General features: G+C 34.9%; 40 protein-coding genes and 1 pseudogene (1 of these 41 only partly in view). 20 read left to right on the top strand and 21 right to left on the bottom strand.

Annotated elements, in window-relative coordinates; all coding sequences use genetic code 11:
- Positions 1–260 precede the first annotated feature (260 nt).
- The 7 genes from B0A67_RS06615 (at position 261) to bglX (ending at position 13,297) form a co-directional block, all read left to right on the top strand.
- Positions 261–3,392 (top strand): SusC/RagA family TonB-linked outer membrane protein, encoded by a 3,132-nt coding sequence (locus B0A67_RS06615; RefSeq protein WP_072954550.1) that lies wholly within the window; start codon positions 261–263, stop codon positions 3,390–3,392.
- 17 nt (positions 3,393–3,409) lie between these two features.
- On the top strand, positions 3,410–4,930 hold the full coding sequence (locus B0A67_RS06610) for a RagB/SusD family nutrient uptake outer membrane protein (protein ID WP_072954547.1): 1,521 nt from the start codon (positions 3,410–3,412) through the stop codon (positions 4,928–4,930).
- A gap of 199 nt (positions 4,931–5,129) precedes the next feature.
- Positions 5,130–6,590 (top strand): glycoside hydrolase family 30 protein, encoded by a 1,461-nt coding sequence (locus B0A67_RS06605; RefSeq protein ID WP_072954545.1) that lies wholly within the window; start codon positions 5,130–5,132, stop codon positions 6,588–6,590.
- A gap of 67 nt (positions 6,591–6,657) precedes the next feature.
- Positions 6,658–8,121, top strand: coding sequence for a glycoside hydrolase family 30 protein (locus tag B0A67_RS06600; protein ID WP_072954542.1), 1,464 nt, complete (start codon positions 6,658–6,660; stop codon positions 8,119–8,121).
- A gap of 75 nt (positions 8,122–8,196) precedes the next feature.
- A complete protein-coding gene (locus B0A67_RS06595; RefSeq protein WP_072954539.1) occupies positions 8,197–9,954 on the top strand; it encodes a cellulase family glycosylhydrolase in 1,758 nt (585 codons plus the stop codon).
- A gap of 271 nt (positions 9,955–10,225) precedes the next feature.
- Positions 10,226–11,065: an endonuclease/exonuclease/phosphatase family protein gene (locus B0A67_RS06590; protein WP_072954535.1), complete on the top strand. Its 840-nt coding sequence runs from the start codon at positions 10,226–10,228 to the stop codon at positions 11,063–11,065.
- Positions 11,066–11,071: 6 nt separating this feature from the next.
- A complete protein-coding gene (bglX, locus tag B0A67_RS06585) occupies positions 11,072–13,297 on the top strand; it encodes a beta-glucosidase BglX (RefSeq protein WP_072954532.1) in 2,226 nt (741 codons plus the stop codon).
- Positions 13,298–13,516: 219 nt separating this feature from the next.
- Here bglX and B0A67_RS06580 read toward each other — a convergent pair whose 3' ends face one another.
- Together B0A67_RS06580 and B0A67_RS06575 are read right to left on the bottom strand one after the other, a co-directional pair.
- Positions 13,517–15,538 (bottom strand): DUF3857 domain-containing protein, encoded by a 2,022-nt coding sequence (locus B0A67_RS06580; RefSeq protein ID WP_072954528.1) that lies wholly within the window; start codon positions 15,536–15,538, stop codon positions 13,517–13,519.
- 235 nt (positions 15,539–15,773) lie between these two features.
- Complete coding sequence (locus B0A67_RS06575; protein WP_072954524.1) at positions 15,774–16,031, bottom strand: hypothetical protein; 258 nt, start codon at positions 16,029–16,031, stop codon at positions 15,774–15,776.
- Positions 16,032–16,377: 346 nt separating this feature from the next.
- Here B0A67_RS06575 and B0A67_RS06570 point away from each other — a divergent pair, with 346 nt between their 5' ends.
- Entirely contained in the window at positions 16,378–17,133 is a 756-nt protein-coding gene (locus B0A67_RS06570) for an NUDIX hydrolase (RefSeq protein ID WP_084074452.1), read from the top strand.
- Positions 17,134–17,204: 71 nt separating this feature from the next.
- A complete protein-coding gene (locus B0A67_RS06565; RefSeq protein ID WP_072954521.1) occupies positions 17,205–17,726 on the top strand; it encodes a GrpB family protein in 522 nt (173 codons plus the stop codon).
- Positions 17,727–17,789: 63 nt separating this feature from the next.
- On the opposite strand, the gene B0A67_RS06560 is transcribed toward B0A67_RS06565, so the two are convergent.
- The 12 genes from B0A67_RS06560 to ahcY form a co-directional block, all read right to left on the bottom strand.
- Entirely contained in the window at positions 17,790–18,410 is a 621-nt protein-coding gene (locus tag B0A67_RS06560; protein ID WP_072954519.1) for an alpha-ketoglutarate-dependent dioxygenase AlkB family protein, read from the bottom strand.
- Positions 18,397–18,642, bottom strand: a complete 246-nt coding sequence (locus B0A67_RS06555; protein WP_072954515.1) for an Ada metal-binding domain-containing protein — start codon at positions 18,640–18,642, stop codon at positions 18,397–18,399. Before B0A67_RS06555 ends, B0A67_RS06560 begins: the two co-directional genes overlap by 14 nt.
- 63 nt (positions 18,643–18,705) lie before the next feature.
- Positions 18,706–19,419, bottom strand: coding sequence for a 2OG-Fe(II) oxygenase (locus B0A67_RS06550; protein WP_072954513.1), 714 nt, complete (start codon positions 19,417–19,419; stop codon positions 18,706–18,708).
- A 147-nt stretch (positions 19,420–19,566) separates the two neighbouring features.
- The gene (locus B0A67_RS06545) at positions 19,567–20,412 is read right to left on the bottom strand and encodes a methylated-DNA--[protein]-cysteine S-methyltransferase (protein ID WP_072955530.1); all 846 of its coding nucleotides are present in this window, start codon (positions 20,410–20,412) and stop codon (positions 19,567–19,569) included.
- 336 nt (positions 20,413–20,748) lie between these two features.
- Complete coding sequence (locus B0A67_RS06540) at positions 20,749–21,213, bottom strand: GNAT family N-acetyltransferase (RefSeq protein WP_072954510.1); 465 nt, start codon at positions 21,211–21,213, stop codon at positions 20,749–20,751.
- Between the two features lie 91 nt (positions 21,214–21,304).
- Positions 21,305–21,637: a DMT family transporter gene (locus tag B0A67_RS06535; RefSeq protein WP_072954506.1), complete on the bottom strand. Its 333-nt coding sequence runs from the start codon at positions 21,635–21,637 to the stop codon at positions 21,305–21,307.
- Between the two features lie 68 nt (positions 21,638–21,705).
- Complete coding sequence (locus tag B0A67_RS06530; protein ID WP_072954503.1) at positions 21,706–22,545, bottom strand: hypothetical protein; 840 nt, start codon at positions 22,543–22,545, stop codon at positions 21,706–21,708.
- A 62-nt stretch (positions 22,546–22,607) separates the two neighbouring features.
- Positions 22,608–23,243, bottom strand: a complete 636-nt coding sequence (locus B0A67_RS06525) for a hypothetical protein (protein ID WP_072954500.1) — start codon at positions 23,241–23,243, stop codon at positions 22,608–22,610.
- A 6-nt stretch (positions 23,244–23,249) separates the two neighbouring features.
- Positions 23,250–23,534 (bottom strand): hypothetical protein, encoded by a 285-nt coding sequence (locus B0A67_RS06520; protein WP_072954498.1) that lies wholly within the window; start codon positions 23,532–23,534, stop codon positions 23,250–23,252.
- A gap of 39 nt (positions 23,535–23,573) precedes the next feature.
- Positions 23,574–24,128, bottom strand: coding sequence for a hypothetical protein (locus tag B0A67_RS06515; protein WP_089069515.1), 555 nt, complete (start codon positions 24,126–24,128; stop codon positions 23,574–23,576).
- 197 nt (positions 24,129–24,325) lie between these two features.
- Positions 24,326–26,644 carry a patatin-like phospholipase family protein gene (locus B0A67_RS06510; RefSeq protein WP_072954491.1) on the bottom strand — a complete coding sequence of 773 codons (2,319 nt, stop codon included), beginning with the start codon at positions 26,642–26,644 and terminating at the stop codon, positions 24,326–24,328.
- Positions 26,645–26,868: 224 nt separating this feature from the next.
- Positions 26,869–28,185 (bottom strand): adenosylhomocysteinase, encoded by a 1,317-nt coding sequence (gene ahcY / locus B0A67_RS06505; RefSeq protein ID WP_072954488.1) that lies wholly within the window; start codon positions 28,183–28,185, stop codon positions 26,869–26,871.
- Positions 28,186–28,507: 322 nt separating this feature from the next.
- Between ahcY and B0A67_RS06500 the strand changes: the two genes are divergently transcribed.
- The gene (locus tag B0A67_RS06500) at positions 28,508–29,158 is read left to right on the top strand and encodes a 4'-phosphopantetheinyl transferase family protein (protein ID WP_072954484.1); all 651 of its coding nucleotides are present in this window, start codon (positions 28,508–28,510) and stop codon (positions 29,156–29,158) included.
- A gap of 225 nt (positions 29,159–29,383) precedes the next feature.
- Here the strand turns inward: B0A67_RS06500 and B0A67_RS06495 are convergent, their stop codons facing one another.
- The 3 genes from B0A67_RS06495 to B0A67_RS06485 all read right to left on the bottom strand — a co-directional run bounded on the left by B0A67_RS06495 (position 29,384) and on the right by B0A67_RS06485 (position 30,764).
- On the bottom strand, positions 29,384–29,803 hold the full coding sequence (locus B0A67_RS06495; protein ID WP_072954482.1) for a group III truncated hemoglobin: 420 nt from the start codon (positions 29,801–29,803) through the stop codon (positions 29,384–29,386).
- Positions 29,800–30,087 (bottom strand): hypothetical protein, encoded by a 288-nt coding sequence (locus tag B0A67_RS06490; protein WP_072954479.1) that lies wholly within the window; start codon positions 30,085–30,087, stop codon positions 29,800–29,802. Before B0A67_RS06490 ends, B0A67_RS06495 begins: the two co-directional genes overlap by 4 nt.
- Positions 30,088–30,167: 80 nt before the next feature.
- The gene (locus B0A67_RS06485; protein WP_072954476.1) at positions 30,168–30,764 is read right to left on the bottom strand and encodes a Crp/Fnr family transcriptional regulator; all 597 of its coding nucleotides are present in this window, start codon (positions 30,762–30,764) and stop codon (positions 30,168–30,170) included.
- 113 nt (positions 30,765–30,877) lie between these two features.
- Between B0A67_RS06485 and pnuC the strand changes: the two genes are divergently transcribed.
- The 4 genes from pnuC to B0A67_RS06465 all read left to right on the top strand — a co-directional run bounded on the left by pnuC (position 30,878) and on the right by B0A67_RS06465 (position 36,456).
- Positions 30,878–31,501, top strand: a complete 624-nt coding sequence (pnuC, locus tag B0A67_RS06480) for a nicotinamide riboside transporter PnuC (RefSeq protein WP_072954472.1) — start codon at positions 30,878–30,880, stop codon at positions 31,499–31,501.
- Positions 31,462–33,576, top strand: a complete 2,115-nt coding sequence (locus tag B0A67_RS06475) for a DUF4301 family protein (RefSeq protein ID WP_072954469.1) — start codon at positions 31,462–31,464, stop codon at positions 33,574–33,576. The genes pnuC and B0A67_RS06475 overlap by 40 nt, the downstream gene beginning before the upstream one ends.
- A complete protein-coding gene (gene arfB, locus B0A67_RS06470; protein ID WP_072954466.1) occupies positions 33,576–33,980 on the top strand; it encodes an alternative ribosome rescue aminoacyl-tRNA hydrolase ArfB in 405 nt (134 codons plus the stop codon). The genes B0A67_RS06475 and arfB overlap by 1 nt, the downstream gene beginning before the upstream one ends.
- Before the next feature lie 286 nt (positions 33,981–34,266).
- Complete coding sequence (locus B0A67_RS06465; RefSeq protein ID WP_072954463.1) at positions 34,267–36,456, top strand: TonB-dependent receptor; 2,190 nt, start codon at positions 34,267–34,269, stop codon at positions 36,454–36,456.
- Between the two features lie 54 nt (positions 36,457–36,510).
- On the opposite strand, the gene B0A67_RS06460 is transcribed toward B0A67_RS06465, so the two are convergent.
- Complete coding sequence (locus tag B0A67_RS06460) at positions 36,511–36,924, bottom strand: Rieske (2Fe-2S) protein (protein WP_072954460.1); 414 nt, start codon at positions 36,922–36,924, stop codon at positions 36,511–36,513.
- Positions 36,925–37,079: 155 nt separating this feature from the next.
- On the opposite strand from B0A67_RS06460, the gene greA reads away from it, so the two are divergent.
- On the top strand, positions 37,080–37,556 hold the full coding sequence (gene greA / locus B0A67_RS06455) for a transcription elongation factor GreA (RefSeq protein WP_056245179.1): 477 nt from the start codon (positions 37,080–37,082) through the stop codon (positions 37,554–37,556).
- Positions 37,557–37,619: 63 nt separating this feature from the next.
- On the top strand, positions 37,620–38,009 hold the full coding sequence (locus B0A67_RS06450) for an HIT family protein (protein ID WP_072954458.1): 390 nt from the start codon (positions 37,620–37,622) through the stop codon (positions 38,007–38,009).
- A 142-nt stretch (positions 38,010–38,151) separates the two neighbouring features.
- On the opposite strand, the pseudogene B0A67_RS06445 reads toward B0A67_RS06450, so the two are convergent.
- A pseudogene (locus B0A67_RS06445) lies at positions 38,152–39,302 on the bottom strand (sensor histidine kinase).
- Positions 39,303–39,462: 160 nt separating this feature from the next.
- On the opposite strand from B0A67_RS06445, the gene B0A67_RS06440 reads away from it, so the two are divergent.
- From B0A67_RS06440 to B0A67_RS06425, 4 genes are all read left to right on the top strand, one after another.
- Positions 39,463–40,353, top strand: coding sequence for a flavin reductase family protein (locus B0A67_RS06440; protein WP_072954455.1), 891 nt, complete (start codon positions 39,463–39,465; stop codon positions 40,351–40,353).
- A 15-nt stretch (positions 40,354–40,368) separates the two neighbouring features.
- Positions 40,369–40,740, top strand: coding sequence for a DUF3127 domain-containing protein (locus B0A67_RS06435; protein WP_072954453.1), 372 nt, complete (start codon positions 40,369–40,371; stop codon positions 40,738–40,740).
- A gap of 140 nt (positions 40,741–40,880) precedes the next feature.
- A complete protein-coding gene (gene aat, locus B0A67_RS06430; RefSeq protein WP_072954450.1) occupies positions 40,881–41,522 on the top strand; it encodes a leucyl/phenylalanyl-tRNA--protein transferase in 642 nt (213 codons plus the stop codon).
- On the top strand, positions 41,522–42,316 hold the full coding sequence (locus B0A67_RS06425) for an MOSC domain-containing protein (protein WP_072954447.1): 795 nt from the start codon (positions 41,522–41,524) through the stop codon (positions 42,314–42,316). The genes aat and B0A67_RS06425 overlap by 1 nt, the downstream gene beginning before the upstream one ends.
- Here the strand turns inward: B0A67_RS06425 and B0A67_RS06420 are convergent.
- Together B0A67_RS06420 and thiH are read right to left on the bottom strand one after the other, a co-directional pair.
- Complete coding sequence (locus B0A67_RS06420; protein WP_072954443.1) at positions 42,313–43,023, bottom strand: HesA/MoeB/ThiF family protein; 711 nt, start codon at positions 43,021–43,023, stop codon at positions 42,313–42,315. The two genes, B0A67_RS06425 and B0A67_RS06420, sit on opposite strands and share 4 nt — an antisense overlap.
- Before the next feature lie 49 nt (positions 43,024–43,072).
- Positions 43,073–43,835, bottom strand: the 3' portion of a protein-coding gene (thiH, locus tag B0A67_RS06415) for a 2-iminoacetate synthase ThiH (RefSeq protein ID WP_072954440.1). Its footprint extends 350 nt past the window's final position; the window shows 763 of its 1,113 coding nt (coding positions 351–1,113); the start codon falls outside the window, past its right edge; it ends in the stop codon at positions 43,073–43,075.

Here is a 43,835-nt window from a genome sequence, read left to right as displayed (position 1 = left end):
CCATTATTTTGAATAAATGATCAATTTGACTTTATTTCATAAATGTAGTGTTTATTTTTTTACTTAACATTTTTATAACAATATATTATTTTTTATAAAAGTCTTATAATCAATCGTATTAATAATAATTTGATGTGTTTTTGTAGTGTATTAAATTATGCTTTGATGTGTTTTTGTAATGAATTTTTATTGTTGATAGTAAAAATTTAACTTTATTATTGCATCAAATTACTAATTAATTAACCAAAATTTTTAGAAAAATGAAATTAACAAAATTACTTATTTTTTGTATTTCGTCTCTACTGTTTTCAGTTATCGTAATGGCTCAAGATGTTACGGTAACGGGGACAATTAATGATGAAAGTGGAATGCCCGTCCCTGGGGCAACAATTTTAATTAAAGGCACAAGTAAGGCAACAGCTTCAGACTTTGATGGTAAATTTCAAATCGCTGTTCCTTCAAACGGAACTTTAAGTATCAGTTTTGTTGGATACGTTACTGTTCAGGAAGCTGTAAACGGAAGAACAAAACTAGATATCAAATTGAGACCAGAATCTCAAAGTTTAAATGAGGTTGTAGTAGTAGGATATGGTACTCAAAAAAGAAGTGTAGTAACAGGTGCTATTTCCAGCGTTAAAGCAAAGGATTTAGAAAACCTTCCTATAACAAGAGTTGAGCAAGCTTTACAAGGTAGAGTTTCGGGTGTATCTATTGCTTCAAATGCAGGACAACCGGGATCTGCTTCTACAATACGTGTTCGTGGTTTTACAACTCTGAATAATAATGATCCTTTATGGGTTGTTGATGGTGTAGTAGTAGACAATGGAGGTATAGGGTATCTGAACCAATCTGATATCGAGTCTATTGAGGTATTAAAAGATGGTGCTTCTGGTGCTATTTACGGTTCTCGTGCTGCTGCCGGGGTAATTCTGGTAACTACCAAAAAAGGAAAAGCCGGAAAAATCAATGTAAATTATAATGGTTTTGCAGGAACTTCGGCTCCGGCTAAAAAATTAGATTTGCTTAATGGCTCTCAGTATGCAATGATTATGAACGAATCTGCTGTAAACGCCGGACAAGCCCCAAAATACACACCTGCTCAGGTTGCAGGATTTGGACAAGGAACAGATTGGCAAGATGTTATTTTTGATAAACATGCTCAACGTACTTCTCAGGAATTAAGCCTTAGTGGTGGTAATGATGTGTCTACTTTTTATATGTCTTTTGGTTTAATCGACCAAGAAGGTATTGTGACACCACAAATATCCAATTACAACAGAAAAAATATCCGATTAAACTCTACTCATAAAATTGGAAATTATATCAAAGTTGGACAAACTTTAGGATATTCTCACGAAAAAACTATTGGTATTGGTAATACAAATAATGAATTTGGAGGACCATTGGCTTCAGCCATCAACTTAGATCCGTTGACTCCGGTTATTGAAACTAATCCTGCTGTATACAATACATTTCCTGCTAATGCTCTTAAAGATGCAAATGGGAACTATTATGGTATTTCTACTAATGTTATTCAGGAAAATACAAATCCTCTTGCTTATGCACAAACAAGATTAGGCAATAATGATTTCGCTGATAATTTTGTTGGAAACATCTATGTTGAAGCAGAAGTTTTAAAAGGTTTAAAATTTAAATCAGTAGCTGGTGGAAAATTAGCATTTTACGGATCTGATAACTTTACTCCGGTTTCTTACCTGAATAATGCGACTGTAAAAAACACCAATGAGCTTTTTAGATCATACAAAAGATCTTTTAGCTGGAACTGGGAGAACACATTAAATTATGACAAAAAAATAGGAGAACACCATTTCAATGTTTTATTAGGAGTGGGTACTTATGTAGATAATATTACTTCTGGTAACGACATTACGTACAGAGGAATTCCTGCTACAAATCATAAAGATGCTTCTTTTAATGTTGATATTCCAATCAAAGACAAAATTGCAAATGCTTATAATGGGCAAGCTGTAGAACACAGAGTACAATCATTGTTCTCAAGATTAAACTATGACTACAAAGAAAAATACATTGTGTCAGGTATTATTCGTCGTGACGGTTCTACCAGATTTGGACCAACGCACAAATACGGAACTTTCCCTTCTGCTTCGTTAGGTTGGGTACCATCAAAAGAAGAGTTCTGGAAAGATAACAATGTGATCAATACATTAAAAATTAGAGGAGGTTACGGTGTAACAGGTAATGACTCATCACCGGATTTCTTATACTTGTCTACTATCGGAATCCAAAGAAACTACACTATTGGTGCTGATGGATTGCCAATTCCTGGACAAAGTCCAAATGCGATTCCAAATCCTGACTTAAAATGGGAAGAAACAAAACAAGCTAATATTGGTTTTGAAACGACTTTGTTTCATGACTTTAATTTAAGTGTGGATTTTTTCAACAAAAAAACATCTGGTATTATTATGAAAGTGCCAATTCCCGGATTTGTTGGAGTTACAGGAGATACTTATGCCAACTTAGCTGATATGCAAAACAAAGGTTTTGATATTGAATTGGGCTACCGTAAAAAAATAGGAGCATTGAACCTTTCTGTAAATGGTAACTTCTCTTATATCCAAAACGAAGTTACTTACATCGACAAAGGAGTTGATTTTGTAGTAGGTACTGAAAAAGTGCAGTCTACCACTTATGAAATCAACAGAACTCAGGTAGGTCACGCTTACAACTCGTTCTACGGGTTTAAAACAGCTGGTATTTTTCAGAATCAGGCAGAAATTGATGCTTACAAAAGTTCTACAGGTGCGATAATTCAGCCTAATGCTAAACCAGGAGATTTCCGTTGGGAAGACCTTAATGGCGATGGTAAAATCACGGCAGATGACAGAACTTTCTTAGGAAGCTCATTGCCTAAATTTACTTACGGTTTAACATTGAACTTAGATTACCGCGGATTTGACTTATTAGTTTTTGGTCAGGGAGCAGGCGGAAATAAAATTTATCAGGGATTAAGAAGATTAGATGTTTTGAATGCTAATTACCAAACAGAAGTTTTAGGGCGCTGGACAGGAGAAGGAACTTCAAATACCTATCCTAGAGTTACTAATGCTGATACTAATAATAACTTTAATAATCCATCAACTTTCCACTTACAAAATGGTGATTTCTTCAGATTTAAAACGATTCAGTTTGGATATTCTTTTCCAAAAGAATGGATAGAAAGCATTTCATTACAAAAAGTGAGACTTTATGTAACAGGTGAAAACTTGTTTACAATTACAAAATATACTGGTTTTGATCCTGAAATTGGAGGAGCGACTACTGCAGGTGTAAACAATGTGCAAGGTGTAGATAGAGGTTTCTATCCTCAGGCTAAGACATACATGTTGGGAGTTAATTTACAATTTTAATTTAAAAATAAAATATTATGAAACTTATAAGTTTTAAACATTCATTAATAGCATTAGGGGCAATATTGTCACTTGCGTCGTGTGATAACGATGAAAAGCTGGAGGTAAAAGGAGATGGAGTTGTCTTGGAAAAGGATTTTTATAAAACTGAAAAAGACGCTTATTCCGGATTAATAGCGGCTTATGATAAATTAGGGAAATATGCCGGAGCTATGGAAAACGCCCCATTGTTATTATTAAATTCTGCATCTGATGATTTTTATGCAGGAGGAGGAAACAATGCAGATCAGCCAGGACTTCAGGTTATGAACAACTATACAGTAAGCCCTACGAATATTCCGCCGGCAGTATGGTCCAACTATTTTCAGGGAGTTGCAAGATGTAATATCATGGTTGTAAAATTGCCTGAAATTGATATGGATGCTGCTAAAAAAGCGCGTTTCCTGGCAGAGGTTAAAGCATTAAGAGCTTATTACTATTTTGATTTAGTGAGAATGTTTGGAAACGTACCGTTAAAATTAACTCCATATACAAGAGAGGAAATTGCAATAACAGTACAAGCGACTCCGGCAATGGTGTATGCACAAATCGAAAAAGATTTGACTGAAGCAATTGCAGATTTGCCAATTACTTTAGCTCCTGACGAGTTAGGCCGTTTTACAAAAGGTGCTGCAACGGCACTTTTAGGAAAGGCTTATTTATATGATAACAAAAAACCGGAAGCTGCTGCAGAATTTGCTAAGGTAAATGGTACACCGGGATCAACGAGTAGTTTTGGATACAAATTGTTGGATAAGTTTGCTGATTTATGGAATCATAAAAATAAATTCAATACAGAATCAATCTTCGAAATTAGTTATTCTAGCGAAGGAAATACTAAATGGGACAATTTTGAAAGAGGTGATGACGAAGGAAACCTTGTAAGCCAGTTAAGCGGAATGCGTAACTTCAAAAGAACACCGGCAGGTATAGCGGCAGGTATTCCTGATTATATCAACGGATGGGGATTTATGGTGATCACAGCTGATTTGGGTAATACTTTAAAAGGAGATCCGCGTTTTGCATCTACAATTTTTGATGCAGCTGCGCAACAAGCAGCTGGTAACATGACCTATGATCCAAGTTACCAGGAAACAGGATATCATTTTATAAAATATTCACCGGTTAATAGTGATATAGGAACTTCTGAAGGAGCATTGAACTTTGGAGTGAATACTTACATCATTCGTTTAGCAGATACCTATCTAATGGAAGCTGAAGCTCTGGGAGGAACAGGAGCAAGAGCTCAGGCACTTTTAGATGCTGTTAGAAATAGAGTTGGTTTGCCATCTGTACCAGTTTCTATTCCGGCTATTCTGGCTGAAAGAAGATTAGAACTTGCAGGAGAAGGACACCGTTGGTACGACTTAGTAAGAACTGGTGAAGCAGCGTCTAAACTTGCATTTAAAGGATTTACGGCGAACAAAAATGAACTTTGGCCAATACCATACAGTGAATTCAATAACACTAAAATGGTTCAGAATAAAGGTTATAATTAATCTGTACAATAAAATTCAGCATTTGTATTCAAAAAAGACTGAGGCGAAAATCTCTGTCTTTCTAAAAAACAGAAATGCAAAAATAAGTTTAAGTTAAGTTAAGTTTGGTTGCCAGATAGCCCATGTTCACTTAGGATAATGGGCTATTTTTTAAATCAATTATTTGCAAAAAAAAGTTTTAATTATTAAAACAGATACAATGAAAAAAAACGGCCTTATTATTACTTGTTTGTGTTTTTCTCTAGCTGTTTTTGCACAGCAGAAAAATCAGAAACCACAACAAGTATTTACAACAACGAATAAAAAAATCACGGTGTACACCACTGCTGATCATACAAAATTAAGGTTAACCCCTACAGATAATTTATCCTTTGCAGCATCAAAACAACCGGTAGAAACTGAGATTTCAGTTTTTGTTGAGCCATCAAAAAGATTCCAGACCTTTATGGGAATTGGAGGAGCTGTTACTGATGCAAGTGCCGAAATTTTTGCTAAACTATCAAAAGAAAAACAAACAGAATTTTTAAATGCTTATTACGACACTCAAAAAGGAATTGGCTACACATTATTAAGAACTACAATTCAAAGTTCAGATTTTAGTAGTGCGAGTTATTCTTATATTGAAGAAGGCGATAAGGATTTAAAAACTTTCTCGATTGAACATGATAGGCAATATCGCATTCCGCTTATAAAGCAAGCCATCAAAACAGCCGGAGGAAAATTAGTTACTTATGCAACGCCATGGTCACCAAATGCTTTTATGAAAAGCAATAAAAATGTACTCAAAGGAGGAACGCTGCTTCCTGAGTTTTATCAGGCTTGGGCAAATATGTATGTCAAATTTATTAAAGCTTACGAAAAAGAAGGAATTCCAATGTGGGGAACTTCAGTACAAAATGAGCCAATGGCAACACAAACCTGGGAATCTTGTTTGTATACTGCAGAAGAAGAAAGAGATTTTCTTAAAAACTACTTAGGGCCAACGCTTAAAAAAGAAGGTTTAGAAAGAATAAAAATTATTGCCTGGGATCACAATCGTGATTTAATGGTACAAAGGGCAAATGTTATTTTCTCAGATCCTGAAGCTGCAAAATATGTTTGGGGAATAGGATTTCATTGGTACGAAACCTGGACAGGTGCACAACCATTGTTCGAAAATGTGGCAAGAGTTCACGAAGCATATCCGGATAAAAAACTAATGTTTACAGAAGGCTGTGTAGAGAAATTTGATGCCGCCAGATATCAGTTTTGGCCAAATGCCGAAAGATACGGAACTTCAATGATCAATGATTTTAATAACGGAACTGTTGGATGGACAGACTGGAACATTCTTTTAGACCAATATGGAGGTCCAAATCACGTTGGTAATTTCTGTTTTGCCCCAATACATGCAGACACAACAACCGGAGAATTAATATATACTCCGTCTTATTATTATATCGGACATTTTTCAAAATTCATTCGGCCAAATGCTGTTCGTGTAAGCACAGCAGTAAGCAGAAGCTATTTGCAAAGTACTTCATTCTTAAATACTGACGGAACAATGTCAACTGTTGTCATGAATCATACAGACAACGAGATTACTTATAATTTAATAGTAGCTACTCAAAAAACAGTAGTAAAAATACCGGCACACGCAATACAGACTTTAGTTTATTAATATTTTGTTTAGTAGTTAGGGGCTATTTATTTAGCCCTTATTTTTTTTAATAGTATCTAAAAATATAATGAAATCAACCTATAAAATTTTAGTAATTCCAATTTTAATTCTGCTGTTAAGTGGTTATTCATCAAAAGCTGTAGCTCAATCCGGCGGTGCTAAAGCCAAATCGAATGCAAAAATTAATGTTTACACTACTGCTGAAAATACGCCTTTAAGATTGTCATTATCAAATGACCTGATCTCAACTACACAACAAACAAAATCAACGGTTTCTATTATTGTAGATCCGGCAAAAACACACCAGACTTTTCTGGGAATAGGCGGCGCAATTACAGACGCAAGTGCTGAAGTCTTTGCCAAACTATCGCCAAAAAACCAACAGGAATTTCTCACCGCTTATTACGACAAAAATAAAGGGATTGGCTACTCTTTAGCCAGAACCAACATTCATAGTTGCGATTTCAGCAGCGAAAGTTATACTTATGTCCAGGAAGGAGACAAAGAACTGAAAACTTTCAATATTGATCATGATAGAAAATATAGAATCCCATTAATCAAAAAAGCAATAGAAACTGCCGGCGGGAAATTAACTTTATTTGTTAGTCCATGGAGTCCCCCAGCTTTTATGAAAGACAATAATGATATTTTGCACGGCGGCGTTTTATTGCCTGAATTTGCACAGTCATGGGCAAATTATTATGCGAAATTTATAAAAGCATATGAAAAAGAAGGAATTCCGGTTTGGGGTTTAACCATTCAGAATGAGCCAATGGCGACTCAACGATGGGAATCCTGTATTTATACCCCTGAAGCTGAAAGAGATTTTCTAAAAAACTTTCTTGGGCCAACCTTAGAAAAAGAAAATTTAGGTTCTAAAAAAATAATTATCTGGGACCACAATCGCGGAGATATGCTTGTAAAAAGAGCTAATCTTGTTTTCTCAGATCCCGAAGTATCAAAATATGCCTGGGGAATTGGATTTCACTGGTACGAAACCTGGAACGGCGGTACACCAAAATTCGAATCTGTAGCAGAAGTTCATAAAGCCTTTCCCGACAAAAATCTAATTTTTACCGAAGGCTGTATCGAAAAATTCGATGCTGCCAAGTTTCAGTTTTGGGGAAATGCAGAACGCTATGGACTTAACATGATCAGTGATTTTAACAACGGAACCGTTGCCTGGACAGATTGGAACATTCTTTTAGATCAAAACGGAGGTCCAAATCATGTGGGTAATTTTTGTTTTGCCCCAATTCATGGCGATACGGCAAAAGACGAGTTGATCTACACGCCAATGTATTATTATATAGGACATTTATCAAAATTTATCAGACCAAATGCAAAACGTATCGAGGCAACTCTGAGCGATAAAAGCCTGCTAAGTACCTCGTTTAGAAATACAAACGGAAAAATTGTTACGGTTGTAATGAATTCATCTGATAAAGAGATAGTGTACAGCATTACAAAAGGCGCTCTAAAAACGACTATCAGAATACCGGCGCATGCTATGCAGACTTTAGAATATTAGAGTTTTGATTATGGAATAGCAGATCAGAAAAAAGGATTTTCTCTTGAAATACAAATTTAAGTTTAAAAAATTAGGATGAAAAAATTAATTATCACATTACAATTATTGCTTTCAATTACTGCCTTTGGTCAGGGATTTTTGCACAGGGACGGACAAAAAATTGTAGATGGCAACGGACAAAATATAATACTAAGAGGACTCGGAATTGGCGGCTGGATGGTGCAGGAAGGATATATGATGCAGACACAGCCTTTTGCAAGTCCACAATATGTGATCAAACAGAAGATCGAAGAAGTTATTGGAGAACAGGGAACAAAGGAATTCTATGCCGCTTATAAAGCAAACGGACTCACAAAACGTGATGTCGATTCGCTTGCTGTGTGGGGTTTCAATTCTATCCGTTTGCCAATGCATTATAACTTGTATACGCCATCTGTTCAGGAAGAAAAGAATGGCGAAATTACCTGGATCGAAGAAGGTTTTACGATGACAGATAACCTATTGAAATGGTGTGCTGAGAATAAAATCTACCTGATTTTAGATTTGCATGCTGCTCCGGGCGGACAAGGAAATGATGCTGCAATTTCTGACTATGATACCACAAAACCATCGCTTTGGGAAAGTGAAGCCAACCAGAAAAAAATGATTGCCTTATGGAAAAAACTGGCTTCACGCTATAGAGATAATCCATGGATGGGAGCCTACGATATCATCAATGAACCGAACTGGAATTTTACAGGAACCAATAAAAATGGTTGTGATGAAAATTCAAACGGACCTTTGAGAGAATTAATGGTTCAGGTAACCAAAGCGATTCGTGAAGTAGATACCAACCATTTGATTTTTATCGAAGGAAACTGTTGGGGAAATAATTACAACGGAATCTTTCCTTTATGGGATGAAAATATGGCATTGAGTTTTCATAAATACTGGAATTACAATACCAAAGAATCGATTCAGAAAATGCTGGATTACAGAGAACAATACAACGTACCGATCTGGTTGGGAGAAAGTGGTGAAAACTCAAATGTCTGGTTCAAAGATGCCTTGACATTAGTAGAAAGCAATAATATTGGATGGGCATTCTGGCCAATGAAAAAGATAGAAAATATTGCCGGTGTAACGTCAGTGACTAAAATTCCGGAATATGATGTTTTATTAAAATATTGGAAAGATGGCGGACAAAAACCATCTGCTGATTTTGCGAAAAAAACATTGATGAAAATGGCGGATAATTATAAAATGGAAAACATAACCGTAAAACCGGATGTAATTGATGCCATGTTCAGACAAGTACAAACTAACGATACCAAACCGTATAAAAGACATTTGATTCCGGGAAAAATTGCCGCAACTCAATATGATTTAGGAACAAATGGTTATGCTTATCTCGATAACGATTTTATCAATTACAGAGTAGAAACAGGAAAATTTGAGGAGTGGAACAAAGGAAATACCATGAGAAATGATGGTGTTGATATTTTGCCGTGCAAAGATGCCGGATCAAATGGTTACCAGGTTTCGTTTATCGAAGATGGAGAATGGCTGCAGTTTACAACCCAGGTTGCCAAACAAAATGCATACAAAGTAGCCATTCGTTACTCAAGTGAAAATTCAGAAGGAAAACTTTATCTGGAAACTGAAAACGGAAAAAAATCAGAGACGATTATACTTCCTGTAACCGGAGGAAATGAAAAATGGAAAAGCGTTGTTTTATCTGGCGTTGAATTGAATGCAGGAACAAACAAAATCAAAGTAGTATTTGAAAAAGGAGGTTTTAATCTTAATTATTTAGAGTTTTCAGAGGTTAAAAAAACAAAATCAAAAAAATAAAGAGTTTCTAAAAAAACTAACACGTAAACACAAAAATTATAAATTAATCAGGAACACGAATTTTACGGATTTTAACAAATTTTAATCACACAAAGTAATTAGTGCCAATTGGTGAAATTCGTATTTATATTGTACTTGTGACGACACGGTAATACTAAAAGCAAATTTTTATGATATATCTAATATTAATTTTGGGAGAATATATAATTAACATTCTTTTTTTTCATTAAGGCTAGTGAAATGGTAGCTTTACCGGATTAAAATTTTAAACATGAAAAAGAGAAATTCATTTTTTTTAGTCGTGATGCTGCTTTTTGTCAATGCAGCATTTTATGGTCAGAATTTAAAAATTATGTCCTACAACATTCGTTTGGACGTTGCCTCAGATGGAGAAAATGCCTGGCCAAACAGAAAAGATTATTTTGCATCGCAAATTCAATTTTACAGTCCGGATATTTTTGGAGTTCAGGAAGCCACTCCCAATCAGGTTACGGACATCGCTTTGGCTCTGCCCAATTATAATAAATTTGGGATAGGCAGAGAGGAAGAAGGAAAAGGAGAAGCTTGTACTATTTATTATAAAAAAGACCGTTTTCAGGTAGAACAATCCAACACGTTTTGGTTGTCAGAAACGCCCAATGTCGTTTCGAGAGGCTGGGATGCAGCCTGCAATAGAATTTGTACTTATGGATTGTTTAAAGATTTGAAAACAAAAAAAACATTTTGGGTTTTTAATCTTCACCTGGATCACATGGGAGAAGTAGCAAGAGTAAAAGGAGTAGAAGTAGTTCTTTCGAAAATTGCCGCAATAAACACTAAAAAATATCCTGTTTTTTTAATGGGAGATTTTAATTCAGAACCGGATACAAAACAAATTGTAGCCATCAAAAAAGTAATGGATGATAGCAGGGACGTTTCCAAAGAAAAACCTTTTGGTCCATCAGGAACGTTCAATGATTTTAAACATAACGAACCTGTAACCTTATTATTAGATTATATATTTATTTCTAAAAATAGCGGGCTTACAGTACAAAAACATGCAGTTTTAAGTGATTCTAAAGATTTAAGATATCCATCAGATCACTTACCAGTTTATATCGAAATTAATTAAATACGAATGAAGAAATTAACCACATTTACCTTGTTGATGGTATCCTTTTTTGCCGTCGCCCAAGAAGAAACAATAGACCAGAAAGTAAATGCTCTATTGAAGAAAATGACCATTGAAGAAAAAATTGGTCAGCTCAATCAGTATACAGGAGATAATTCTGCAACGGGGCCCATTACCATTAATCCAAACAAGCAAGCCGAAATAAAAGCGGGAATTGTAGGTTCGATGTTAAATGTTGTTGGAACAAAATACACCAGACAATATCAGGAACTGGCGATGCAATCCCGTCTTAAAATCCCATTACTGTTTGGCCAGGACGTTATTCACGGTTACAAAACCACCTTTCCAATTCCGTTAGCCGAGGCTGCAAGTTGGGATTTAACAGCAATTGAACTGGCGGCCAGAGTAGCTGCTACAGAAGCTGCCGCAAGCGGTATTCACTGGACATTTGCACCAATGGTAGATATTGGCCGTGACCCGCGTTGGGGAAGAGTGATGGAAGGTGCCGGAGAAGATACGTATCTGGGATCTAAAATTGCTTATGCCAGAGTAAAAGGTTTTCAGGGAAATAAACTTGGAGATTTAAACTCAGTTATGGCCTGCGTAAAACACTTTGCAGCTTATGGTGCGGCCGTTGGAGGAAGAGATTATAACTCTGTAGACATGAGCGAAAGAATGTTGTGGGAAACCTACTTACCGCCATTCAAAGCAGCATTAGATGCCGGAGCAGCAACTTTTATGAATTCATTTAATGACCTAAACGGAATTCCGGCAACAGGAAATGCACATTTGCAACGTGATATTTTAAAAGGAAAATGGAACTTTCAGGGATTTGTAGTTTCAGATTGGGGTTCGATAGGCGAAATGGTAGCACACGGTTACTCAAAAGATCTTAAAGCCGCTGCACTTTCTGCCATTACCGCAGGAAGTGATATGGACATGGAAAGTAATGCCTACAGATATCATTTAGCTGAATTGGTTAAAGAAGGAAAAGTTCCGGTGGATTTGATTGATGATGCCGTGAAACGTATTTTACGCAAGAAATTCGAATTGGGTTTATTTGATGATCCTTACCGATATTCAGATCAGAAGAGAGCTGATAAAGCGTTGAACAATCCTGAAAACAGAAAAGCAGCTCTTGATGTAGCACAAAAAAGTATTGTTTTATTAAAGAATGAAAATGAAACTTTGCCGCTTTCTAAGAACTTGAAAACAATTGCTTTTATCGGGCCAATGGTAAAAGAATACAAAGCCAATATGGGATTTTGGTCTGTAGAATTACCGGATGTTGATTATAATAAATGGGTCGTTTCGCAATGGGACGGTTTACAAAATAAAGTAGGTAAAAACACTAAGTTACTTTACGCAAAAGGTTGTGAAGTGGATGGAGACAACAAAGATGGTTTTGCAGAAGCAGTTGCGACAGCCAAACAAGCTGACGTTGTTATTTTGAGTATTGGTGAAAGCCGCGATATGAGCGGTGAGGCAAAAAGCCGAAGCAACCTTCATTTGCCGGGCGTTCAGGAAGATTTAGTAAAAGCAATTCAGGCTACAGGAAAACCGGTTGTAGTTTTGGTAAATGCAGGAAGACCGTTAATCTTCAACTGGACGGCTGATAATGTTCCGGCAATTGTATATACGTGGTGGTTAGGAACAGAAGCAGGAAATGCAATCGCAAATGTTTTATTTGGAGATTATAATCCTTCAGGAAAACTGCCAATGACTTTCCCGAGAGAAATTGGGCAAATTCCAATTTATTACGATCATTACAGTACCGGAAGACCAGCAAAAACGGAAACAGAAACCAATTATGTTTCAGCCTATATTGATTTGAAAAACTCTCCTAAATTTCCTTTTGGATACGGATTGAGCTATACTAAATTCAATTATTCAGATTTGAAATTGTCTTCGACAAAAATGAAGAATAACGAAACAATCAAAGTTTCTTTTCAATTATCGAATGTTGGTAAAGTAGCCGGAGAAGAAGTAGTGCAATTGTATCTAAAAGATAAATTTGGTTCTGTGGTAAGACCGGTTTTAGAATTAAGAGATTTCCAAAAAGTAAAATTAAATGCGGGAGAATCTAAAACAATCGAATTTACAATCGACAAAGAGAAACTTTCTTTCTACAATGATAAATTAGAATTTATTGCAGAAGCAGGAGATTTTGAAGTAATGATTGGAGCTTCATCGGCAGATATCAAATTAAAATCTGATTTTGAATTGCTTTAATATTTTTTAAACACATAGAAACATAGATTATAGACGTCAAATAGAAATGTAAAAAAGAAACGCATTTCCTTCACACAGCGAGCTATGAGTATTGCAATTAAGTGAAATGCCTTTTTTTTAAGAATGCAAATCTATGTTTGTATGTGTTAGAAATTAATCGCAACAGTATTTTATAATAAAAAAACGGGGCTAAAATTTAGCCCCGTTTTCTATTGCAGTTTATTTTACCAGTTTCTTAAAATTAAACTTCATCAAATTCATAAAACCTTGTTCTATAATATCAATTCCAAGTCCAAAATTACTGTCAGCCACTTCGTGATGCGCATTTCTGAACTCTTCAAAATCAGCTGGCGGAATTTCTAAATTGACTAATGGTTTAAAATCAATATAAATCGATGCGCCATTTTTTGCGATTTTTTTGCGGCTTGTATAATCAAAATATGGATTTTTGATCGTGCTTTCCTGAACCGTAAATTTTTCTTCTACATCGATTCTCTGATCCGTATAAAGATTGATTTCATATTTTTCATTGTCGAAATTATGCCAGAACGTGATATCCGTGTGCAAAAAGTCTCTTGCATTGTTTTTAATCACATTGCGGTCAAAATACATTACAAAACGATTTTTTTGTGCGTCTGTAAAATACGGATCTTCAATCGTAGCTTTGTATTGAATCGTATATTCGTTCAGTTGTTTGTCATCGCTTAACGTTTCGATCGAGGTATCTTTGAATATATTTCGAACATCAGTTCCGTTTCGGTCATTATTATAATTCAGTGTATAAAAAAAGAAATTATTCCAGGAGTCTATGATTTCTCTTTTGTTGGTATTCTTAAAATACTTGCGCATATAATTGGCACGATTTCCTTTGTAAGTTGTCGTTAATACAAGTTTACCGATGTTTTTTTCAATATTAAAATCAGCTTTTTCATTGATGCCATAATAAGGGAATCGGTGCGATTTTTTTATTTGCAAATCCTGATTCGGTTTCACCTCTAAATAATGCATGAAATAAATAAATCCGCGATTTTCAATTAATCCAAATTCATCACGATTAGTCGCATCAATAAAATAAGTCTCGCCTTTATAATCGATTTTTACAATTACATGATTAAAAGTAAGCAAAGAAGGCAAATAATATTTCAGGTAATGATCTGTGTTGAAATTTACCAAAACCACAGACGAATCTACTTTGATGTAATCCAGAATTACCTTCAGTAAAACACATTTTGCTTTACAATCGCCCTGTTTATTTTGATAGGTTACAGACGGTTCCTGCGGTTTATGACCGTTCATTTCATCCGCATTAAAAACATAATAAACATGATTTTGTACATAATCAATCGCAAATTGCAATTGCTCATCTTTGTTCGTAATAGCCTCCAGTTTTTCGACCAGGTTAGGGGCAAATTCCTGTAAAGCGGCTTTATTATAAACCTCTTCGTATAATGGGGCAATATAATTAGACAAATCGCCCCAGTTACTATCAGTTGCAAAATCAATAAAAGGAGCAATTTCGCGATTGGTATCTACAAAGTTGATATAGTTTTCTTTTTCGATAGTAAACCTTTGACCTTTTTCTAAATAATTGATTTCCGGAGCCAATACATTTCCATCTTCATCCCTGAAGAAAGTTTTCTTGTAGGCAATCCTTTTTTTACGGTCGTTGATAAAAGTGTAATTGTAACTTCCGTAAGCCCAGTACGTACTTGGACTTACCCAAACAAACTTCGAAAATTCCTTACGCAAAAAGTCACGCTCCGTAAAGATTTTTACTCTCGAGTCTTCCATGATTAAAACATCATAAAGGCGTAAATCTTTTATGGTAATATTGATCTTTTTATTACTGCTCAAAACACCGCCATCACTTTGATTCTCGCTGTCAAGAACTTTAATTTTAGTATCAGGAATTTTATCGATCAGAACACCTTCTCTCAAAACACTTATTCTGTGTATAATATAAGTCTCGTTTTCCTCGACCACCACATCCATTACAGAGGCATTTTCCAGATTAGCAGGTTCGTTGAGAGTATAAGCTACACAGGCATATTCACTGTTTTCTTCATCACTCGTGTAATAAATTTTATCTAAAAAATAGCAGTAATCGCGTCCTTCATCTATTTGTTTACTGGCAAAATCTGATTCCTTAATATATTCAATAAGTTGACTGTCATTAGTATTGCTAGCCCATTCTGCAGGCTTTTGAATTTTGTAATTCTCTGATTGAATTAGATTTTCCATCGCTGTATTTTTTTATATTTCAAATAATCGATATAAGTATAATCTTATATTTAATGAACGGGCAAAAATATGTAATTTTAAGAATACTTACCGCGCCTTAGATTAATTAATTTAATTTTCTTAATAAAATTGCAATATTTTGCTGACATTGACAATTGAAATTTAAAAAAAAATCCAAATAAAAAACCTTGCTGTTTTTAGCAAGGTTCAGTGTATTCTAGCGGATGTTTGAAAATTATTTCAAAACTGTATTTATAAAATCCATGGCACCAATTCCTTTATAAGATGCAAATAATGCTTTGTCAAATGCTTCGCGTTTTATCTTTTTATCTTTTGCTTCGCTTATGGCGATCATTTCATTGAAAATTCTTTCCTGCTCTTCACTATATTTTAAAGACGCTTCTAAAAGGTCTGTTTTAGAAACAAATCCCAAAGAGGACCATATTTTTTTAATAAGGCTCTTATTTCGTTTTTCTGGATTGGGAATGCTCATGTTTAAATCAATTTATAGGTGCTTATAGAATAGACGGCTTTCTTTAATTTTTGTTACAATGATTAATGATATTGAATTGTCTATTAGTGTATTATGCCTTTTTTAAAATACTTTTTTGTTTCAAAAACAACAAGTCGGACGCTTAATGTGTTATTATGACGCAATGTACTTATTTTTTTAATTCCATTTTAATTTTAAGTAAAAATTGTGATTTACACACTTCTGTTGCTGGTTTACAATTTGAAATAATATTGCGTTTGAATTTCAAAAAAAAGTTTCAATTTTATTAAAATGAATTAAATTGCACGACCACCGAAGTAAGAAAATTATAATTAATAAAAATTGGATGTCGAAAGGAATAGCAGAAAATAGCGAAAATTACCAACCCGGACTTTCAATAGATTGTGTGATTTTTGGTTTTCATGATAATCAGCTCAAAGTTTTATTGATTAAAACTCCTTATGAAGACAAATGGTCTTTACCAGGCGGATTCGTTCCTCTCGATCAGGATATTGATACCGCTGCAGTTACTGTCCTGAATGACCGGACAGGAATAGAAGGGATTTTTCTGAGGCAATTTGCTACGTTTGGAAGAGTAAAACGCAACGATAAACATTTTGAAGAGGTCGTTTTAGAACATTTTAAAATTCCGGAAAAAGCCAGAAAATGGTTTACACAGCGTTTTGTTACTATTGGATATTATGCCTTGGTTGATTTTCTGAAAGCAATTCCTCAAAAAGAAACCAGTGGGGAAAGCATCGAATGGATTGATCATAAAGAAGTACCTGAACTTATTCTGGATCACAAAGAAATTCTGGATAAAGCTTTACAGACACTCCGAATAGAGTTGAATCTAATGCCGATTGGTTATAATTTATTACCCGAGAAATTTACCATGCCGGAACTTCAGAAATTGTATGAAACAATTTTGGATAAAAAACTGGACAGAAGGAACTTTTTACGCAAGATTAACAACATTGGCATCTTAAACAAACTGGAAGAGAAGAAAAGTAATGTGGCACACAAAGCCCCAAACTTATATGTTTTTGATAAAGAGAAATACGACGAAGTCCTTAAAAACGGACTAAATCAAGGCTGGTAAAATCTATTGAGAGGTGTTTTATAAAATATGAATTAAGTACTCTTTATTATATTTGTAAAAAGAATATTGATATGATTGGCAGCGAAGATTGGAACATAGTTGTTGTTCCGTATGATCCTGATTGGGCAAAAGAATTCAGCAAAATTGAGAAAGAATTGCTTGTAGCCATAATTGATGTAGTTTTGTCAATTGAGCATGTTGGGAGTACATCTGTAACAGGATTATATGCAAAACCAATTATCGACATTGATATTGTGGCGGACAATGATATGTTTGCTCAAGTAAAAGAGAAACTTAAGGAGATTGGTTATGAACACGTGGGTGATTTAGGCATAGAAAGCCGGGAAGCTTTTAGTTATAAAAATAAGGAACATCTTATGGAGCATCACCTATATGTATGTAATAAAAATGCAAGCGAATTAAAACGGCATATAACTTTTCGCGATTACCTTCGCCTGCATGATGACGAGAGAGACAGGTACAGCCGGATTAAAATTGAAATGGCAGAAAAATTTCCTCACGATATAGATAATTATCTCTTAGGAAAACAATCTGTAATTTTAGATATCTACAAAAAATGTGGCTTATTATAAACCTTTCTTGTTGAGAAACGGCAATTAAGAATTAAAATTAATGATCCTTAATGTCTTAATGGTTTAAAATTTTTGTTGGGAAACAATTGTCCTAAAAGTCAAATTCACTCTTGGTTTAGAAGTCGTTTTGGTTGGAGGCAAACGGTGTAACCAATGCGTTTGAGTTGCATCTTTCATGACCAGTAAACTGCCGTGTTCTAAGATTAGCGAAACAGTTTCTTTCGTTTCTTTGTGTTTAAACGCAAATTTTCTTTCAGCACCAAAACTTACAGAACCAATGGCACCGTTCTTTTTAAGGTCTTTTTCGGCATCGCTGTGCCAGGCCATTCCTTCATCGCCGGAATGATATAGATTAAGCAAACAAGAATTGAAAGTTTCTCCTGTTTCTTCTTCAATAACAGCCTTTAATTCTAATAATTCCTTAGTCCACGGAAGCGCCTTTTTTGTGGTATTCGAATAGGTATATTCAAAACCGGAATCGCCATACCATGCTACTTTTCGCTTCGTAATAATTAATTTTCCAAAGATGATGGCTTCGTCATTTTTCCATTCGATAGTGTTTAATAATACATCCAAATAGTGATTGGCACTTTCTCTTGAAAAAAGTTTACCGTAATAATTTACAGTTCCGTCTTTAGGAAGCAGATTAGTTGTCTCGTCAGTTTCGGGATTAAATAAGTCCATTTTTCCAGTTTTGATAGTCGGTTTTCATGCAATGTCCGCAAGGTCTGAAACCATTTTGTCTGGCTTCATTTTCAGATAAAAAGAAAACCCGATTTTCTCGTTTCATTCTTTTGCCTGAAGAACATTTGAGCGTTCCGTAGATTTTTAGTTTTCGGTTTCCGCCAAAGCAAATTTCCGAATTTTTAATTTTATTCCGAAGATCTGAATCCGAAATTTTGTTGTGTTGAAGCATTTCTTTTAAGGTTCAGAGGTACAAAGGTTCAAAGAGGTACATTTAGGTAAAAAACTCTGAACCTTAATTTAACGCATCGTGAAAAATAATTCCCAATGTATGTCGTTCGCCCGAATGAATTTCGCTGACACCATGTTTCATATTCACGCGATAATAGCCTTTGATTCCCTTTACAGGTCTGAAATTGGTGGTAAACACCAAGATGTCTCCTTTTTTAGGTTTCAGTACAATCGCTTTAGATTGTGCTCTGGGCGTTTGCTGTGTTAATACAAATTCACCGCCGGTAAAATCTTCGTCAGGTTCGTTTAAGAAAAGTACAATTTGAATGGGGAAATAAACATCGCCATATAAATCCTGATGTAAGGTGTTGAAACCGCTTTGACCATATTTTAAGATTAAAACAGTTGCTTTTAGCTGATTATTGGCGTGACATTCTTCTAATAATTTTTCATGCGTTTGCGGAAAAACAGTATTGATGTTCAGTGCTTTCATCCAGGCGTTTGCAATTGGAGCGAGTTTAGGATAAACTGAAGTTCGAATTGTCCGGATTAAATCAGGCAACGGATAATTGAAATATTTGTATTCGCCCAAACCAAACCGATAACGCTCCATAACCACTGTTTTTCGGTATAAAGACGGATTGTCGTAATCTAATTTTAAGTCTTCACATTGTTCGTTATTTAGCACATTTGTAATAATGGCAAATCCATTTTGGTGCATAGATTCTGTGATGCTTTCCCAATTAAGAGAAGCAATTTTTGATTGTATATTTTGCATAAGAAATTTAGATTGAGATTTTTTTTGTCACGACGCGAGCGAACAGACAAAGTAATTCAGGAATTATTTTTTATATTTTGAAAAAATGTAGACTGTAGAATTAGTTTAATTCGAGAATTCGTGGCGAAAAAAAATAATGGATTTTATTTATGGATTTATATGTGCGCCTTCCCAGCCAATTATAGCTGTTTTACGGGTGTTTCCCCACATATAACCGCCAAAGGTTCCTGAAGATTGGATTACGCGGTGACATGGAATTAAAAAAGCAACAGGATTGCTGCCAATAGCCGTTCCCACTGCACGGGATGCATTTGGTTTTTCGATTTGGTGTGCAATCGATCCATAAGTAGCAAGTTGTCCCATTGGAATTTTAAGCAAGGTTTCCCAAACTTTCAATTGAAAGTCAGTTCCTTTAAGGTGCAGTTTTATTTCAGCTAATTTACTCCAGTCATTTTGAAAAATAAAGAGAGCGTTTTGTTGCAATAAATCTAGTTTTCGTAAAAATGCTGCATTTGGAAATTTGTTTTTCAGATCCTGAAATCCGGTTTCCTCATCTTTGGCGAAAGCCATAAAACAAACGCCTTTACTGGTAGAAGCTACGATGATATTCCCAAACGGAGTTTCTGCAAAACTGAAATTAATTTCTAAGTTTTTGCCGCCATTTTTATATTCAGCCGGTGTCATTCCTTCGATGTTTACAAACAAATCATGCAAACGGCTGGTTCCTGATAATCCGGTGTCAAAAGCAGCATCAGATAAAGTAGCCTGATTGTTTTCTTTGAGAATTTTTTTGGCGTGTTCGACACTAATATATTGCAAAAATTTCTTCGGACTTGTTCCTGCCCATTCGGTAAACAAGCGCTGAAAGTGAAACGGACTTAAATGCACTTTTTCTGCAACTTCATCTAAGTTGGGCTGCTCCTTAAAGTTGGCTTTGATATAATCGATCGCATCGGCAATACGATTATAATTGATGTTTTCCTGTGTGTTCATTTTCATTCATTTTTATAATGCAAATATCGACAGGGTTTTGCGGGTATAAAATCCGAAACTTGCTTTCTTTTTTTAACCGCAAAGGTTTACTCAAAGAACGCTATGTTTTTTGCTCGCAAAGTCGCAAAGTCGCGAAGTTTTTTTCGCAGTATCGTCATCTTTGTTTTTTTAACAGCAAAGAACGCTAAGGTTTACACAAAGAGCACAAAGTTTTTTCGCAGTATTGTCATCCTGAGCGAAGTCGAAGGACCGCAAAGTAGCTCGACAAAGATTGGCTTAACTTAAATTTTAAATTTTAAACTTTGCGACTTCGCGACTTTGCGAGAGATTATAATGTTATTTCAAACTTTTTTCCATTTTGTAATTGATAAGCTCAACACCTAATCGGATATTTTTTTGTTTGGTTTTTACAACAAATCCCTTTTTCTCAAAGAAAGGCTTTGCAGTAATGCTTACGTTGGCTGTGATGATTTCTGAGTTTTCCTTTTTGGCTTCGAGTTCTAATTCATTAAAAACTTTATCAGCAATTCCCTGTCGTTGAAGATCTTTGTGAACGCACAGGAAATCGATATAATTTCCGTCTTTGAGAGTCCCGTAACCTACAATTTTATCATTAATAAGCGCTAATAAAACAAATTGTGTATGAATAACTTTTAACCAGCGTTCTACATTATTTAGCCCGTAAATCCAGGCGTCAATCTCTAAAGGACTATAATCGTTTTTGCAAACCCATTTTATGGTCTCTATATACATTTCCTGCATTTCTGTTAGGTCTGAAATAGTGGCTTTTTTGAAAACCATTGGTTTATGTTTGAGATGAATAAGTTGATAATATTGTATTATTTTATATTAGGCTTCACGTCAACACAACCTAAAACCAAAACCAATTTATCTAATGCGCCGTAGTTTTAGAAAAAACATTAATTACTACAACACCAATCATAATCAAGGCCAAACCTATAATGGCAGGTAAATCCGGAATTTGTTTGAAGAAAACAGCTCCAATAATAGTAATTAAGACAATCCCGACTCCGGACCAAATCGCATAGGCAATGCCAACCGGAATAGTTCTGATCGCAAAACTTAAAAAGTAGAACGCAGCAAAATATCCCACAATTGTTATGATGCTTGGGAGAAGCTGCGTAAATTGTTCCGATTTTTTTAGGGCCGATGTGGCGATAATTTCGAATAGAATAGCAATACCTAAAAAGAAAAAGTTTTTCATATCACGTTTTTTACAAAGTTAACTTTTGTGTTGATTTGAAAACAGGAATAGGCAATAAAAAATATAGATTATGGCAACTCAACGTCTGTTAGTTTGAAAGGAACTTTTTTGGTTGATTTATCAGTTTCAATATTAAGCACTAATTTCCAGTTTGGATTTGGTTTTTCTTCAAAATAGTAGGTAAACAAGTTATTGCTTCTCATGCTGCCATTTCGTTCTATTTTCTTGCCGGTTGCGTCTTCAAAAAATAAATCGACAAATTTAGCTTTGTCGCCATTCACATAAAAGTAAACTTTATTAGTATCATTGTCATCAGAGCTAAAAAGACCGTCGAAAGCACCTACCAGACCTTCAGCAAGCTGTCTTGCGGCTTCGGGCAGTTTTTTAAGTTCTTCTGCTTTTTTGTTTTTGTTCTCCTGAACATATTTTGCATAAGAGTCTTTCGTCAAATAAACAATTTGAATGTCTGATTTGCCGGGTACAAGATTTACATTGGTTTTATTCTGATAATTAGCGATTTTAATTTCACTTCCATTTGCTACATTAGGATTATACAGACTTATTTCTCCGCTCAGTTCTTTAATGGTTTTTGCTTTTCGGGATGGAATTTTGGTTTCCAGTTTAATTTTAGCCGTCTGATCTATTTTAAGATAGTCAAAATCTGTTCGGTCGTCATTGATAAAGTCAACTCCCTGGTCATCGATCGCCTTAGTGATTTTACTGATTTTAACAAACTTGTATTTTCGAACCTCATCTCCCGATATTTTGAGTTCGATTTCGCATTCGTTGTAAAACGAATTATCTGAGGTAGATCTTTTTTCGTTTATCTCACTAACGGATATTTTTTGAGAGAAAGTGACAGAAGTAAGAAGAAGAAATAAACTTGTAATAAGTAGTTTTGTATTCATTTTTGAGGTTTTATGTATTCAGGTTTTTGATTATTTGTTTTTTATATGTTTAAGAAATTTATTTATTTAAAATCGAAAGGATAATTTATTTCCTTTAAATCTTCTTCTAACAATTTCCAATCTTCAATTTCGTCGACAATCGATAAAACCATTTCTCTGGTTAAGATTGTACCCTGATAAATTTCGGTTACTGTTTTTAATGGTATTCCTGTTTCTTTATAAGAATCTTCAAAATATTCAGTTGCCCAGTCGATATAAGTTTGAGGATTTCCATCAAAAATAGCAAGCAATTCTTCAGAGTTGTCATTGTGATCTTCGATTAATCCTGTTTGCCAGTTTCCGGTTTCATTTGTCCACAAACAAAATGTAGTTCCATAGGAAGCAACGGGCTCGCCAAAAATAAAGTTATTGTAAATTTCCGGTAAGTTTTGAGTCAGATCGGTTTTTTTATTAAACTGAAATTCGTGTGCAAAGCCATTTATAACACAACTATTTTCAAGAAACAATAGTTGCATTAAATCTCCTGATCCGTCTCTCATTTCGCTAAATTCTTCGCCTTCTCCCCATTTAGAATTATAGGAGTAATAACGATATTCCCATTCCGGACAAATAATCGCGTCCAGAACAGAGATTGCCTTACAGATATGCTGTAATGAATTTTTAGCAGGTAATAATTTAAAGTCTCTTGTCGAAATCATGTTTACTTATTTTGGATCAGTTCGAAACTGAATTTCTTTGGCTTCATCATAACAGTCAGCGCATAATATTTTAAAATCGGCCAGATTCTCAAATGCGTCATTCCATTCTTCGCCGTTATCCAGGAGCCATTGCTCGCACGATCCGCACCACGCAATTTGCGGAAGATCTTCTTCGGCTTTTGAATAAAAAAAGCCGACTTTTTCTTTTTTGTCTATTGCCATCGCAATATGAATGCAGGCAAATGACATGTCTTTTGAACCATGTTGGTCACATAAAACTTTTTCAATCATGTTTTTACTGTTCTGAATTAGTAGAAAAGAAGTAGATTTTTATTTCTTCTTCTCTTGTCTTTCTTCTTCTTTTAATCTTTTCTTTTCCTGTTTTTCTTTTTTCTCTTCTTCCTGTTTTTTCTCTAATTCTTCTTTTTTGATTTTATCAGCCTGTATCTGGTTTTGTAAATCCTGAATTTTATTCGAACTTTTTTCAATAGCTGTTTTAGATTTGCTTATTTTTTCATCAGACTTTGCAACTTCTTTTTTAGATCTTTCGATATCTTTTAGAATGTCAGAATTGCTGTTTTTTTCTGAGTTGGTTTCAAGCGCTTTCAATTCGGCACTTTTTATATTTAGCTCAGCTTCTTTTTGTTTTGCTTTTTCCTGAAGTTTTTTCAGTTTTTTTTCTTCCTTGGCTAGTTTGGATTCTTTTGTTTCGATGTTGTTCATCATGCTTGCCATAGCGCGTTGTTGCTGTTGCTGCTGCAAAAACATCTGGTTTTGTTGTCGTACCATTGCATTCGAGGCTTGCATTTGTCTTTGCATACTAGATTGAGCATTGGCAAAAAAAGGCAACAGTATTAGTAAGGTTAAAATTAGGCGTGTTCTCATAAGTAGGTTTTAGATATTGGGGATTTGAAGTTCAAATGTAAAGTTTAAATTTCAAAAACAAACCCGACAGGTTTTTAAAACCTGTCGGGTTTCTTAGAACGAAGATGGTGGAGGCACGCCCATATTAAATTTTAGATTGTAGATTTCGGATTTTAGATTAAAAAAAACGAGTGATCTTAAATGATATTGATTTATTTTTAAGGATTGAATGATAATCCGACACTAAAAAACAATCGCACTTTGTCGATATTATTTATCCAGGAAGTATCAAAATGAATAGGGCCCAAAATGGACTGATAGGAAATAGCGGCTCCTCCGGATATTACAAGGCTAGGGAGGTCGCCATCATCCCATTTTCCTTTTGGACTAAATGCCTTATTGATGTATGTATCAAAAGTTTCAAACCCAACAGTCGCGATATTGAAATGGGGCGTTAAGTAGATTTTTCCCATAAGGTTTATTTGAGAAGCAATTTTTAAGCCCATATATTGTGAAACATTGAGTTCGTCTGCATGCAGGCCGGGAAAATCAAAACGATTACTGCCGGAACTTGGTATAATACCTCCTAAGAAATATTTTGAAGCATAACCATAATCTGAATATGGGATTTGACTGTCTTTAAGTGGATCCTGAAAGATAAAATAAGAATCAAACCCAATAATTCCTGTAATTTTCTTTCTTAAGAGTGCTCTCTTTTCAAAACTGAAACCAAATTTTGTATAACCATTGGTTGCACCGGATATGCTTGTTTTATCTGGATCGTTAAAAGACGTGTAGACATCCGATAACAATGATCGGGTTATATTTGCTTTCATAATTGTTCCATTTTCAGCAAAGAAAACTTTATCCATATCATTGTAGGAATAATGCAAGTTTACTTCTATACTGTTTAAGGTGTAATTCGTGATATCGATAGAGTTAGGATTGTATTCTCTGTCGTATTTTGGTTTTAAGTGGGAGTATTGATAGTTTAAACCATAGCCAAAATAACTTTTTAGTGAATTTATGTTTCTATTGATCTCATTACTAAATTCTACAGAATTATAAAGTACATTATCCGAAGCTTTACCGTTAAAATAAATTTCTTGTCTTAAAAAAGCCCCATAAAGTTCAGATGACCACCACCAGTCTCTGTTTTTTCCGAAATTTTTCTGATAATTGATTCGGGCTTTTGGCTGTTCTGCAATATCGACTGTTAAGAGAAGACGGGATGCTCTGGCAAGAACATTTCTGGCAGTATAATTAAAAATGATTCCAACGCCCCGGTAAGTGTCGTAATGTACAGATGTGTTCAGTTGGTTTTTGGCGCGTTCATGTCCAAATATGGTAACTCCCAGTTTATTGCCGTCTTTGATGAAAAAACTGTGCGTGATCTCGTCAAAAAGATTGGTACCCATGGCCCTGTTAATACCTGCCAGTAAATCTTTGGTGGTATATTTTACATTCGTTTTTAGGTTTATTCTACCTAAAACCAGAGCAAGGTTTTCCGGACTGATGTTTTTATAAACAATAGTATCAAGAATAAATGATGCAGGCATGTTTGGTAATTCGTGAGTTCGTTGCGTGTATCCTTTTAGTTTTTCGGATAATGCAACTAAAGCCGGAAGGTTTTGTGCTGTTGCAATTTTACCATCTTTGTAGATTTCGTCACTATCTGCAAAATCAGCTGTAGAAAAACGTAAATTAGGCAGGTGATCTACTAAGATATTGCAGAGTTTTCGGTTTGCCGGGTTTTTAATATTACTCGGAAACATACTGGTTTGCGTCAATATCGTCAGAAGATTGTTCAGCTTGTCTATGGGTTCCAGTCCGCCACCTACATCACTACCAATGATAATGTCAGCACCCATTTCTTTGGCGACATCTGTTGGGAAATTATTCAAAACTCCTCCGTCGACTAATACCGTTTTTTCGTATGTCATAGGCTTAAAAATACCGGGCAAAGACATACTTGCTCTCATGGCATAAGCAAGAGTGCCTTTGCTTAGAATAACTTCTTTTCCTTCGGCCAAATCTGTGGCCATGGCTCTAAATGGTATTGGCAGACTGTCAAAATCTTTAATATTGTATACCGGATAGGTCAATTCAGAAAGGAGTTCTCTTAAATTTTGATCATTTAAAAGAGAGCCAACACTATTTAGTTTTTTGTCTTTAACACCTATTCCAACTAAGTATCTCTGAAATTCTCTTTTTTCTTCTACACTCACAGATTTTAACGACTGGCCTCCGCCAAATAATTTATCCCAAATAATGTTTTTGGTTAATTTTTCGATACTGTCACCGGAATATCCCATCGCATAAAAACCTCCTATAATGCTGCCCATACTATTGCCAACAATAAGATCAGGTACGATGTGCAAAGAGTCCAGTTTTTGTAAAAGCGGAATATGTGCAATACCTTTTGCACCGCCACCACTTAAAACCAAAACGACTTTGGGTTTCTTTTCCTGAGAAAAAATAATTTGCGGGAGGCTAAGTAAAACTAAGAAGACGAACAAATAAGATGTTTTTTTCAAGAGTACAATGTTTATGTATTTGAGAAATTGAGACTTATTCTATAAAGGTATAATTTTTTTGTAAGAAATGATTTTGTGTATAAAAATAAACGATTTACTTATCTGTATTTCTGATTGAAAACAGAAAACCCGACAGGTTTTTAAAACCTGTCGGGTTTGATATGAATAATCAAAGAAATCTATCCCGATAGCTATCGGGACTGAAATCTTCAATCTAAAATTTACTAGTATCTATAGTATTCTGGTTTGAATGGACCTTCAACCGGAACACCAATATAAGCAGCCTGATCGTCACGTAAAGTTTCCAATTCAACTCCTAATTTAGCTAAGTGTAAAGCAGCAACTTTTTCATCTAAATGTTTTGGTAACATATAAACGTCATTGTTGTAAGCAGCACTGTTTTTCCATAATTCGATTTGAGCCAAAGTTTGGTTAGTGAATGAGTTACTCATTACAAAACTTGGGTGACCTGTAGCACAACCAAGGTTTACCAAACGACCTTCAGCCAAGATGATGATATCTTTTCCGGCGATAGTATATTTGTCAACCTGAGGTTTGATTTCGATTTTAGATGCACCATGGTTTTTGTTCAACCAAGCCATATCAATTTCGTTATCAAAGTGTCCGATGTTACAAACAACAGTTTTGTCTTTCATTTGCTCGAAATGAGATCCAAGAACGATATCTTTATTTCCTGTAGTGGTAATGATGATATCAGCAGTAGCAATTACAGTGTTTAATTTTTTAACTTCATAACCGTCCATTGCAGCTTGTAAAGCACAAATTGGATCGATTTCAGTAACTGTTACAATAGATCCTGCACCTCTGAAAGAAGCAGCAGTTCCTTTTCCAACATCACCGTATCCGCAAACGATAACTCTTTTTCCAGCTAACATTAAGTCAGTTGCACGACGTACAGCATCTACAGCAGATTCTTTACAACCGTATTTGTTATCAAATTTAGATTTAGTAACAGAATCGTTAATGTTGATTGCAGGCATTGGTAAAGTTCCGGCTTTTACTCTTTCGTAAAGTCTATGAACACCAGTTGTAGTTTCTTCAGACAATCCTTTGATTCCGGGAACCAATTCCGGGAAACGGTCAATAACCATGTTAGTTAAATCTCCACCATCATCTAAGATCATGTTCAATGGTTTTCTGTCTTCACCAAAGAATAAAGTTTGCTCAATACACCAGTCAAATGATTGCTCATCTAGACCTTTCCAGGCGTAAACCTGAATTCCTGCAGCAGCAATAGCAGCAGCAGCCTGATCCTGAGTAGAGAAAATGTTACAAGAAGACCAGGTAACTTCAGCACCAAGAGCGATTAAAGTTTCGATCAAAACTGCAGTCTGGATCGTCATATGTAAACATCCAGCGATACGAGCACCTGCAAGAGGTTGTTCGTCTTTATATTCAGCGCGAAGAGCCATTAAACCCGGCATTTCAGCTTCAGCTAATTCAATTTCTTTTCTTCCCCAAGCCGCTAGAGAGATGTCTTTTACTTTGAAAGCCACAAAAGGCGTAGTTGTAGTACTCATTTATAGTATATTTGTAATTGTAAAATTTTTGCAAATTTACGGAATAGGTTTTTAATTCTGACTACTTTCTATAAGATTTGTGAAATGTTTAATTTCTTAATCTTTTGAACTTTAGCTAAATAATTTGCTTTTTACAAGAAGGTATTGAAATTGAGGAGCTATTTTCTGCTGTCCACTATATCTTTTGTGTCCGCGGCGGCGGACACAAAAGGATGCCGTTTCCATCAGGGCTAGAAACCCCAGACGTTAAATTAGAAAATCTGTTTTCAAATCAGGAAAATAATTCATAACTTAAAACTCATAATTCATAATTCAAAAAAGAATGCCTTTATTTCAAACCATACAATTCAACGAAACTACCAAAATCTTAATTTGGCACATAACAGAATCTTTTGAGGAGTTATTGAGCAAAGTAGTTTTAAAAGAAAAAACGCAGCAAAGACTAGACGGAATGAAGTCTCAAATGCACCAGCGTGCTTTTTTGAGCGTTCGTATGCTGATACAGGAAATGGGTTTTACAGATCATGAAATGCATTATGACGAATTTGGAAAACCGTATTTTAATTGTCACAATCATATTTCAATTACACATTCGCATGATTTTGCAGCGATTATAATCAGCCATGAAACCGTAGGCATCGATATGGAACTGCAGCGCGAAAAAATCCTTAGAATCGCCGATAAATTCGTAGATACTGAAAACAGTTATTTAAACACTCAGAATACAACTGATTATATTAAGGAATTGACCGTAATCTGGGGAGCGAAAGAAGCGATCTTTAAAATTAGGAATGAAAAAGGAATCAGCTTCAAGGATCATATCAGAGTAAATGCTTTTTCGTTAAAAGAGAATCTAACAGAGGCTAGCCTGCATTTCGATGATTTGGTAGTAGATTTTAATGTGCATTACAAAGAAATAAAATCAAGTACTTCATGGCAGGACTTTACTCTAGTGTATGCTTTTGAGAAATAGTTTATTGGAATAAAATCACAATATTATAATTGCTTCGCCTGTTCGCTATCGCTAGGGTCCAAAATCCAATCTTCTCTAATTCCGGAATAAGTGCAGATTTCTCATTTCGACCGTAGGGAGAAACCGCACAGGAAAATAATCAGTCTTATTGGGGGCAAGAATGATTTATTTCGTGTGTTTGTTATTGTTTAAGTCTCCCTTTTGGTCAAAATTGATAAATTGATTTTAATTTAAATGATCCGGTGAAGAAGCTTCTGACGTCTTTTTACGATGTTCGAACATACTCATAAACAAAAAAGTTCCCATTTTGCGGGCACGACGTTTTAGGGTTTCTACATTCTCGCCTTCAAAATGTTCTTCTAAAGTCTGAAACCAATAGTTCAGCCAAATTCCAAATTCATTCGAGGTAATTTTGCTTTCAAAATGAGCATCAACTTTATTGTGTACCGCATGCGGATTGCCTCTGTATTTTTTTACTGCAAATAAATTGGTTTCCCAAAAATCAGTCAGCTTTTCGAGATGGGCATCCCAATCTTTGATCATCGTATTAAAATAAAAGCCGATTTCTTCATCGGCTCTTATTTTAGCATAAAACTGATGTACTAAAAAGGAGATATCAGCTCTATTCTCTATTTGTTTTCTCATAGTACAAAACTATTCAGAAATATAAGTAAAACACTTAATAAAGCACTTAAAATAATAAGGTTAAAAACCACTTTATGTTTCATCTGTGCTAAAATTGAAGTATTGGCAAAAACACAAGCCAAAACGATAATTCCCAGCTGAATCATTTGTCCAATAGAGGTTCCGTGAGAAAGAATATACATTGCAGCAGCACCACCTAAACAGCTTTGACCAATTACAGCCATTGCTGCAGAACCCATATAGTTTTTATTGAAATTTTCGAATGTTGTTTGATATAGTGTCATGATATTGAGATTTTATACTACAAAGGTACATGCACTATACAGCTCTGTTTTATGATTAAAATCATAAAACAAGAACTTTTTTATCGGTATACTTTTCTGTTTATAATTTTTAGAATACCCTTTTTTTCTAAAGCTTTAATTGTTCTAATCACCGTTTCAACACGCAATCCGGTTAAGTCTCCAATTTGCTGTCTCGTAAAATTGATGAGGTAACCGTTCTCCTCCTTCTTAAAATTAAAATATACAATTCCGTGATCTATTAGTTTCAAAACACGATGTTCCGGTTCTTGTGTAGACATTTCTGCTGCCATAACTGATTTGTAATACAATCGTTGGGCCAGATTCTCAATTATTTTAATGCTGACAGTCGGGTTTTCTTCCAGCAGTTTCATGAAGTTGTTTTTGGGCAGCAAGAGGATTTCTGCGTTTTCAACAGCAATAGCATTAGCGGGATATTTTTGATTTAAGAATAATGGCGGTTCTCCAAAAGACTGATCTTTATAAAAAATGCCCTGAATAAATTCGCGTCCGTCATCATTATAATTGCTCATTTTGATCTCACCGGAAATAATTTGGTAATAGTGCGTGGGAAGATTGCCTTGTTCAAAAACAATTTCGCTTTTATCGAAAGATTTTTTCAGTGCTCCATATTTCTCCAACACCTCAATTGCAATCATAATTTTCTTTTAGCTGTAATATAAATATAATTCATTCAAAATAGTTCTTCGGGATTAAAAAACTTTTACTTTTACGGCCACTATAAGAACAAACCAAAAAACAACTCAACCCAATGATAGATTTTTTTCTTGAAAGTTACAAAAATGCCCCTTTATGGCACATTGCTTTAGAGTTTTTAGTTTTTGTTTGTGGGATTCTGAGTGTGTGGTTTGCTAAAAAAGAAAACATTTGGGTATATCCAACAGGATTAATTGCCACGGTAATATCTGTTTATCTCTTATATGTTGCGGGTTATATTGGTGATATGATTATAAATGGATACTTCTCTGTAATGAGTATTTACGGTTGGTATATGTGGGCAAAAGGCGGAACTGTCGAAGATAATCTGCCTATTACGAGAACGAATTTTAATGAAAAAATAATCGGAATTTTACTGTTCTTTGTAACCATATTTGTAGTTTTCGGAATTTATAAATATTTTGATTACGAGATTCATAAAGACAATTATGTCGACATGATTTCGTCAGGAATATTTTTTGCAGGAATGTGGTACATGGCCAAGAAAAAGATCGAAAACTGGACGCTTTGGATTATTGGCGATATTATTGTAGTGCCTCTTTATGCCTATCGCGGCTTAGGGATGTTGTCGCTACAATATTTAATTTTTACAATTTTGGCTATTTCAGCTTATTTAGAATGGAGAAAAATCTTAGACAGCAAAAAACAGCTATCATAAAAATTGCTTTGTTTGGTCCTGAAAGTACAGGAAAAACGACATTGGCAAAACAACTTGCAGCATACTATGTAACAGAATGGGTACCTGAATTTGCACGCGATTATTTGCAGGAAAAATGGGAGGAGAATCAGCACATTTGTGTTGCTGAGGATATGATGCCTATTGCATACGGACAGGTTGCATTAGAAAATAAAAAACTCGACTCAGCAAAAAAGTATTTGTTTTCTGACACTAATTTAATGGTTACCAAAGTTTTTTCTGAAATGTATTATGGTTTCTGTGATCCGCTTTTAAACGAAGCCGCACTAGAACATCATTATGATTTGTTTTTCCTTACGGATATAGACGTTCCCTGGGAGAAAGACGATATCAGAGATACTTCAGACGGCAGAGAAACTGTTTTCTCTGTTTTTAAACAATCTTTAATTGATGCCAAAAAGCCATTTATAACATTGTCAGGTAATAAAGAAAGCCGTTTGGCAAAAGCCACAGCGATTATCGATAATTTATCAATTGCAAAACAACATGGGATTTCATCCGCTGATTTTGTGCAGATATACAATCACGGAATTCCTTTTGATAAAATAGTAAGTCAGTTAGAAATTTTTAAAAACGGAATTGCAAAAGCCAGTTTAATAAGTCCGGCAACGATTAATAACGGAATTTTAAGTTTGTCAGAAGCTGAATTCGAAGAGAAGTCCCGTTTTTTTGATCTTCAGAAAGAAAAACTCAAACTAAAGAAGTTTGTGCCGGCCTCCGGTGCAGCAAGCAGAATGTTTAAGTTTTTGACTGCTTTCCTGAAAGATTTTGACATTCAGAAAGAGACTATCAATGCTTATATCAATAGAAAGAAGGACAGCAATTTGTCTATTTTTATTGTAGCACTCGATAAATTTCCGTTTTTTGAAAGTATAGATAAAAAACTCAGAGAAATTCATCCCGATTTTGAAACCTTAGACAGAGATTATAAAAACTATTATTTTATAAAAACATTATTGTCGCCAGATTATTATGACTTCGCCAATAAGCCAAAAGCGGTATTGCCGTTTCATCAGTATAAAACGCATATAGCCAACCCAATCGAAGAACATTTGAATGAATGTGTGCATTATGCAACGGCAAATCAGGTTTCGAATTTGCATTTTACAGTTTCTGAAGCACATCAGAATTTGTTCGAAAATGAAGTTGAAGTACTGAAGGAAAAAGTAGAAAAATTATCGGGTACACAAATTAATATTAGTTATTCCTACCAAAACAAAAGCACAGATTCTATTTGTGTAGACGAAAAAAATATCCCTGTCAGGGATAAAAATAATAATTTGGTATTTAGACCGGGAGGACATGGAGCTTTAATTGAGAACTTAAAAGAACTCGACTCAGATATTATCTTTATAAAAAACATAGACAATGTGATTCAGAATCATATTGATAAAATTGCCTTGTATAAAAAAGCACTGGCAGGAGTTTTGCTTGAAGTACAACAACAGGTTTTTAGTTATTTGAATGCTATTGAAAAGCAGGAAATAAAAGAAAAAAACATTGAAGAAATTGTTGCTTTTTTAATGCAGAAACTCAATATTGAATTGAACAGTGATTTTAATAAGTTTACCGTAGAAAATAAAATCAATAAAATAAAAGAATTATTAGACAGACCGGTGAGGGTTTGCGGAATGGTAAAAAATGAAGGAGAACCCGGAGGAGGACCATTTTGGGTAAGAAATGCCAAAGGGTCAGTTTCATTGCAGATTGTAGAAACGTCTCAGGTAGATTTATCAAATAAAAAACAGCAGGATATTTTAGCCGAAGCCACCCATTTTAATCCGGTTGATTTGGTTTGTGGTATCAAAAATTATAAAAATGAGAAGTTTGATTTATTGCAGTTTGTAGATCAGAAAGCAGGTTTTATAGTAGAAAAAACTGTCGACGGAGAAATAGTAAAAAGCTATGAACTGCCGGGATTATGGAATGGTGCCATGGCTAACTGGCTCACTATTTTTGTGGCCGTACCGTTGATTACTTTTAATCCGGTGAAAACAGTAAACGATTTATTAAAAGCAGCACATCAGCCACAATAATGGATATCGAAAAAATCATATCAGAGTTAACTTTCAAAGCAGTCAGAAGCAGTGGTGCAGGCGGGCAAAACGTAAACAAAGTTTCATCAAAAGTAGTTTTGACTTTTGATCTCAATACTTCTCAGGCTTTATCTGAGGAAGAAAAATTACTTTTACTGACCAATATTGCATCACGTTTGACAACAGAGAATATCCTGATTTTAAATTGTGACGAAGACAGAAGCCAGCTTAAAAATAAAGACATTGTTATAAAACGTTTTCTGGAAATCATCAAAAAAGGATTGTTTGTTCCTAAAGTCCGTAAAGCAACCAGAATCCCAAAATCGGTAATTAAAAAACGAATCAAAGACAAAAAGAATATTTCTGAAAGAAAACAATCCAGAAGAAAACCTGATTTAGAGTAAAATTCCAAAAAATAAATTTCAAATTCCAAAAAGCAATCTTATAAAGTCTAAATTGGAATTTGATTTTTGCAATTGCCATTGATTTTTGTAATTTTTAACACTACATTTGCACTGTCTCAAAGGGGTGCTCTAAATAACGAGCTGAGATCATACCCAACGAACCTGAGCGAGTAATGTCGCTAAGGGAAATAAACGACAATTTTAGCGTGCACACTATATTTTGTCGTGAAACATTTATTAATTTTAACAAAGAATAATTCCCCCTTTTATTCGTAATTCTTTACGAATGAAAACTATTATTAAAGGTACCTTCACAGGTACAAAGACACAAAGGTTCAAAGGTTCAAAGCTGAACAAAAAGTCTATTTTCTTTCTTCTTTCTTCTATTTTCTTTACACAATTTTCTTTTTCACAGGAACAAGATTCAACCAAAGTCAATAAGCTTGATGATGTGTTAGTTTCGGCAGTTCGTGTAACTACAAAAACTCCGGTTACGTTTAGTAATATGGATAAAAAGGAAATTAAATTTAGAAATCTGGGACAGGATATTCCTGTTTTAATGAACTATTTGCCATCTGTTGTGACTACTTCTGATGCGGGAGGAGGAATAGGCTACACCGGAATCAGAGTCCGCGGAAGCGATGCTACAAGAGTAAACGTAACGATCAACGGAATTCCGTATAATGATTCTGAAAGTCAGGGAACTTTTTGGGTAAATATGCCAGACTTTGCTTCGTCTGTAGAAAGTCTGCAGTTGCAGCGTGGTGTAGGAACTTCTACAAACGGTTCAGGAGCTTTTGGAGCGAGTTTAAACATGCTTACAGACAGCTATGCTTCAAAACCAACCGGAGAAATTTCCAGTTCTTACGGAAGTTTCAATTCAAATAAAAACACGGTAAAATTCAGTACAGGTTTATTAAACGATCATTTTGAATTGGCCGGACGTTTGTCTACCATTAAGTCTGATGGTTATGTAGATCGTGCCAGTTCTGATCTGAAATCGTATTTTCTACAGGGAACTTATGTAGGGAAGACAACTTTAATAAAAGCATTGGTTTTTGGCGGAACTGAAAAAACCTACCAATCCTGGAACGGAATTGATGCTGAAACTTTAAATTCAGACCGAACTTATAATTCTGCAGGAAAGTATAAAGATGAAGCAGGAAACGTTCATTTTTATGATAATGAAACAGATAATTATAATCAGAATCATTATCAGCTGCATTGGAGCGAATCATGGTCTGATAAATGGAGTAGCAACTTAGCTTTGCATTATACAAAAGGATTAGGGTATTATGAAAATTATAAATACAATGAACCAATTGAAGGATACGGACCAATTCAATCTACAAAAATGGTGGAGAATGATTTAGGAGAATTAGTTCCGGGAACAGATCTGATTCGTCAGAAATGGTTAGACAATGATTTTTACGGAACAACCTTCTCTGTAAAATACAAAGAAGAAAAACTCGATGTTATTCTTGGCGGAGGCTGGAACAAATATGAAGGCGATCATTACGGAAAAGTAATCTGGGCAAGAAATTCAGCACAGTCAGAATTAGGCGATCATTATTATGATGATTATTCAACAAAAACAGATGGTAATATCTTCGCAAAAGCCAATTATCAGTTTACAGAAAAATTAAGTTTCTATGGCGATTTGCAATACCGAAATGTAACGTATAAAGCCAATAGTAAAGAAACAGGACTGGTGGATGATAACTTCAATTTCTTTAATCCCAAAGCAGGACTAAATTACGAAATCAATGAGAAGAACACACTTTATTTCTCTTACGCCAGAGCCAATCGTGAACCAAACAGAACCGATTATGAAGGTGGAAATGTAAAACCTGAAAAATTAAATGATTTTGAATTAGGATGGAGATTCAATTCAGAGAAATTTCAATTGAATTCTAATTTCTATTATATGGGTTATAAAGATCAATTGATCTTAACCGGAAGATTAGATGATGTTGGGGCGCCAATTCGTGCCAATACTGAAAAAAGTTACCGTTTAGGTTTTGAAGTAGATGCCACAATAAAGCTTTCGGAGAAATTCCTTCTTAGACCAAACTTCACTTTAAGCAGCAATAAAAATGTTGATTTAGCAGTTGAAGGACAATACTATGGAACAACAGATATCGCTTATTCACCAAATATTATTGCCGGAAATATTATTGTATACAGCCCGCTTGAGAGCTTGCATATTTCGTTATTGCAAAAATTTGTTGGTGAACAATACATGAACAATATCGAATTGCCTGCAGCAAAATTGGCAGATTACTTTGTAAACGATTTGAATGTATCTTACGAAATAAAACCCAAATCAATCTTTAAATCTATTATGATTACTGGTTTAGTCAATAATATTTTAGACAAAAAATATGTGTCAAACGGAGCAATGTGGGATATTTATCCGTCCTATTATCCGCAGGCAGGAATTAATTTCCTGGCAGGATTGACTTTGAAGTTTTAAAGATTCCCGAAAACAAAAAAGCCTGAAAGTTTAAATTTTCAGGCTTTTTTTATATTAATTATAAACGTGAATCACAGTTCCGCTTACTTCAACACGATATTGTTTCAAAGGATATTCTTTGCCGCCAAGTCCGGTAAACAAACTATACTCTGATTTATCGCAAGAACACAGAGCATTGATACCGTTAATCGTCATCGCAGTGCATGAGTTTATGGCTTGATTAGGGCAGGCTGCATCAAAAGCATTATAGCCGCTTCCGGCATTAAAAATAATAATTCCTTTTGCACCATAATTAGGAATGATAATGCCATTGCTCACAAACTTAAGATTAGAGTACGCCGGTAAATTCATGTCAATTGATAAATTAACCGAATAACTTGGTATATTAGGATTTTTGTTGCTGATGTTATTGTCGCTGCAAGAGAAAAGTACAGAAACAAACAGGGTTAAGAGCCAGAATTTTTTCATTATTTTAATAAGAATTAGTGAAACAAAAATAATTTATTTAGATTTGATTTTTATATGATTAACATATAATTATGTACTATTAAAAATAATAGTATATTTGTAATACAAAATCCCGTCCCGATGGGATTTTTTGTATTTATATAAACGACGAAGTTATGAGTAAAGTATCTTATTATACAGCAGAAGGATTAAAAAAATTAAAAGATGAGTTGGAGCATTTAAAAAGTGTAATGCGTCCAAAGGCATCTCAAGATATAGCAGAAGCAAGAGACAAAGGTGATTTATCTGAAAACGCCGAATATGATGCAGCAAAAGAAGCACAAGGTTTATTAGAAATGAGAATTGCTAAAATGGAAGAGGTATATTCTAATGCAAGGCTAATAGACGAATCCCAACTTGATGTTTCGAAAGCATTGGTACTTTCTAATGTAAAAATTAAGAACCAAAGCAACGGAATGGAAATGAAGTATACGCTTGTTGCGGAAAGTGAAGCTGACCTGAAAACCGGAAAAATCTCAGTAACATCTCCTATTGGAAAAGGTTTACTGGGGAAATCTGTTGGAGAAGTAGCAGAAATCACAGTACCAAACGGAGTTTTGAAATTTGAAATTCTTGAAATTACCCGTGACTAAATTTTAGTTTAACTGTTTAATCGTTAAATCGGTTAAACTATTAACCAAATAAACGAATAAACAATGTCATCAATATTTACCAAAATAGTAAACGGAGAAATTCCTGCATACAAAATTGCTGAAGACGATAATTATCTGGCTTTTTTAGATGTAAATCCAAATGCAAAAGGACATACACTTTGTATCCCAAAACAAGAAATCGATAAGATTTTTGAGATGGAAGATGAGTTGTATTTAGGTTTGATGAAGTTTTCTAAAAAAATTGCCATTGCTATAGAGAAAACCGTTTCCTGTAAAAGAGTCGGAATGGCGGTTGTAGGATTAGAAGTTCCTCATGCCCACGTACATTTAATTCCGTTAAACGAAATGGATGAAATGCGTTTTCATAATAAAGTATCACTTTCTAAAGAAGAATTTGAAGCTTTGGCTAAAAGCATTCAGGCGAATTTGTAGTTTAATGATAATTGTTTTGATGGATGTCGTCAGGCTGAGCGAAGTCAAAGCCAGGCCATGATTGAACGTAAAAGGTTTCGACTTCGCTCAACCTGGAAAAACGTTCAGAAATAAAAAAACATTAAAAGTGCAGTAAAGCGATTTACTGCACTTTTTTATTTAGTAAAATCTGAAAAGTAGTTCCTTTTCCAATTTCAGAATGTAAAACTTTTATTTTTCCACCGTGGTATTCTTCCACAATTCGTTTGGTCAAAGAAAGGCCTAATCCCCAACCGCGTTTTTTAGTGGTAAAACCAGGTTCGAAAATCGATTTATACTGGTTTTTAGAAATTCCGGTTCCGGAATCTTTCACATTTATTTTTACATGATTTGCATCTTGTTCAATTTGAAGATCCAAACTTCCCTTTCCCTTCATCGCATCGATTGCATTTTTTACCAGATTTTCGATAGTCCAACTGTGCAATGTTGGGTTTATCATTACCAATATTGGTTCTTTTGTACCATGATAAGAGAAAGTAACCTGTTTAGAAAAACGGGATTGCAGGTACTCGTAAGTATGCAGCGTTTCAGCAGTAATATCATGTTCTTCTAAAACAGGAACAGAACCAATTTTAGAAAAACGATCTGTGATAGTCTGTAAGCGTTCAATGTCTTTTTCTATTTCTAATGTTATGGAGGGATCAATATCTTCAGTTTTTAAAATCTCAACCCAGCCTATCAAAGAAGATAAAGGTGTCCCGATCTGATGTGCGGTTTCCTTTGCCATTCCTGCCCAAAGTTTATTTTGAGTCGCCATTTTGGTGCTTTTATAAAAGTTGTAAATCAAGGCACCAAATAAAAAGATGATCAGCAATAAAGCAACCGGATAATATTTAAGTTTATTGATTAAAGCCGAATTTCCATAATAGACCTGCTGGTGTTTTCCGGGAGCATATTCAATAACAATAGGTTCGTTTTCGTTCTTTAGATTTTTTAAATACGAGAGTGATTTTTTTTGTCTGCAAGAATTTCTTCAGGAACATTTACAGAACTTATCACTTTGTCATACATCGTGAGCATGACAGGTACAGAGGTATTGTTGTTTAAAATATCAAGAGGTAAATCCAGATCCGTATTTTCATCGGCATTGATTAATGTTTTTTGCGCATTTGCCCAAAGGTTCATTTTAAGTCTTTCTTCATTTTTAAAAATTTGAAAAAAAGTATAAGTGTTCCAGAGAATCAAAGTGATGATTAAAAAGGAAATGAAAACGATAATCCAGCGGGTTGTATTTCTTCTTTCGGAAAAAGACATAAAATATTTTTTGTGGTATAAATATAACGAAATAAACACATTTAATATTTTGTAAGCCTTTAAAGATTTTTTGTTTTTAAATCTAAAACTATTTCTCTGACAGAAACGATTTCTATACTTTTGCAGTTACCGAAATGAGATTCGGTTAAAAAGAAAAAATATGATTAGCATCGATCCAAAAGAGATACCAACGGCAAAATTGCATGGTTACCTGCAGAGTGCCATCGGACCAAGACCAATTGCTTTTGCCAGTACAATAAGTGCAAAGGGAATTCCGAATTTATCGCCTTTTAGTTTCTTTAATGTGTTCAGTGCCAATCCGCCAATTCTGATTTTTTCGCCGGCACGCCGTGTACGCGACAATACGGTAAAACATACATTAGTTAATGCCGAAGCAACACGCGAAGTTGTCATTAATGTAGTCAATTATGATTTGGTACAGCAAACTTCATTAGCCAGTACAGAATATGGCGAAGGAGTGAATGAATTTATAAAAGCCGGATTAACACAAATCCCGTCAGATTTAGTAAAACCGTATCGGGTAAAAGAGTCTCCGGTGCAGTTTGAATGCAAAGTCACGCAGATTATTCCGTTAGGAGATCAGGGCGGAGCGGGAAATCTGATTCTTTGTGAAGTGGTAAAAATTCATATTCATGAAGCTGTTTTAGATGAAAACGGAGCAATAGATCAGCACAAAATTGATCTGGTTTCGAGATTGGGAAGTAACTGGTATTCAAGATCCAATGAAGGACTTTTTGAAGTGCCAAAACCCTTGACAACATTAGGAGTTGGAGTAGATGTGATTCCAAATTATATCAGGCAAAGCCCCGTTTTTAGCGGAAATGATCTTGGAAAATTAGGTAACATTGAAGCCTTGCCTACAACAGAAGAAGTTAGTATATTTGTGAAAGAAAACTTTTCTGTCAAAGGAGTCTTAAGCTCCGATGATCAGGAAAAAATACATTTAGAAGCCAAAAGGTATCTTGATAATGATGATATCTCTTCGGCCTGGAAAGTGCTTTTAGCAAAAAAAATAGAAAAGAAACAATAATTAATATAGAAGAAGATGGAAGTTACAGGAAAAGTAAAAGTGGTGAACCCAGAGCAACAAGTTAGTGCTGCATTCAAAAAAAGAGAGTTGGTTGTTACCACAGATGAGCAGTATCCACAGCATATTTTGATCGAATTTACACAAGATAAATGCGATTTATTAAGTAGCTACAAACAAGGTGAGGCAGTAAAAGTTTCTATCAATTTAAGAGGAAGAGAATGGGTTAATCCACAAGGAGAAACCAGATATTTCAATAGTATTCAAGGTTGGAGAATCGAAAGAGTAGCACCAGAAGGTCCTGGACAAACTCCGGCTATGCCAGCAGCAGCAGCTTTTGCTCCGGCTACAAACTTAAACGAAGACGAACCGGACGATTTACCTTTCTAAAAAAAGGTTTAAAATCCAAGAGTCAAATTCCAAATTCCAATTCATAAATATGCAATTGGAGTTTGGAATTTTGTTTTTTACTCTCAGTTTTTATTAGACCCTCAAAGCGTTTAGAATTTAAAAATTTTGGAATTTAAAAAATGTACTACGTATTCAACGATTTATTTTTCCCGCCGGTTTCAGAGGCTGATGAAGAAGGAATTCTTGCTATTGGCGGCGATTTAGAACCGGAACGATTGAAATTGGCTTATAAAAGCGGCATTTTCCCTTGGTTTAACGAAGGAGATCCCATTCTTTGGTGGTCACCGGATCCCAGAATGGTTTTGTTTTTAGATGAATTAATTGTGTCCAAAAGCATGCGTAATATCCTGAACAGAAATCAGTTTAAGGTTACCTTGAATCAAAATTTCAGAGATGTTATTTCGAATTGCCAGAACATAAAACGCGATGGTCAAAACGGAACCTGGATTTCAAACGAAATGATCGATGCGTATTGTAAACTCCATGAAGAAGGCGTTGCGAAATCTGTTGAGGTTTGGCAGGATGAGGTTCTGGTTGGCGGTTTATACGGAATTGATCTGGGACATGTTTTTTGTGGAGAAAGTATGTTTTCTAAAGTCTCAAATGCTTCCAAAGTCGCTTTTATTGCTTTGGTAAATCAGTTGAAAAATGAGAATTATAAACTTCTGGATTGTCAGGTTTACAACCCGCATTTAGAGAGTTTAGGCTGTCGCGAAATCGATCGTGAAGAATTTATGTCTATTGTAGAAAATAAGGAATAATGAGTGCAGTTTACAGTGTAAAAGAAATTTATATCTACCCGATAAAAAGTTTAGCCGGAATTAGTTGCCAGCAAGCTTTTGCTGAAGAAATGGGATTCGAAAACGACCGCAGATGGATGTTGATTGATGCTGAAAATCAATTTATCACACAAAGGGAACATCGAATTTTAAGTCAGTTTTATCCACAAATTTCAGATGGAAAAATAAGCATTACTTTTCAGGAGCAAAAGCATGAATTTTCTGCTTACGAGCATTTAGATAATCCTGTACAGGTAAATGTTTGGGATGATAAAAGTGAGGTGGTCGAAGTGAATGAGTCGACTTCAAAATGGTTCAGTGAGCAATTGGGTTTTGAATGTAAATTGGTTAAAATTATTAAACCCGGAGATCGAAAACATGAGAGTTCCCGACTAAAAGAAATCTTCAATGTAAGTCTGGCCGATGGCTATCCTTATTTGATGATAGGAAGTCAAAGTTTGGATTCTCTAAATGAAAAACTAGCAGATAAAATCACCATTTTAAGATTTCGCCCCAATATTGTAATAAGCACCGAAGTTCCTCATGAAGAAGATGATTTTACAACTTTTAAAATTGGGGATGTGCAATTTAAAAACGTAAAACCTTGCGGAAGATGTATTATGGTCAATAATGATCCTGAAAATGGTAAATTAAAAAAAGAACCGCTCAAAACCTTAAGTAAATACCGGGTTGTCAATAATTCCGTTTTATTTGGGACAAATATTGTGAGTTTAAATTCAGGAATTATCAATGTTGGCGATGAAATTATCTTTTAAAAATTCAGTTTTGTAAAGTTCCAGTTTAAAGTGTTAAACAGCACTAGCTCATTTTTTAAAGTCGGTAATTCCAAAATTAATTTTAGGGTTTCGTGTGCCATCATAGTACCAATAATCCCTGGTAAAGTTCCTAAAACACCATTCAGATTACAATTCGGAACATCTTTTGGATCCGGCATTTCGGGAAACAGATCGCGTAAGTTTTTACTTCCGTTGTGATTAAAAACTGCAATTTGCCCTTCGAACTTTAGAATACTTCCGTAAACTAATGGTTTTTGTAGCGCAACACAAGTGTCATTAACCAGATAACGCGTTGTAAAATTATCCGAACCATCTACGACAATATCATATTGCTGAATAATGTGATTGGCATTTTCAGCAGTCAGTTTTTCCGGAATTGCAAGTACTTCAATCAGCGGATTTAGTTTTGAAACGACTTCTTTGGCAACTAAAGCTTTTTCCTGTCCAATTTCATTTTCAGTATACAAGATCTGTCTGTGTAAGTTGTGGATTTCAATTTTATCAAAATCAATAATTCCAATAAAACCAACTCCGGCAGTCGAAATATATTGCAGAATCGGGCAACCCAAACCACCCGCGCCAATGACCAAAACTTTTGCTCTTTTTAGTTTTCCCTGACCTTCGTCACCAATTTCGGGTAATATAGTTTGCCTGTTGTAACGGAGGAATTCTTGTATGATGCTCATTTGTTGATTTTAAAGTGTTGATTTTAGATTTTAGATTATTGGAATTTCCTTACCCATAACATTTGTCCCAATCTTTCCAAACGGGTTCGTAGCCTGAATCGGTTATAATTTGCGCGATTTCTTTTGCGGAGCGTTCATCGCTTATTTCAAATTGTTCCAATGATTGCGGATCAACTACATAGCCACCCGGATTGGTTTTAGATCCCGCGCTCATACTTGTAACTCCAATTGGGATAATGTTGTTTCTGAATTTTTCATTTTCTCGGGTCGAAATGGAGATTTCAAGATCTTCATTCCAAAGACGATACGCACAAATAAGTTGCGTGAGGTCTTTATCATCCATAATAAAATTGGGCTCTATAATGCCTTCTGCCGGACGTAATCTGGGAAATGAAACAGAGTATTTAGTCTGCCAATATTTTTTTTGGAGATAATCCAGATGTAAAGCATTAAAGAAACTGTCTGTTCGCCAATCTTCTAACCCCAATAAAACGCCCAACCCTATTTTATGAATTCCTGCGGTTCCAATTCGATCAGGAGTTTCTAGCCTGTAATCGAAGTTTGATTTTTTACCTTTAGTATGGTATTTTTTATATACTTCCTGATGATACGTTTCCTGATACACTAAAACCGAATATACACCAGCTTCATGTAAACGCTCATAGTCTTCTGTAGAAAGAGGCTGCACTTCGACCGAAATAATTGAAAATTGCTCTCTTATTAAAGCAATCGCATTTAGAAAATAATTAATGTTTACGGTATAATTTGCTTCTCCGGTTACCAATAAAACGTGATCAAAACCAAGGTCTTTT

Origin of the sequence: Flavobacterium aquidurense (assembly GCF_002217195.1) — a bacterium.
GTDB classification, from domain to species: domain Bacteria; phylum Bacteroidota; class Bacteroidia; order Flavobacteriales; family Flavobacteriaceae; genus Flavobacterium; species Flavobacterium frigidimaris.
This window is presented reverse-complemented; position numbering and strand designations above follow the sequence as displayed.

Coding starts and splice junctions, on each gene's coding strand:
- B0A67_RS06615 (WP_072954550.1), top strand. CDS start 261: ATGAAATTAACAAAATTACTTATTTTTTGTATTTCGTCTCTACTGTTT.
- B0A67_RS06610 (WP_072954547.1), top strand. CDS start 3,410: ATGAAACTTATAAGTTTTAAACATTCATTAATAGCATTAGGGGCAATA.
- B0A67_RS06605 (WP_072954545.1), top strand. CDS start 5,130: ATGAAAAAAAACGGCCTTATTATTACTTGTTTGTGTTTTTCTCTAGCT.
- B0A67_RS06600 (WP_072954542.1), top strand. CDS start 6,658: ATGAAATCAACCTATAAAATTTTAGTAATTCCAATTTTAATTCTGCTG.
- B0A67_RS06595 (WP_072954539.1), top strand. CDS start 8,197: ATGAAAAAATTAATTATCACATTACAATTATTGCTTTCAATTACTGCC.
- B0A67_RS06590 (WP_072954535.1), top strand. CDS start 10,226: ATGAAAAAGAGAAATTCATTTTTTTTAGTCGTGATGCTGCTTTTTGTC.
- bglX (WP_072954532.1), top strand. CDS start 11,072: ATGAAGAAATTAACCACATTTACCTTGTTGATGGTATCCTTTTTTGCC.
- B0A67_RS06580 (WP_072954528.1), bottom strand. CDS start 15,538: ATGGAAAATCTAATTCAATCAGAGAATTACAAAATTCAAAAGCCTGCA.
- B0A67_RS06575 (WP_072954524.1), bottom strand. CDS start 16,031: ATGAGCATTCCCAATCCAGAAAAACGAAATAAGAGCCTTATTAAAAAA.
- B0A67_RS06570 (WP_084074452.1), top strand. CDS start 16,378: ATGTCGAAAGGAATAGCAGAAAATAGCGAAAATTACCAACCCGGACTT.
- B0A67_RS06565 (WP_072954521.1), top strand. CDS start 17,205: ATGATTGGCAGCGAAGATTGGAACATAGTTGTTGTTCCGTATGATCCT.
- B0A67_RS06560 (WP_072954519.1), bottom strand. CDS start 18,410: ATGGACTTATTTAATCCCGAAACTGACGAGACAACTAATCTGCTTCCT.
- B0A67_RS06555 (WP_072954515.1), bottom strand. CDS start 18,642: ATGCTTCAACACAACAAAATTTCGGATTCAGATCTTCGGAATAAAATT.
- B0A67_RS06550 (WP_072954513.1), bottom strand. CDS start 19,419: ATGCAAAATATACAATCAAAAATTGCTTCTCTTAATTGGGAAAGCATC.
- B0A67_RS06545 (WP_072955530.1), bottom strand. CDS start 20,412: ATGAACACACAGGAAAACATCAATTATAATCGTATTGCCGATGCGATC.
- B0A67_RS06540 (WP_072954510.1), bottom strand. CDS start 21,213: ATGGTTTTCAAAAAAGCCACTATTTCAGACCTAACAGAAATGCAGGAA.
- B0A67_RS06535 (WP_072954506.1), bottom strand. CDS start 21,637: ATGAAAAACTTTTTCTTTTTAGGTATTGCTATTCTATTCGAAATTATC.
- B0A67_RS06530 (WP_072954503.1), bottom strand. CDS start 22,545: ATGAATACAAAACTACTTATTACAAGTTTATTTCTTCTTCTTACTTCT.
- B0A67_RS06525 (WP_072954500.1), bottom strand. CDS start 23,243: ATGATTTCGACAAGAGACTTTAAATTATTACCTGCTAAAAATTCATTA.
- B0A67_RS06520 (WP_072954498.1), bottom strand. CDS start 23,534: ATGATTGAAAAAGTTTTATGTGACCAACATGGTTCAAAAGACATGTCA.
- B0A67_RS06515 (WP_089069515.1), bottom strand. CDS start 24,128: ATGAGAACACGCCTAATTTTAACCTTACTAATACTGTTGCCTTTTTTT.
- ahcY (WP_072954488.1), bottom strand. CDS start 28,185: ATGAGTACTACAACTACGCCTTTTGTGGCTTTCAAAGTAAAAGACATC.
- B0A67_RS06500 (WP_072954484.1), top strand. CDS start 28,508: ATGCCTTTATTTCAAACCATACAATTCAACGAAACTACCAAAATCTTA.
- B0A67_RS06495 (WP_072954482.1), bottom strand. CDS start 29,803: ATGAGAAAACAAATAGAGAATAGAGCTGATATCTCCTTTTTAGTACAT.
- B0A67_RS06490 (WP_072954479.1), bottom strand. CDS start 30,087: ATGACACTATATCAAACAACATTCGAAAATTTCAATAAAAACTATATG.
- B0A67_RS06485 (WP_072954476.1), bottom strand. CDS start 30,764: ATGATTGCAATTGAGGTGTTGGAGAAATATGGAGCACTGAAAAAATCT.
- pnuC (WP_072954472.1), top strand. CDS start 30,878: ATGATAGATTTTTTTCTTGAAAGTTACAAAAATGCCCCTTTATGGCAC.
- B0A67_RS06475 (WP_072954469.1), top strand. CDS start 31,462: ATGGAGAAAAATCTTAGACAGCAAAAAACAGCTATCATAAAAATTGCT.
- arfB (WP_072954466.1), top strand. CDS start 33,576: ATGGATATCGAAAAAATCATATCAGAGTTAACTTTCAAAGCAGTCAGA.
- B0A67_RS06465 (WP_072954463.1), top strand. CDS start 34,267: ATGAAAACTATTATTAAAGGTACCTTCACAGGTACAAAGACACAAAGG.
- B0A67_RS06460 (WP_072954460.1), bottom strand. CDS start 36,924: ATGAAAAAATTCTGGCTCTTAACCCTGTTTGTTTCTGTACTTTTCTCT.
- greA (WP_056245179.1), top strand. CDS start 37,080: ATGAGTAAAGTATCTTATTATACAGCAGAAGGATTAAAAAAATTAAAA.
- B0A67_RS06450 (WP_072954458.1), top strand. CDS start 37,620: ATGTCATCAATATTTACCAAAATAGTAAACGGAGAAATTCCTGCATAC.
- B0A67_RS06440 (WP_072954455.1), top strand. CDS start 39,463: ATGATTAGCATCGATCCAAAAGAGATACCAACGGCAAAATTGCATGGT.
- B0A67_RS06435 (WP_072954453.1), top strand. CDS start 40,369: ATGGAAGTTACAGGAAAAGTAAAAGTGGTGAACCCAGAGCAACAAGTT.
- aat (WP_072954450.1), top strand. CDS start 40,881: ATGTACTACGTATTCAACGATTTATTTTTCCCGCCGGTTTCAGAGGCT.
- B0A67_RS06425 (WP_072954447.1), top strand. CDS start 41,522: ATGAGTGCAGTTTACAGTGTAAAAGAAATTTATATCTACCCGATAAAA.
- B0A67_RS06420 (WP_072954443.1), bottom strand. CDS start 43,023: ATGAGCATCATACAAGAATTCCTCCGTTACAACAGGCAAACTATATTA.